Here is a 57,671-nt window from a genome sequence, read left to right as displayed (position 1 = left end):
GCGAACGGGCCCACCGCATTGGGCGAGAAGGCAGCGATCATCGGGCCGATCGCGGACGCGGCGACGATGAGGGCCACCAGCACCCGACCCTCGCGGCGGGTACCGGCGAGATGAGTCGCGCGAGAGGATCGTCCGACGATCAACGGACCCGCCACTGCACCGACCACGACCGAGCCGAGCGCGGTGATGTCGGCGAGATGGCCACCGAACAGGGCCATCACGACGGTCAGCGCCACGAGGCCCACCCGCACCCGCCGACGCCAGAGCGTTCCCATGTTCGCGCTGGCCACCATCAGCGTGCCGAGGATCCAGGCCGTGGGGCCCGAGGTGACACCGAGATGGAGCTGAAAGCCCCACCCCTCGTCGAGCAACTGCCCGAGAGCGGCCAGCGCGAGACCCAGCAGCGAGCCGCCCACCTGGGTCACCAGGACGGCGACCGCGAAGCGCCGGGTACCCATCCGGTGCTCGATCGGCGCGGCCACGACGAGGAACAACGCGGTGGCGACGACGAAGGCGGCCACCCCCACGGCGAACAGCCCCGACGTGACGGGGGTCCAGAGCCGCAGGTTCTCGATCGGAACGATGCCCAGCGCGGTGTGGTGGTCGAGGAAGCTGCGATAGCTGCGCGTGGTGAGGGAGAGTACGACCAACCCCAGCCACATGACGGCCAGCAGTGCCAGGCTGACCGGAGCCCCCTTGGCGCCGTAGGCGATCGTGGACCACAACCGTGCGCCCTGACGACGGGTTCGTCCCCACCACGCGGCGATGTCGGTCCGCGCACGGGCGACCGGGCCCGGTGCAGAAGATCCTGCGGCGGACGGATCGGTCACGACGTCAACCCCAGCCGGGTGCAGAGCCAGTCCAGCTCCAGCTTCAGGCCCGCAGACCACGTCTCGTAACTATGTCCACCCGGGACCTCGGCATAACGCACGTCCATTCCGGCTTTCTGTGCGGCGGCGAGCAGCTGCTTCGCCGAGTTCTGGTAATCGGGATCACTGGCGCCGACGACGAAGGCGCCGGCGCTGGTCGGGTACTGGCGTGTGGCCATGAGGTTCATCGGGTTCACGGCCTCGAATGCGGCCTCGCTTCCGCCGAACGCCGCGTCCAGCGTGCGCTGCTTGTCCCCCAACGTCGGTTCGAGCTGCCCCGAGAGAACGAGGAAGGTCGGATAGAGCTGCGGATAGTTGGTGGTCATCTGCATGGCGCAGGTACCGCCGTAGGAGAGCCCGCCGATCGCCCAGTGCGCCGGATCGGTGTCCACCTGCAGGGTCGCGTTCACCCACGCCGGCACGTCCTTCGCCAGATAGGACGCCACGTTGCCGAGCGGAGAGTCGACGCAGAGCGGATTGGCGATGGTGGACCCGGTCGCGTCCGCCACCACCACGACGGGTGCGAGACCTGCGTGATCGGCGGCGTAGGCGTCCATCGTCTGGACCAACCGGCCGCCGGTGAGCCAGTCGTCGGGCGCTCCGGGTTGGCCGGCGAGCAGCACGAGGACGGGCAGCAGCGGCCGGCGTGCGGTGAAGTACGCGGGCGGCAGGTAGACCTTCGCGTTCCGAGCGGAGAAACCCGACTCCGTGCCCGGGATCGGCGTGTCCAGGATGCGACCACCGGTCGGCATGTCGGCGGGGGCGGTCCACACGCTCGCGAGAGGTGTACCGGTGATCGGGTCCGCTGTGCGGCCGGTGACGTCGTCGACGTCCACTTCCTGCACGGACGAGATCCCCAGGGCGGTACCGACGGTGGGGTAGGCGTCGAAGACCAGGTTGACCTGCAGCGCGGACGTCGCGACCACGGCCACCGTCGCGATCACGGTCACCACGCGGGTCCACCACCGTGTCGCGGCCAGCATCCGCGGTACGAGGAGGAACAGACCCAGGACTCCGAGACCGACCCAGACGTAGACCGACGTCTCGACGGGATCGGGAAAGACCCGCCAGATCTTCTCGATGCCGAACCACGCCGCCACCGTGAGGACGGCCGCCACCGAGACGGCCACCGGGACGGCGCGGGTGAGGTGCCGCCGACGCCGCGCGAGCACGAGCCAGACGAGCCCGAGCACTCCGACGACCGTGACGACGATCGGGACCGGTCCACTGACCAACGACGTGTCGACGAATGCCACGGCGCAACAGTAGTCGCGCAGTAGTTCTCGACGCGTGTTTCCGCGCCGGTGGACGCGCGCCGACGTGCGACGACCCGCTGCTACATCGTGTAGTACGCATTTGCGTCGGAGTGGCCGTATCATCTGACGAATGGCAGGCCTGGGCGATCTCGAACGAGCAGTGATGGAACATTTGTGGTCGAGTTCGGAGCCGCAGACCGTCCGTCAGGTCCACGAGGCACTGGCGTCGAAGCGTGAGCTCGCGTACACGACGGTCATGACGGTCCTGCAGCGTCTGGCGAAGAAGAAGCTCGTCACCCAGCAGCGGGACGACCGCGCGCATCGGTACGCTCCGGTACATGGGCGCGAAGAGCTTGTCGCCAGCCTCATGGTCGACGCCCTCCAGCAGGCCGACCGCTCGGGCGGACGCGCTGCTGCCCTGGTCCACTTCGTGGGTCGGGTCGGCGCCGACGAGGCCGCCGCACTCCGGGAGGCCCTCGCGGCACTGGAGACGCAGGACGACGGTTCCTCCAACGCCTGACCTCTCGACCCTCGACACTCCCTCCCACACGACGGTGAGGACATGAACGCACCGACAGCACTGGTCTTCGCGGTACTCGCGTTGATCCTGACGGGACCGGTTCCCGCGATGCTGTCCCGTGCGACGTGGCCGCACCGGACACCGCGCGCCGCCCTGGTGCTGTGGCAGGCGATCGCACTCGCCGCGGTGCTCTCGGCCTTCAGTTCCGGTCTCGCGATCGCGAGCCAGCTGCTCGTCCCCGGACCGGACGGTCGGCCCACCACGGCGCCGACGGCCGAGATCGACGCCCTCGGCCTCCCGCTGTGGATCCTCTACGTGACGGTGCTCGCGATCACCCTCGTCATCGGTGCGCGGCTCGTCTGGGCCACGTCCCTGGTGGCGATCAAGACCCGACGACGGCGTGCGCGACACCGCACGCTGGTCGACATCCTCGATCGCAGTGCGGGCGAGACCAGTGCCCACGGAACCGACGTGCGGGTCCTCGAGAGCCTCGACCCCATCGCCTACTGCCTGCCCGGACTGCGGCAACGCGTCGTGGTCAGCGAGGGCACGTTGTCCAACCTGGACGACGACGAGCTGGCCGCCATCCTGACCCACGAACGCTCCCACCTGCGCGCGCGGCACGATCTCGTTCTCGAGGCGTTCATGGCCGTCAACCAGGCGTTCCCGCACGTCGTGCGCAGCCGGTCCGCGCTGGGGTCGGTGCAGCTGCTGGTCGAGCTGCTCGCGGACGATTCCGCGGTGCGCGTCACGGGCCCTCGTCCCCTCGCCCGCGCTCTCGTGGCCTGCTCCGGATCATCGGCGCCGCGGGGAGCGCTGGCCGCGGGTGGGCCGAGCACGCTGGTGCGGGTGCGCCGGTTGGCCACTCCCGGTTCCACCCCGGGTGTCGCCACTCTCGCCTATCTCGCGTCGGCGGCCATCCTCGTGGTGCCGACCATCTACGTCGCCGTGCCGTGGTTGACCGAGCTGACGCGCCTCGCACGACACGGTTCGTGACTACTGGCTCACACGAGTCGGCATCGGCACCACTCGTCGCGTAGTGTTACCCGTGGTTCATCAGAACCATCCGTTAGTCGATATGGCACAAATTTCGCCGTCGCTCCGATCCGTCCCCTCGTGGACGCCACGGAGTCGTACCGGTGACAAGACACCTCACATTGCGCCCGAGCTCCGCTTGCGCATCGATGACCAGGTGATGTGTGCCCTGGCTCGTCACGCTGCGCGGTGATTCATCGTTGCTGTGCACCGACGCGCCTGCAACCCCGAGAGGTACCACCGCGTTGACCAGCGCCACCCCCGTTTCTGTTTCTGCCACCAGCACTCCCGAGGCGTCCGAGACCACGTTCTCCGACCTCGGACTTCCCGCGGCCATCGTCGCGGCGCTCGCCAAGAACGGCATCACCGTTCCCTCGCCCATCCAGAAGATGGCCATCACCGACGCCCTCGCCGGCCGTAACGTTCTCGGCCGCGCACAGACCGGATCGGGCAAGACGCTCGCGTTCGGTCTGCCGATGCTCGCCCGCCTGGCGTCGACCGGTACCAAGCCCGCCGCGAAGCGTCCCCGCGCACTGGTGCTGGTCCCCACCCGCGAGCTCGCCTTCCAGGTCGTCGACTCGCTGCAGTCCTACGCCACCGTCCTCGGACTGAGCGTGCGTCCGGCCGTCGGCGGCACCCCGTTCGGTCGTCAGGCCGATCAGCTCCGCCGCGGTGTCGACGTTCTCGTCGCCACCCCCGGACGCCTCGGCGATCACCTGCGTCAGGGCACCTGCGTCCTCGAGGCAGTGGAGATCACCGCACTCGACGAGGCCGACCAGATGGCCGACATGGGCTTCCTGCCCGAGGTGCGCGACATCCTCGGACAGACCGCGAACGGTGGCCAGCGCATGCTGTTCTCCGCCACGCTGGATCGCGAGGTCCAGTCGTTGGTCCGCCAGTTCCTGGCCGACCACGTCCAGCACTCGACCGGTGACAGCAAGGCCGCCGTCGAGTCGATGGATCACTACATCCTCAATGTCGGCCGTGGACAGAAGGACATCGTCCTGTCCGAGATCGCCGCTCGCGAGGGTGGCCGGACCATCATGTTCGCCCGCACCAAGCTCGGCTGCGACGGCATCACCGATCGCCTGCGCGCAGTCGGCATCCACGCCGAGTCGCTGCACGGCGGCAAGGCTCAGAACCAGCGCACCCGCGTGCTCGACCGCTTCAAGAGCGGCCGCACCCCCGTGCTCGTCGCCACCGACGTCGCCGCACGCGGCATCCACGTCGACGGCATCGACCTGGTCGTGCACGTCGATCCGCCCGCGGATCACAAGGACTACATGCACCGCGCCGGCCGTACGGCACGTGCCGGTGCGGCGGGCACCGTCGTCGCCATCGCGCTGCCCAACCAGCGCCGCATCATCAGCCGGCTGACCGGCCAGGCCGGGGTGAAGGTCACCTCGGTGGACGTCTCCCCCGGTTCGGTGGAGCTCGGTTCCATCACCGGAGCCAAGGCTCCGTCCGGCGAGCCGGTGCGTGAGGCACCGCGTCGCGAGCGTCCCAGTGGCCCCTCGCGCTTCGGCGCCTCGGGATCCCCGCGCACTGGTGGCTACCGTGGCGGCGACTCCGGCGGATACCGGGGTCGCGACGAGAACCGCACGGGTGGGTACCGCGGCGGTGAGTCGAGCGGTGGCTACAAGGGCCGCGACGAGAACCGCACCGGCGGCTACCGCGGCGGCGAGTCCACCGGTGGCTACAAGGGCCGGGACGAGAACCGCACGGGCGCAACGGCTTCGCGCACCGGCGGGTTCCGCAGCCGTGCTGCGGGCACCGCGCGCGACTGACAGCTCTCCCGTCCTTGTCCGGCCCCGACTTTCGCGTCGGGGCCGGGCAGGGAAAGCTGGGGGAATGACTTCCTCGGATTCTTCACCTCTCGCCCAGATCGGTGTCACCGGCCTCGCTGTAATGGGGTCCAACCTGGCGCGGAACTTCGCCCGCCACGGACACGTGGTCGCGGTGCACAACCGGAGTTACTCCAAGACACAGACTCTGCTCGACGCGCACGGCAGTGACGGCACCTTCGTCGCGTCCGAGAGCATCGAGGACTTCGTGGCCAGCCTCGAGAAGCCACGCAAGGTCGTCATCATGGTCAAGGCCGGCGATCCCACGGACGCGGTCATCGAGGAACTCGCCGGCGTCATGGACGAGGGCGACATCATCATCGACGGCGGCAACGCCCTCTACACGGACACCATCCGCCGCGAGTCCTCGTTGAAGGACCGCGGCCTTCTCTTCGTCGGCGCCGGCATCTCCGGCGGCGAGGAGGGTGCACTCAACGGCCCCTCGATCATGCCCGGCGGCCCCGCGAAGTCGTACGAGTCGGTCGGGCCCCTGCTCGAGTCGATCTCGGCACACGTGGACGGCACCCCGTGCTGCACCCACATCGGCCCCGACGGGTCCGGGCACTTCGTGAAGATGGTGCACAACGGCATCGAGTACGCCGACATGCAGCTCATCGGTGAGGCCTACAACCTGCTGCGCGACGCGCTGGGCATGGATCCGGACGCGGTCGCCGACGTCTTCCGCCAGTGGAACGAGGGCGACCTCGAGAGCTACCTCGTCGAGATCACCGCGCAGGTGCTCGCCCACAAGGACGCGAAGACCGGGAAGCCGCTGGTCGACGTCATCGTCGACGCCGCCGAGCAGAAGGGCACCGGTCGCTGGACCGTCAAGTCCGCGCTGGATCTCGGAGTCCCCGTCACCGGCATCGCCGAGGCGGTGTTCGCCCGAGCACTCTCGGGCGCGCGCGGCCAGCGCGAGGCGTCCAAGGGTCTGGCGTCGGGAACGCTCTCGGCGAAGCCCGAGGACATCGAGACCTTCACCGAGGACATCCGTTCCGCGCTGTACGCCTCCAAGGTCGTCGCCTACTCGCAGGGCTTCGATCAGATCGCCGCCGGTTCGGCCGAGTACGACTGGAATCTGCACCCCGGCGATCTCGCCACCATCTGGCGCGGAGGATGCATCATCCGGGCCCGGTTCCTGAACCGCATCAAGGACGCCTACGACGAGAACCCGGAACTGCCCGCGCTGTTGCTGGCGCCGTACTTCCGTGACGCCGTCGAGAACGCCGTCGACAGCTGGCGTCGCGTCGTGTCCACCGCGACACTCCTCGGAATCCCGGTGCCCGGCTTCGCCTCCGCCCTGTCGTACTACGACGGACTGCGCGCCGAACGTCTGCCCGCCGCGCTGACGCAGGGTCTGCGCGACTTCTTCGGAGCGCACACCTACGAGCGCATCGACGCCGACGGCAAGTTCCACACCCTGTGGAGCGAGGACCGGTCCGAGATCGAGGCCTGACCTCCGCCGTGAGTTCGTCCGTGCTCGCGGTCGGGCTCTCGCTCGTCGCGGCATTTCTCTTCGCCTGCGCCGCCGTCGCTCAGCAGACGGCGGCGTCGGCGGTCGCGGACGGGGACTCGTTGATCTCGGGTCTCGTGCGCAGCCCGCGGTGGTGGGCCGGGGTGGTCGGCGACCTGGGCGGATACCTGGTGCAGGTGGCGGCCCTGGCCGTCGGGTCGGTGTCCGTGGTGCAGCCGTTGCTCGTCAGCATGCTCCTGTTCGCGCTTCCCCTCGCCGCGAAGTACTCCGGTCTGCGGATGCGGCGCGCCACCTGGATCTCGGCCGTGGGTCTCACGGTCGCGTTGGTGGCGTTCGTCGCGGTCGGCGACCCCACCGAGGGCACCGCCGACGCGCCGCTGTCGGTGTGGGCACTGCCGTTGGCCGCCGTGGTGGCGGTGGCATTGGTCGGCGCCGTCGCCGGTGTGCTCACGCGCGAGCCCGGTCGTGCGGCGCTGCTGCTCGGAGTCGGCGGTGGGCTGCTGTTCGGCGTCGCCGTCGCGTTCACCAAGTACGTCACCGACCTGGTGGAGTCCGATCTGCTCGGCGCCCTCACCGCGTGGCAGACGTACGCGTTGATCGCCGCGGGAGTCTCGGGCTTCTACCTGCAGCAGCGTGCTTTCCAGGCCGGTCCGCTCGCGGCGTCGCTGCCGGCGGTGACCGTGTGCGAGCCGCTGGCGGCGGTGTTCCTCGGCATCGTGGTGCTCGACGAACGGCTCCGCCTCGACGGACTGCGCGGCGTGGTCGTCGCCTCCGCCGTGATCGTCATGATCGTGACCACCGTGGTTCTCTCGCGGGAGCAGGGGCGCGCGGACGACGCCGTCCCGGTTGTCTGACCCACCCTCGACGTCGCCGCCGCAAGATATATCCGTCGGTCGCGTACGCTGGCGTCCCGTGCATTTCCTTCGCGACCAGCGCCCGCCCTACGACCTGACGTACGACGACGTGTTCCTCGTCCCGAACCACACGACGGTCACGTCCCGTTTCGACGTCGATCTGGCGAGTGTCGACGGCTCAGGGACCACCATTCCCATCGTCGTCGCCAACATGACCGCCGTGGCCGGCCGCCGGATGGCGGAGACGGTCGCGCGACGCGGCGGCATCGTCGTCATCCCGCAGGACCTGCCGACCGCGGCCGTCGCCGAGACGGTCTCCTTCGTCAAGAGCCGGAACCTGGTGGCGGACACCCCGGTCGTGTTGACGGCGGAGGACTCGGTCTCCGACGCTCTCGCCCTCATGCCCAAGCGTGCCCACGGCGTCGTCGTGGTCGTGGACGGTGACACGGCCGTGGGCATCGTCTCCGAGGCGGCGTGCACGGACGTCGATCGCTTCGCGCGCCTCTCGACGGTGATGGACAAGGACTTCGTGACGGCCTCCGTGGACACGAGTCCCCGCGAGATCTTCGAGCAGCTCGAGGCCCGGCACGAGAACCTCGCCGTGCTGACCGGACCGGACGGCGCACTCGCGGGAGTGCTCACCCGCACCGGTGCGCTCCGCGCCGGCATCTACCGGCCCGCCACCGACGCCGACGGACGCCTGCGCATCGCCGCCGCCGTCGGCATCAATGGTGACGTGGGCGCGAAGGCCGCCGCCCTGGTCGAGGCCGGGGCCGACGTCCTGGTGCTCGACACCGCCCACGGCCACCAGCAGAAGATGCTCGATGCGCTGGCCGTCGTCGCGGCGCTCGATCTGGGCGTGCCCCTGGTCGCCGGCAACGTCGTGTCAGCAGCAGGTACCCGTGACCTGATCGAGGCCGGCGCGGACATCGTCAAGGTCGGTGTGGGCCCCGGCGCCATGTGCACCACCCGCATGATGACCGGCGTGGGCCGCCCGCAGTTCTCGGCCGTCGAGGAGTGCGCCGCCGCGGCGCGCGAGCTGGGCAAGCACGTGTGGGCCGACGGCGGGGTCCGACATCCCCGCGACGTCGCGCTCGCCGTCGCTGCGGGTGCCTCCAACGTCATGATCGGGTCCTGGTTCGCCGGCACCCACGAGTCGCCCGGAGATCTCCGCGTCGACGCCGCCGGGGTGGCCTACAAGGAGAGCTTCGGCATGGCGTCGAAGCGAGCCGTGGCCGCACGCACCGCGGCGGACAGTGCGTTCGACCAGGCGCGCAAGGGCCTGTTCGAGGAAGGCATCTCCAGCTCGCGGATGCGCCTCGATCCGGAGCGGCCCGGTGTCGAGGACCTCATCGATCACATCTGCGCGGGTGTGCGCAGCACCTGCACGTACGCCGGTGCGCGCTCGCTCGAGGAGCTGCATCGGGATGCCGTGCTCGGCATCCAGTCTGCGGCGGGCTTCGCCGAGGGGCGGCCGCTCCCGTCCGGCTGGTGATCTCGGCCGCACTCGTGCTCACGCCGCCGACTCGGTGATTCCGGGTCGGCGACGATACGATGTGTGCGATAGCGGCGCCCCCGAGCGGGTACCGCTGTGACACGCGCCGATTCTGCGGCGCAGGCGTCGCCTCCACGCGAACGCCACACGACAGGAAGGACACCGGTGCCCGAGGCACCCACGACGACGCCGACCCCCGGGTCCGGCACTCCGTCCCCGGACCGACCGTCCCGAGACCGCCCCTCCCCCGACGGGGAGTCGTCCGGCGGTCTCTCTCCGGAGGGCTCCTCTAGGTCGCCGGGCTCACCCGGCGCTTCCCCGACGACCACCTCGAGTCGCAGCGAGGTGAGTCCCTCGTGACCGTTCTCGTTCCGATCCTGTCCCTCGTGGGCTTCGTCGCGCTGACGGCGGGAACGGCGATCTTCGTCGCCGCGGAGTTCTCCCTCACCGCACTCGAACGCAGCACCGTCGACGCGGCGGCCCGCGACGGTGACATGCGCTCCCGCCAGGTCCAGCACGCGCACAGGACGCTGTCGTTCCAGCTCTCCGGTGCGCAGCTCGGCATCACCATCACCACGCTGATCACCGGCTACATCGCCGAACCGGTGCTGGCGCGATTCATCACCCCCGCCGCCACGGCACTCGGTGCGTCCGACTCGCTCGCCGGCGCCGTGTCACTGGTGCTGGCGCTCGTCATCGCCACGTCGGCGTCGATGGTGTTCGGCGAGCTGGTGCCCAAGAACATGGCCATCTCCAATCCGATGAAGGTGGCGCGGGCGACGGCCGGCCTGCAGGCAGGATTCTCCCTCGTCTTCCGCTGGGCCATCAACGGTCTCAACGGTTCCGCGAACTGGGTGGTCCGCCGCCTCGGCGTCGAGCCCGCGGAGGAACTGCGTTCGGCGCGCTCGCCCCAGGAACTCGGGTCGCTGGTGCGCTCCTCCGCGGAACACGGCTCCATCGACCAGCGCACCGCTCTCCTCGTCGACCGCTCGCTGCAGTTCGGCGAGCGCACGGCGGAGGAGTTGATGACCCCCCGCGTGAAGATCGAGACCCTCGCCGCGGACGACACGGTCGCCGACCTCATCGACACCGCGGCCCGCACCGGGTTCTCCCGGTTCCCCGTCGTCAACGGCGACCTCGACGACACCGTGGGCGTCGTTCACATCAAGCACGCGTTCACCGTGCCCGCCGAGCGTCGCGCCGGAACGACGGTCAGCTCCCTCGCGCAGCGTGTTCCCAACGTCCCCTCGAGCCTGGACGGCGACACCGTCATGGAACGGGTGCGCGCCGACGGCATGCAGGTCGCCATCGTGGTGGACGAATACGGCGGCACCGCGGGCATCGTCACCATGGAGGACCTCATCGAGGAGATCGTCGGCGACGTCCGCGACGAGCACGACACCCGCGAGGTCGACGTCCAACGCGTCGCCGACGGGTGGCTCTGCTCCGGACTCCTGCGCATCGACGAGGTCACCGAGTTCACTGGGTACGCGGCACCCGAGGGCGAGTACGACACCCTCGGTGGCCTGGTGTTGACGCAGTTCGAACGCATCCCCGACGCCGGCGACCAGGTCATCCTGCCGCCCCCGAGCGGAGACCTCGAGTCCGACGAGGGCGGCTGGGTCGCGCGCGTGGACGCGATGGACGGGCGCCGGATCGACCGGATCCTCGTACGCCCGGCCGCGGAGGACGAGATCACCCGGCTGCGCGCCGAGACCGTCCGCGAGCACGACCGGGAGGCCCTCGATGGGTGACCTTCTCGCCGTCGGCCTCGCGGTCGTCCTCCTGCTCCTCAACGCCTTCTTCGTCGGTGCCGAGTTCTCTCTGATCTCGGCACGCCGCGACCGCCTCGAGAGTCTGGTGGTGCAGGGCAAGAAGCGGGCTCAGACGGTCATCGAGGCCGGTCAGAACCTGTCGATGATGCTCGCGGCCGCGCAGCTCGGCATCACCATCTGCTCGATCCTGCTCGGGCGCGTGGCGGAACCCGCCGTGGCCCACCTGATCGAGCGTCCGTTCGAGCTGCTCGGCGTACCCGACTCCCTGCTGCACCCCATCGGGTTCGCCCTCGCCCTGGGCATCGTGGTGATCCTGCACATCCTCATCGGCGAGATGGTGCCGAAAAACATCGCGATCGCCGGACCGGAAGCGACGGCGATGTTGCTGGTGCCCGTGCATCTGTGGTGGTTACGTGTCGCGAAGCCGCTGATCTCCTTCTACAACCTGTGCGCCAACGGCACACTGCGGTTGTTGCGCGTCGAGCCGAAGGACGAGCTGGACTCGTCGGTGTCGGCGGACCAGCTCTCCGACATGATCGGCGAGTCCCGCTCGGAGGGACTCATCGACGAGGAGGAGCACCGCCGGCTGACGCAGGCTCTCGAGACGTCGGGTCGCACCGTGCGGGAGGTCCTCATCCCGCTGGACAAGGCCCGCACGGTGGTCTGCGGACCCAAGGGACCCACGCTGGGTGCGATCGAGGAGGCCGTCCGCGAGACCGGTTTCTCGCGGTACCCGGTCCGCGACGAGACCGACGGCATGATCGGGTATCTCCACATCAAGGACGTCCTCGATCTGATGGCGGACCCGCTGGCCGACTCGGAGACCATCATCCCGCGCTCGGACGTCCGCCTTCTGCCGATCATCGACGCACGCACCCCTCTCGACGAGGCGTTGGCCGGTCTCCGCCGCCGACGCAGTCACCTCGGCGCCGTGGTGGAGACGGGCAGGGGCACCATCGGCATCGTCGCTCTCGAGGACCTCGTCGAGGAGTTCGTCGGCACGGTGCGCGACGGCACCCACCTCGTGGAGGACGTCGTCCCCGGGCCCGACGCGCCGTGACGTCCGTCGTGTCGGACACCGATCTCGTCGTTCTCGGACCGGACGCGTGGCATCCTCGGCGGCTCGCTCACGGCGAGCGGGTGGACGAGATGATCGGTGCCTATCTGGAGCGGCGCGCGGTCGGCGAGCCGCATCCGGTGCTCGACTTCCTCTTCACCTACTACAGCCTCAAGCCGGGCCATCTGCGCCGGTGGCACCCCGGTCACGGCTCGGTACTGACCGGGCCGGGCATCGAGGACTACCGCGGACGCTCCGGGTACGTGGACGTCGCCGTGGGCGGGCGACCCGGCGTCACGGTGTCGTCCGAGTTCCTCGACCGGCGGTCGTCCGCGATCGAGTTCGTGAGCACCCTGATCGGCCGGACGGCCACCCGCCCCGCGCAGCTGGGCTGCTTCGGTCTGCACGAGTGGGCGATGGTCTACCGCGGCGGGGACGAGGCTCTGCGTCACGACGTGCCGCTGCGCCTCGGTCACGACGGCACCGACGCGGTGGTGGAGTCGATGCCGTTGCGCTGCACCCACTACGACGCGTTCCGTTTCTTCACCCCGGACGCGGTCCCGCGGAACGCGCTCGAGCTGACGCCGGAGCACCGGCTCCTGACGGAACAGCCGGGCTGCCTGCACGCCTCGATGGATCTGTACAAGTGGGTGGCGAAGCTCGGACCGCTGCTGCCGTCCGAACTGCTGCTCGACTGCTTCGCGCTGTCGATGACGGCGCGTGAACTGGACATGCGGGCGAGCCCGTACGACCTCACGGCGTACGGCTACTCCCCCGTGCGTGTCGAGACCCCGACCGGGCGCGCCGAGTACGTGCGCGCCCAGTCGGCGATCGCGGAACGAGGCGCCGCTCTGCGAGTCGCGATCGGCGGCCTGCTCGCTGATCTGCGCTGACCGTTCGGGTCAGACGCCCACGGCCGAGAGTTCGGCGAACTCCTCGTCGCTGAGCTCGATGCTCGCGGCGGCGACGTTGTCCTCGAGGTGGGACACCGACGACGTTCCGGGAATCGGCAGCATCACCGGGGATCGACGCAACAGCCACGCGAGGGCGAGCTGCGACGCGGAGACGCCGTGCCGCTGGGCCAGCTCCGTCAGCGGGCTGCCCTCCCCGGTGAGCTTTCCGGTGGCGAGCGGGAACCACGGAATGAAGCCGATGTTCTGCTCGGCCGACCAGTCGAGGAGCTCCTCGGAGGAGCGGTCCGTGAGGTTGAAGAGGTTCTGGACGGACACGATCGGAGCGATCCTCTGTGCTTGTGTCACCTCCTCGACGGACACCTGGCTGAGGCCGATGTGCCGGATCTTGCCCTCGTCCTGCAGCGCCTTCAGTTCGCCGACCTGATCTTCGAGCGCGACGTCCGGGTCGATGCGGTGCAGCTGGAACAGGTCGATGCGGTCCACACCGAGACGGCGCAGCGACAACTCGGCTTGCTGGCGGAGGTATGCGGGACGACCGACCGGGGTCCACTGCCCGGGGCCTTGCCGGGTGAGCCCGGCCTTGGTCGCGATCACGATGTCGTCGGCGTAGGGACGCAGCGCCTCGGCGAGCAGGTCCTCGGCCACCTCCGGGCCGTAGCTGTCTGCGGTGTCGAAGAAGGTCACGCCCAGCTCCACCGATCGCCGCAGCACGCGGATCGCCTCGTCGCGGTCACGCGGCGGCCCCCAGACGCCTTCTCCGGGCAGCTGCATGGTGCCGTAACCGAGCCGGGTGATCTCGAGGTCTCCACCGAGCAGGAAGGTGCCGCTCGCGTCGGCGGGGCGGGAAGTCGTCGATGTCGTCATGGCGAGTACGACGCCGTGGGGGTCGCAGGTATTCCTGCTCGTGATCGTCCCGCGCGCCACCACCGGTGGGCTCCGCACTACCACTGGGTAACATCGGGGCGATCCAGCGCGGCACGACGCCGCGACAGGCGAGAGTCAAGTGAGGGGCTGTGATGACGGAACGCGTCCAGGTCGGCGATCTGCAGGTGGCGGCAGTGCTGCACGAGTTCGTGGAGAAGCAGGCTCTGCCCGGCACGGGTGTGGATCAGGATGCGTTCTGGGCGGGTGTGCAGTCCCTCCTCGAGGATCTCGCGCCCCGTAACCGGGCGCTCCTCGAGGCCCGCGACGAGATCCAGGGCAAGCTCGACGCCTGGCACTCCGAGCACCCCGGAGCCGGCTACGACCGCGCGCAGTACAAGGCGTTCCTGAAGGAGATCGGGTACCTGCAGGACGAGCCTGCCGCGTTCGCGATCACGACCGAGGGCGTCGACACCGAGATCACCACGACGGCCGGCCCGCAGCTGGTCGTCCCCGTCCTCAACGCACGCTTCGCCATCAACGCCTCCAACGCCCGGTGGGGCTCGCTGTACGACGCGCTCTACGGCACCGACGCCATCTCCGAGGACGGCGGCGCGGAGAAGGGCACCAGCTACAACAAGGTGCGCGGCGACAAGGTCATCGCGTGGGCTCGCACGTTCCTCGACGACGCGGTGCCGCTGACGTCCGGCTCGCACGCGGACGCCACGTCGTACGTCGTCGACGGGTCCGCCCTGGCGGTCACCCTGTCCTCCGGCGACACCGTCGGTCTCGCGTCACCGGACTCGCTGCTCGGCTACACGGGTGAGCCGTCCGCACCGACCGGAATCCTGTTCGTCCACAACGGCTTGCACTTCGAACTGCAGATCGACGCCGAGAGTCCCATCGGCAGCACCGACGCCGCGGGCGTGAAGGACGTGCTGCTCGAGTCCGCGGTCACCGCGATCATGGACTTCGAGGACTCCGTCGCCGCCGTGGACGCCGACGACAAGGTGCTCGGCTACCACAACTGGCTCGGCCTCATGCGCGGCGATCTCGCCGAGGAGGTGTCGAAGAACGGGAAGACCTTCACCCGCACCATGAATCCGGATCGCGTCTACACCGCTCTGGACGGCTCCGAACTCGTGCTGCACGGCCGGTCGCTTCTGTTCGTCCGCAACGTCGGGCACCTGATGACCACCGATGCGATCCTCGACAAGGACGGCAACGAGATCCCCGAGGGCATTCTCGATGCCGTCATGACATCCCTGACGGGCAAGCACAGCCTGCGAGACGACGTCGCGCTGAGCAACAGCCGCACCGGCTCGCTCTACATCGTGAAGCCCAAGATGCACGGTCCCGACGAGGTCGCCTTCACGAACGAGCTGTTCGCGCGGGTCGAGGACGTCGTGGGCCTCCCCCGCAACACCCTCAAGGTCGGCATCATGGACGAGGAGCGTCGCACGACGGTCAACCTCGCGGCCTGCATCCTCGCGGCGAAGGAACGCGTCGTGTTCATCAACACCGGCTTCCTCGACCGGACCGGCGACGAGATCCACACCTCCATGGAGGCCGGAGCCGTCGTGCGCAAGGCCGAGATGAAGAAGCAGAAGTGGATCGCCGCCTACGAGGACTGGAACGTCGACACCGGTCTCGCGGCGGGCCTCGAGGGCAAGGCGCAGATCGGCAAGGGAATGTGGGCGATGCCCGATCTGATGCACGACATGCTCGAGCAGAAGATCGGTCACCCGCGCGCGGGTGCGAACACCGCGTGGGTCCCGTCGCCCACCGCGGCCACGCTGCATGCCACCCATTACCACCAGGTCGACGTCTTCGCCCGCCAGGAGGAGATCGCGAAGGCTCGCCGCGCCACGGTCGACGACATCCTCGAGATCCCACTGGCTGCCGACACCTCCTGGAGCGACGAGGACAAGCAGCGTGAGCTCGACAACAACTGCCAGTCGATCCTGGGATACGTCGTCCGGTGGATCGACCACGGCGTCGGCTGCTCCAAGGTTCCGGACATCGAGGACGTCGCGCTCATGGAGGACCGTGCGACGCTGCGCATCTCGAGCCAGCTGCTGGCCAACTGGGTCCGTCACGGCATCGTGACCGAGCAGGACGTCGTCGCCTCGCTGGCACGCATGGCGCCGGTGGTCGATCGGCAGAACGCCGACGACCCGACCTACCGACCGCTCGCCGAGAACTCGGATTCCAACATCGCCTTCAACGCCGCCAAGGACCTCGTCCTCGAGGGAACCCGGCAGCCGAACGGGTACACGGAGCCGATCCTCCACGCGCGCCGTCGCGAGTACAAGGCAGCGAACCAGGCATCCTGACAGGGAGGCCGGGAGCAGCACGAGAGAGGACGGGTCCCGAGGGTGGGAGAGCATCGTCGCACCGCGTCCACGTCGGGTGGTCGTCGCGGTGTGAGCCGCGGACCCGTCGTGGTCGTCGTCGTTCTCGTGCTGCTCGTCGCGGCCGTCCTGGGCTGGTTCGCCCTGCGCGATCGGATCACCGACGAGGGTGAGCAGGCCGCGAAGGCCTGTGTGGAGGGTGACGCCGTGCTGGCCGTCACGGCCGATCCCGACATCGCCGACGCCGTGCGTACGGTCGCCGCGGCGTGGGACGCCACGGCGCCGGTGGTGCGCGATCACTGCGTCACCACGACGGTGACCGAGACGGCGTCGGACGTCGCGGCAGCGGCCCTCGCGGCCGATCCGTACGACGCGGCGGCCGGTCCTCGTCCGTCGCTGTGGATCCCGGCGACCTCGGCGGATGCGGCGCCGCTGATCGACGCGCGGCGGGTCGACAGCACCCCGCGGTCTCTCGCCACCAGTCCCGTCGTCCTCGGCGTCGCGCCGACGCTCGCCGACACCCTGGGAGCGGCGGCCGTGGGGTGGGCCGACCTACCTCGTCTCGCCGCCACCCCCGGGTCGCTCGACGCCATCGGCGCCGTGGGCTGGGGATCCCTGCGACCGGCACTGCCGGCGGGGTCGACCACCACCGCGGCTCTGGTGTCGGTGGCTGCGGCGGTCGTCGATCCCACCGCCTCCACCGCGCCGCTGACCGCCGATCAGGCTGCGTCCGCGCCCGTCGTGTCGGCGGTCTCCGCGCTCTCCCGCGCGGCGACGGACGAGACTCCCACACCGCCCGCCGATGCTGCGGCCGCTCTCGATGCGATGGTGCAGGGCGACGACCCCGCGGCCGCCCCGGTCCACGCCGTCCCGGTCACCGAACAGCAGTTGTACGGCCGGATCACGGAGGGCCAGCAGCTGGCCGCCTTCCGCCCGGCCGGTTCGACGCCGAGTGCCGACCATCCTGCAGTGGTGCTCTCGGACGGTGATGCGACCGGACGCGCGGCTGCGGCCGCGTTCGCGGAGTTCGCCCGCGGAGCCGATCAGCAGCAGGCGTTCCTGCGACAGGGATTCCGCGTTCCCACCGCCGACGGAACCACCGAGGCGACACCTCCGTCGGTGGCGGGACTGACGTTCCCGGCGATCGGTCAGCCCGCCGCGTCGCCCGAGCCGGCGGCGCGCACGGCGGTGCTCGACGTGTCGGGATCGATGGAGTCGATCGACGGGTCCGCCACGCGCCTGACCAACGTGACGTCCGCCCTGCGTCAGGTGATCGGCGCGGTTCCCGACACCAGCCGAATCGGCCTGTGGACGTACAGCCGGGCACTGGACGGATCACGGCCGTACCGGGTGGAGGTTCCGCTCACGGAGGCGAACTCCGAGTCCCGCGCCGCACTGGACAGCTCTCTCGCCGGTCTGTCTCCCGCCACCGCCACCTCGACCTACGCCTCCGCGCAGGCCGCCTACGAATCGGCGGTGCAGAACTGGTCGGGCGACGGGACCAACTCGGTTCTTCTCGTCACCGACGGCCCGAACGACGACACCTCGATCTCCGCCGCGTCCTTCCTCCAGTCGATCGCCGCCGCGTCGGACCCTGCGCGTCCGGTCCGCATCGACGTGGTGTCGCTGACCCAGAACTCGGACATCGCGACGCTGCGCAGCCTCGCGGGCCAGACCGGAGGCGACCTCGTCGAGGTGTCCTCCTCCGACCCCTCACTCACCGCCACGCTCGACCGATTGTCCTCCGACCGGTGACGATCTCCACCGAATGCCGAAGGGCTTCCCCGTGATTCGCATGCTGACGTTCGCCGTGCTCCTGGCGATCGTGACGTTCGTCCTGCACCGCCGTCTGGTGGTGGCCACCGGACTCACCGGCGCCGCGCGCCTCGCCGCAGATGCCGTTCTCGTGGCGTTCTGGGCCGCCGCGGTGGTCGGGATCGGCAGCGGTGAGGTACTGGATCCCTCGTGGGCCCGCTACGTCGCGTACCCGGGTCTGACCTGGCTCGCCGCACTCCTGTACCTCTGCCTCGGTTCCCTGCTGATCGCCGTGGGCGCCCTGGTGGTGCGGATCGGAGCGCGTGTCGCCCACCGCGACGGGGTGTCCGCACGGCGCACCTTCGTGCGTCCCGCCACCGTCGTTCTCGTCCTCGGCACCGTGGTGGCCGTCGCGTACGGAGTCGTCGCGGCCGCCACCCCGAAGGTGACCCGGACGACAGTCGAACTCGCAGCACTGCCCGCGTCGTTCGACGGTGTGCGGGTGGGACTGGTGTCCGACCTGCACGTCGGCCCGGCGCGCGGCGAGGCGTTCGTGCAGGGGGTCGTCGACACCCTCATGGCGGAGAAGCCGGATCTCGTCATCATCGCCGGGGACCTCGTCGACGGAACCGTGGACCTCGTGGGCCCGGCACTGGCTCCGCTGAGCGAACTGTCGGCGCCCCTGGGTGTCGTGGTCACCAGCGGCAACCACGAGTTCTATGCGGGCGACGGCGGCGCGTGGCTCGACCTGTACGACTCGCTGGGACTGCGGGTCCTGCGCAACGAGACGGTCCCGCTCACCCGCGGCGTCGACACGATCGACCTGGTCGGCATCGAGGACCTGAAGGCGCCGGAGCCGTACGAGCCGGATCTGGCGGCAGCCCTCGAGGGCACCGACCCGGCCCGTTTCCAGCTGCTCTCGGCGCACCAGCCCAAGCAGGCGACGCAGGCGTCCGATCTCGGTGTGGACATGCAGGTCTCCGGCCACACTCACGGCGGACAGATCTGGCCGATCGTGTATCTCGTACCGCTGCAACAGCCCTCGGTCCAGGGCCTCGACACCATCGGCGACACCACGCTCTACACCACCCGCGGCGCCGGCGCCTGGGGTCCCCCGGTACGCATCGGCGCGCCGCCCGAGATCTCTCTGCTGGAGCTCCGGACGGCGCGCTGATCACATCGCGTCAGTGTCAGTAGGTCAGGCGAAGGCCTCGATCGGCGGGCACGAGCACACGAGGTTGCGATCGCCGTGTGCGCCGTCGATCCGCCGCACCGACGGCCACACCTTGGCGCGCGAGGTGCCGGCCGGGTAGACGGCCTCCTCGCGCGAGTACGGGTGCGTCCAGTCCGTGACGAGGCAGTGCGCCGTGTGCGGCGCGCCCCGGAGCGGGTTGTCGTCCACGGTCCACTCCCCCGACGCCACTCGTTCGATCTCCGCGCGGATGGCGATCATGGCGTCGACGAAGGCGTCGATCTCGTCGAGATTCTCGCTCTCGGTCGGCTCGATCATGAGGGTGCCCGACACCGGGAAGCTCATCGTCGGTGCGTGGAAACCGTAGTCCGCCAACCGCTTCGCGACATCGTCGACCGTCACCCCGGTGCGCTTGGTGATGGGCCGCAGATCGAGGATGCACTCGTGCGCGACCATCGAGCGATCGCCGGTGTAGAGCACCGGGAAGTACTCGTCGAGTCGGCGGGCGATGTAGTTCGCCGACGCGATCGCGGTGAGGGTCGCGCGCCGTAGACCGGCGGCACCCATCATGCGGATGTAGGCCCACGTGATCGGCAGGATGGACGCCGAACCGTACGGTGCGGCCGAGATCGCACCGGTCTCACCGAGACCCTCCACGAACGGGTGTCCGGGCAGGAACTGCGCGAGGTGGGAGCGGACGCCGATCGGACCGACGCCGGGGCCGCCGCCGCCGTGCGGGATGCAGAACGTCTTGTGCAGGTTCAGGTGGCTGACGTCGCCGCCGAAGCGACCGGGGCGCGCCACGCCGACCAGAGCGTTGAGGTTCGCGCCGTCGACGTACACCTGGCCACCCGCGTCGTGCACCGCGGCGCAGATGTCGCCGATCTCGTGTTCGTAGACGCCGTGGGTCGAGGGGTAGGTGATCATGATGGCGGCCAGCGACTCGGCGTGCTCGGCCACCTTGGCGCGCAGGTCGTCGACGTCCACGTCACCGTTGGTGCGGCACGCCACCACCACGACCTTCATCCCGGCCATCACGGCGGACGCCGCGTTGGTGCCGTGGGCACTGGACGGGATGAGGCAGATGGTGCGTGCGTCGTCCCCGCGGCTGCGGTGATAGTTGCGGATCGCCAGCAGGCCTGCGTACTCGCCCTGGCTGCCCGCGTTCGGCTGGAGGGACACCGCGTCGTAGCCGGTGACCGCGACGAGCCACTTCTCGAGGTCGTTGATGATGCGCGCCATGCCGGGAGCATCGTCCGCGGGCGCGAAGGGGTGCAGGGCGTTGAAGCCCGGCCACGTGATGGGCTCCATCTCCGCGGTGGCGTTGAGCTTCATGGTGCACGAGCCCAACGGGATCATGCTGCGGTCGAGGGCGATGTCCTTGTCGGACAGCGCGCGGAGGTACCGGAGCATGGCGGTCTCGGTGCGGTACCGCGTGAACGCCGGGTGCGTCAGGAACTCCGACGTACGGGAGAGGGCGTCGGGAACGGCGATCGGCGCGGAGCCGGAGGCCGGCTCGACACCGAAGGCCTGCAGCACGGCCTTCACATGAGCGTCGATCGTGGCCTCGTCGCAGGAGATGCCGACGTGGTCGTCGTCGACGAAGCGGAGGTTGATCGCGGCGGTCGTCTTCGCGGCGGCGACCACCTCGGCCGCGCGGCCGGGTACGCGGGCGAGGACGGTGTCGAAGTAGTTCTCGTGCACCACGGTGACGCCACCGGCGCGCAGCGCGGCACCCAGCGAGGCCGCGTGGCCGGCGACGCGACGCGCGATGGCGGTGAGCCCGTCGGCACCGTGGTAGCTCGCGTACATCGCGGCGACGACGGCGAGGAGCACCTGCGCGGTGCAGATGTTGGACGTCGCCTTCTCGCGGCGGATGTGCTGCTCACGTGTCTGCAGAGCCAGGCGGTAGGCGGGCGATCCGTCGGCGTCGACGGAGACGCCGACGAGTCGGCCCGGCAACTGACGAGCGTGGGAGGTGCGCACGGCCAGGTATCCCGCATGGGGTCCACCGAAGCCCATCGGGACGCCGAACCGCTGCGACGTGCCGAAGCACGCGTCGGCCCCCTGCTCGCCGGGCGAGGTGACGAGAGTGGCGGCGAGGAGGTCCGCGCCGACGGCCACGAGGGCGCCCCGATCGTGCGCCTCGGCGATCACCGACGTGAGGTCGACGATGCGGCCCGATGCTCCCGGCGTCTGCGACACGACACCGAAGAACTCGCCCTCGGGCAGGCCCGCCGCGAGGTCGGCGTCGACGAGCTCGATGCCGAGCGGCTCCGCGCGCGTCGCGATGACGGCGCGGGTCTGCGGGAACAGGTCGGTGTCGAGGACCAGGCGGGCCGACTTCGACTTGCCGGCTCGGCGCAGCAGCGTCATGGCCTCCGCCGCGGCGGTGCCCTCGTCGAGCATCGAGGAGTTGGCGATGTCCATACCCGTCAGGTCGGACACCATGGTCTGGAAGTTGAGCAGTGCCTCGAGTCGGCCCTGGCTGATCTCGGGCTGGTACGGCGTGTACGCGGTGTACCAGGCCGGGTTCTCGAGGATGTTGCGCACCAGGACGGGCGGGGTGAGCGTGGCGCTGTAACCCTGGCCGATCATGGACGTCGCGACGGTGTTGCTCGCGGCCAGCGCGGCCAGTTCGGCGAGTGCCTCGTGCTCGGAGACCGGCGCGGGCAGCGCGTCCAGACCGTCCGCGATGCCGTCGACGGCCGCGTCGAGGATGTCGGCGGGAACCGCGGCGGCAGCGAGATCGTCCAGGCTCGCCACACCGATGACGTCGAGGAGTCGCGCGGTCTGCTCCGCGTCGGGCCCGATGTGGCGGTCGACGAAGGTACGGAGTCCGGAGGTCGAGCGGGGTTCGGCGGTCACGTGATCTCCCGTGGTGGTGGCGAGGTGCACGCCCCACACGCAGGGAGGGACGCCCCTCTCCCTCTGTCGTGATGCCCGAGACCACCGGGCGCCTGAGAGATTCGGCCGCCGCGTGCGGCGCCTTTCCCCGTGGGCGGGTGGACGGTTCCACCACTTTCCAGAGGCGTCGGAGCCCGCACGGTCCCGGGTGCCTGAGAGATTGACGGAGAGGTGCTGCTCCTTCGGCGCTCGTCGGGCTCGGTCCTGTGACGGACCGTGTCCCGGCGAAGCTCTCCCGTGCGGCGTCGACGCTCCCTCAGTATATGGGAGTGCGCGCCGGCGGGTCAGCCGGTCTTGCGGCTCGCGCGATTCTTGCGGCGGGAGGCGAGCTCGTCCTCGGGCGTCGGCTGGCTCTCGCCGCCGTCGGCACGCTCGGCGGGGAAGTCGGCGATGGCACCGGTCAGTTCACGCATGGCTCCGCTGACCGCGATCCCGAAGACGCCCTGCCCGCCCTGCAGCAGGTCGACGACCTCCTCGGCGGACGTGCACTCGTAGACGGTGGTGCCGTCCGAGAACAGCGTGATGCGGGCCAGATCCGCCACGCCACGACGACGGAGATGGTCGACGGCGACGCGGATGTTCTGGAGCGAGATGCCGGTGTCGAGCAGTCGCTTGACGATCTTGAGGACCAGGATGTCCTTGAAGGAGTACAGCCGCTGGCTGCCGGATCCTGCCGCGCCGCGGATGGACGGCACCACGAGGCCGGTGCGGGCCCAGTAGTCCAGCTGCCGATAGGTGATGCCGGCGATCTGGCACGCACTGGGGACGCGGTAGCCGACCAACTCGTCCGGAACCGAATCGTCGGGGAAGAGACCGGGTTGCACCTCGTCCACGTCGTTCGATGCCAGCAGGCTCATCTGCTCCGGCTCCTGCGGCTGATCTGCCACGTGTTTCTCTCCCTCTCGGATGGTCCGCCTGGAGTCCTCGTCCGCGGACCTGTGCGGTACGCGCGGTGAGAACGACGATGACATCCGTGACGCTCGGCGAGGTCGAGAATACGCCCTCGCCGCGGTGAGCGGCACGTCCTTCATCGACCCGAACGCTATGGACCGCGGAGCCGTGAGGCAACGCGCCACGCGGTAAGCCTCAACCTCAACTCAAGGGTGAGACTCGATCGTTATCTAACCGTCGGTCGCCTTGAAGTCGTCCGGCGAGATGGTGTCCAGGAATTCCTTGAACTTCTCCACCTCGTCCTCGCGCTCGTCGGGCATGACCAGACCGGCTTCGGCCAGAACGGGCTCCTCCGCGAAGATCGGCACGCCGGCTCGCAGGGCGATGGCGACCGAGTCCGACGGGCGTGCCGAGACACGCACGTCCTGGTCGAAGACAAGGTCGGCGTAGAAGGTGCCCTCCTGGAGATCGACGATGCGGACTTCCTTCAGGGATCGCCCGAGGGCCGTGACGATGTCACCGATGAGATCGTGGGTCAGCGGACGCGGCGGTTGCACGCCCTGCTGCTCCAGTGCGATCGCCGTGGCTTCCGTCTGGCCGATCCAGATCGGCAGGTACCGTTCGCCGTCCGACTCCCGCAACAGCAGAACAGGTTGATTCTGTGGCTGCTCCACCCGGATACCGATCACGCGCATCTCGCCCATCGCGCCGCCTCCCAGCTGCTGTGACTCGTCGCCCGCGCACTCGACGGGGCGGACGTGCTCTCCAGTGTATTGACCCGCGGCGCCGACGACCGGCCGTGCGAGCGGCCGACGCACGCCCTCGGGACTACTTGTCCAGTATCCCGTGCACCGCGGACTTGACCAACGACGTGTGGAGCGACAGCGACAACGCGGCCAGCTCCCGGACGAGCTCCTCGGCGCGGTCTCGCGCGCCCGCGTCACGGCCCAGCGCCACCGGCCCGGCGACCTGAGCCAGCAGGTTCGCCTCGCGGTCCGCGGCGAGCTTGAACGCGCGCAGATGCCGCACCTCGAGTCCGTACTGCGCCATCGCCCACGCGGTGCGCACGAGCACCACGGCTTCCTCGTCGTAGAAGCCGGCCGGACCCGCCGAGACGAGGCCGCTCTTCTGCAATTCGAGCAGGAACGGCTCGTCTACGCCCGCACGCTCGAGCAGGTCGGCGCGACTCATTCGGACGCGCCGCTCCCCGAGAAACTCGGTGGGTGAGACACTTCCGGGCGCCAGAGCCAGGACACGAGGCCCCTTGGGCGCCGCGGCGACACCGTCGGGACCCACGGAACGGATGCCGTTGTCCAGCGCGTCCAGCTGCTCCTTGATGACCTTCAGCGGAAGGTAGTGATCACGCTGCGCCGTGAGGACGTAGCGCAGGCGCTCGCAGTCCTCGACGGAGAATCTCCGGTAACCCGACGCCGTTCGTTCCGGGGAGATCAGTCCCTCGGCCTCGAGAAAACGGATCTTCGAAATGGTGACGTCGGGGAAGTCCGGGCGCAGTCGATCGAGTACGGACCCGATCGACATGCCGCCACCGGACTGCTGCCCGACTGCCGTCATCAGCTACCTGCGCCGGCAGACGTCTCGCCGAGCTGACCGCCTGCGGACTGGCCCTTCGGACCGGTCAGGAACACGAGGCGGAACTTGCCGATCTGCACCTCGTCGCCGTTCGCCAGAACGGCGGAGTCCACGGGCTCACGGTTGACGTAGGTGCCGTTGAGGCTGCCGACGTCGACGACCTGGAAGTCCTCGTCGTCCTGACGGAACTCCGCGTGGCGACGGCTCACGGTCACGTCGTCGAGGAAGATGTCGCTGTCCGGGTGGCGTCCCGCGGACGTCGTGGGCTGGTCCAGCAGGAAGCGCGAGCCCGCGTTGGGGCCCCGCTTGACGACGAGCAGGGCGGAACCGACGGGCAGACCCTCGACCCCGGAGACCGGTGCGTCGGAGGAGCCCTGGGGCGCCGCTGCGGAATCGATCTCGTTCAGGAAGTCCGCTCGGAAGACCGAGGTGGTCTCCGCGGGGGACTCTCCGTAGACGCCGTCGTTGCCGTTATCGCTCACGTTTCTCCTCCTCGATCTGATCGCCCCTCACCCACGAGGCGATTCAGCACATTCTCTTGTCACGCTTGTCTGACGGTTCCGCGGTTCCCCGACCGGGGTGCCGCCGAACCACGTGAGGACCTTACCGACCGTACCTTGCACACACCGTCGCCCGGGCGTGCTTGCCCGCCCGCCGGGCACGGCTGTTACGTGGTCGTGATCGACGCGTACCCCTCGGCGTCCATCATCGCCTCGAGGGCGTCGTCGAGATCGCTCTCGGAGTCGACGGACAGGTCCACGAGCCAGCCGGCGCCGTACGGATCGCTGTTCACCAGTTCGGGGTCGCCGTCCAGTTCACCGTTCACCGCAACCACTTTGGCCGACAGCGGGGCGTAGATGTCGGAGACGCTCTTGGTGGACTCCACCTCGCCGAGCGACTCACCGGCCGACACCGCATCGTCCTCGGTGGGCAGCTGAACGAAGACGACGTCGCCGAGCTGCGACTGTGCGTAGTCGGTGACGCCCACGCGCACGGTGGTGGGGCCGGTCCGCTGGACCCATTCGTGCTCGGCCGTGTACCGCAACTCGGTGGGGATATCGGTCTGGCTCACGTGAACCGGGTCCTTTCGCAGGCGTTGTCGCGGTGCGGACGAGGAGAACCGCACTCGCGCTGAGCGTATTGGCGAGCTTTCCGCCTCCGCAAGGCGGGCGCTCCCCGGCTCATCGTGCGGTGAGCGGGAGGCGTCGGACCGGACCGAGCGCCAGGCCGAGGTACAGCGCGCCCGTGTAGAGGTACAGCGCGGTCCCCCACACCAGCAGGGCCTGCGCGGGAACCGCGATCACGTCGGCGCCGACCCAGTCCACCCGCGCGGCGAGGAGGAACGGCAGGGCGCTCATCAGGACGAACGTCGCGGCCTTGCCGAGGTAGATCACCTCGGGTGGAGCGAGTCCCCGCCGCCGGTAGAGCAGCAGGGTGAGTGCGAGGATGCCGTCCCGCGCGATCAGGACCACGGCCACCCACCACGGGAGGATGCCCGCGAGGGCGAACCCCACCAGTGTGGTGACGACGTACAGGCGATCGACGAACGGATCCAGCAGAGCGCCCAGGGCCGACGACTGGTCGAGCAGCCGGGCGAGCTTGCCGTCCAACCAGTCCGTGGCCCCGCTGAGCAGGAGCAGCAGCAGCGCCCAGCCGTACGCCTGCTCCCCCAGCAACAACCACAGGAACACCGGCACCCCGAGCAGACGAACGACACTCAGAGCATTGGGCACCGTCAGGATGCGATCGCCGACGACACCGGCGACCACGTCGCGAGGGCTGTCGGACGCCGGATCGGTCATCCCCCGAGCTTTCCACACGGGCGCGCCGTCCGGACCCGACGAGCCGCTACCGCCAGGCGAAGACCGGCTGCTCGTAGTCGTGCACGCGGGTGTGCCGCCCACCGAGCACCACCTCGCGGAACTGGTGCACCACCGCGCCCGTGGGCGCGTGCACCAGGCTCGAGCGAAAAGGCCACTGCACCACCGGTCGCGGCGACTCGGCGATCGACACGAACCGGGCGTCGACGTCGAGCTCGTCCGCGGTGACGCGGTACAGGAACTCCACCTCGTCCGGATTGGGCACCGCGTCCCCGGTCCAGTCCGCGATCCACACCACGAACGGACGGATGACGTAGCCGGAGCGGGTCCGATAGTCGTCGAGCGTCCCGAGCACGGAGTCCGGGCCGACTCGGATGCCGACCTCCTCGTCGAGTTCGCGCAGGGCGGCCTCGACCGGTGTCTCGCCGTCGTCGACACGCCCGCCGGGCAACGCGAACTGGCCCGGATGCGCGCGCATCCGGGAGGGCCGCTTCGTCAGCAGCACGTGCCGATCGCCGGGCTCCCCGCCGACGGCCACCACGACCGATGCCCGCCGTTCGTCACCGCCCTCGATGAGCCGACTCTCGAAACCGTCCAGCGTCCGCACGATCTCTGCACGTTCGAGGCGCGTGTCCATCAGGCGACACTAGCCAGGCTCACCGGGCCGGTGCGCGCAGCGCGCGCACGGCCGGCGCCGCCGAGTACGGCAGGATGCGCGAGCGATCCGCCGGAAGGGCCAGCTCCACGACAGCGGACTCGTCGATCCGGTACGGCTGCGCGAGCACCACGCCGGCGAAGGCCTTGCGCAGCCGTGACATCTCGGCCCGGACCGTGATGGCACGGCCGTTGTCGCCGAACAGTTCCGTCGCAAGTTCTGCCGCGGTGCGCCCGTCCCTCCTCGCGGCGAGCAGGAAGAGGATCTCCGCGTGCCGAGGTGTCGGCTCGTGGGACCAGGTTCCGAAGGGACTCGACACCTCGACCACGGTGCGCGAGGGGTCGGACACGTCGATGCGGATGTTCGTCGGCGTCGACTCCCCGTCGACCACCCCGTCGCGTTGCGAGGACGCCGGTCGCACCATCCAGCCACCGGGCAGCGGCTCCAGATCGCACACGCCGAGCGTCGGTACCCACAGTCGGCCCGGCGCCACCTCATCGGGGAGCAGCACCCGATTGCGCACCGGGACCGACGCCACCGCCGCGACCCACCCGTGCCCGTCGACGGCCAGCGCGGGCGTCTCCGACCGAGCCAGCATCGGCGCCGCCACCGAGCGCAGGTTGTCGAGCGTGCGTCGATGCTGTTCACGCAGTTGAGCTTCGGCGAGTCGAGACACGGCATCGATCAGCGCCAGCGTGGTCGGGTGCACCGAACTCGCGGGTCCGCTGACGTCGACGAGGCCCAGCACCCGGCCGGTACGCGGATCCTTGATGGGACTGCTCGCGCAGGTCCACGCGTGGTGAGTGCGCACGAAGTGCTCGGCGGAGAAGATCTGCACCGCCGAGCGCGAGACCAGTGCCGTGCCGATGGCATTGGTTCCCACACTGTCCTCGGCCCAGTCGGCCCCCTCGACGAAGCCGAGCCGATCGGCGCGGTCGAGCACCGAGGGTGCCCCGCTGCGCCACAGCACCCGCCCGAGCCGGTCCGCGACCACCAGTAGGTTGTCGGAGTCCTGCAGAACCGAACGCAGGCTCCCGGTCAACTCCGGCAGGATCTCCACGAGCCCCGAGTCCCGACGCATCTGCTCGAGTGCCGCGGCGTCGACAGCATCGGCGGGTCCGCGGTTCTCCGGATCCACACCCAGGTTCATCACGCGCTGCCACGAGTCACCGATGACGTCGCGGGGGCGAGCGGGCGCGCGGGCACCCGACATGGTCGCGTCGTACACGGCGGACAGCAGCTGCGCGTACCGACGTGGGTCCTCACCTGCCGCGACGGCGGGCTCGGGTTCGGAGGTTCGAGTCATCGACACCGATTGTGCTCCACATCACAGTGCGCGTCATGCCCGGGTCTGTCCCGATCGGTCATCGGTAGACGAGTCCGCCGTCGATGAGACCGGCCTGACCGGTCATGTACGCCGCGTCGGGCCCGGCGAGGTAGGACACGTATCCCGCGACGTCGTCGGGAGTCTCGGCTCGGCCCAACGCGATACCGCCCACGAACTTCTCGAAGGTCGCGCCCTCCTCCGCGCCGGTCAGTTCGGCGAACCGCTTGTCGATGGTGACCCACATGTCCGTGCCGACCACACCCGGGCAGTAGGCGTTCACGGTGATCCCGGCGGACGCGTACTCCTTGGCGGCGGCCTGCGTGAGACCGCGCACGGCGAACTTGGTGGCGCTGTACACACCGAGCATCTCGAACCCGTCGTGCCCTGCGATGGACGACGCGTTGATGATGCGGCCGGGCCGACCGAGTTCGATGAACGTCGCGGCGGCCGCCTGGATACCCCACAGCACACCTTCGACGTTGATCGACAGGATGCGGCCGACCTCCTCCGGCGTGGCCTCGGACAGCGGGCCGACGAGTGCGATCCCGGCATTGTTGACCATGATGTCGAGACCTCCCAGCTCGGCGGCGGCCCGGTTCACGGCGTCGAACACCTGGCGGCGATCGCTGACGTCGGCGACGATCGTCGTGGCTGCGCGACCGAGCTCCCGCACCTCGTCGGCGACCTGGCCGATGCCGTCGGGGTGCACGTCGACGAGCGCGATGTCCGCGCCGTCCCGCGCGAGTCGGAGGGCGATTCCCCTCCCGATTCCCTGTCCTGCGCCGGTGACGAGTGCGACCTGTCCGTCGATGCTCATGCGTGTCTCCTTCATGTGATGGTGATGTCCGGGACGGAGGTCAGAGCGACGGATCGACGAGAACCTTCATCTTCGTGCCGGCATGCAGTGCCTCGAAACCGTCGTCGATCACCGCGTCCATCCCGATGCGCGACACCCACCCGGTGGTGTCGTACACGCCGTCGGCCATCAGAGCGATGACGGCGTCGTAGTCGGCGGAGGTGTAGCAGAGCGACCCCTGGATGCGGGCCTCCTTCATCACCAGATCGAGAAGCGGTGTGGTGAGCGGCTTCTCGTAGATCGCCACGCTGACCATCGGCTTGCGGGACCCGACGCACGCCAGCGCGGTCGCCACCGCCGGCGCGACACCGGCCGCGTCGTACACGGCGTCGGCGCCGCGCCCGTCGGTCTCGTCGGCCACCAAAGCGGGGACGTCGACGGACGTGGGGTCGAGAGTGCGTGCACCGAGCGCCTCGATCGCTGCCCGCCGGGTCGCGGACGGCTCCACCACGAGGATGTCGTCTAGCCCCTTGCCGCGCAGCGCGAACCAGAGTCCGATGCCGATCGGTCCCGCCCCGAACACCATCGCGGTGTCGCCTTCGCGCACCTCACCCAGAGTCGCCGCGTGGTAGGCCACCGACATCGGCTCCACCAGCGCACCCAGATCGAGGGACACGGAGTCCGGCAGCGCGTGCAGCATGTCGGCCGGCACCACCGTGTACTCGGCCATACCGCCGTCGGACATCAGTCCGTGGAAGCCGATCGACTGGCACACGTTGTAGTTGCCGGCTCGACACGGACCACAGTGCCCGCAGCGGTACAGCGGTTCGATGGCGACGCGGTCGCCGATCGACCACCCCGTCACTCCCGCGCCGAGCTCGGTGATGGTGCCGGAGAACTCGTGTCCGAGAATCAGCGGCATCTGCTGACCGGTCAGGGCGTGCGGCTCGGTGGGGATGAAGATCGGACCGGCGTAGTACTCGTGCAGGTCGGTACCGCAGATGCCGTTGGCACCGACGGCGATCTTCACCTGATCCGGTCCCGGATGGGGCTCCGGGACATCGGCGATCTCCACCTTGCCGGGCCCGTGGTACACCGCTGCGCGCATCGTTCGACTCCTCACCGGCCGTCCCAGCGACGGCCGTGGTCACCGTTCTATGTGACTCGCGGCACAGCAGGACAGGGTTGCAGTCGGTTGCACCTGCGACTGCAACCCGCTGCAACTCTTCCTCCCGGACGCTGCGAGGCGTGTGCTGTGCATCACACCGGCACGACCACAGAACAACGCACGGAAATCGGAGTTTTCATGACCCAGACCCTCGAGCCACCCACGCAGACCACTCCGCAGGAGCGAGTGGATGCATGGCTGGCCGACTTCGAAGAAGCGCTCGCAGCACGCGATGTCGACCGCGTCGCCGCGATGTTCGCCGTCGACAGCTTCTGGCGAGACCTCGTGACGTTCACCTGGAATTTGAAGACCGTCGAGGGACGCGACGGCATCGCGGACATGCTGACGGCTCGACTGGACGATGTCGACCCGCGCGGCTTCCACACCACCGAGGCCCCGGACGAGGCCGACGGCGTCATCTCCGCCTGGATCGAGTTCGAGACGGCGGCTGCGCGCGGGAAGGGCCATCTACGTCTTCGCGAGGACGCCGACACCGGCACAGCCCTCGGGTGGACGCTGCTCACGACGATGCAGGAACTCAAGGGGTACGAGGAACCGCGAGGGCACTCGCGACCGATGGGTGCCGTGCACGGATCGAACACGGAGACGAAGACCTGGGCCGAGCGACGCGAGGCCGAGGAGAAGGACCTGGGATACGGCATCCAGCCCTACGCCCTGATCGTCGGCGGCGGTCAGGGCGGCATCGCTCTCGGCGCGCGTTTGCGTCAGATGGGCGTTCCCGCCATCGTCGTCGACCGCGGCGAGCGGCCCGGTGACCAGTGGCGGGGCCGATACAAGTCGCTGTGTCTGCACGATCCGGTCTGGTACGACCACCTCCCCTATCTGCCGTTTCCGGACAACTGGCCCGTGTTCGCGCCGAAGGACAAGATCGGCGACTGGCTCGAGATGTACACCAAGGTCATGGAGGTCCCGTACTGGACCAAGACCACGGCGGTGTCGGCGAGCTTCGACGAGACGGCCGGCGAGTGGACCGTCGTGGTCGATCGCGACGGCGAGGAGGTGACGCTGCGACCGAAGCAGTTGGTGATGGCGACCGGCATGTCCGGTAAGGCCAATATTCCGAACTTCCCCGGCATGGACGTCTTCCAGGGCGAACAGCATCACTCCAGTCAGCACCCCGGCCCCGACGCCTACGTCGGCAAGAAGGTCGTCGTGGTGGGATCCAACAACTCGGCGCACGACATCTGCAAGGCGTTGTACGAAACGGGCGCCGACGTGACGATGCTCCAGCGATCGTCCACGCACATCGTCAAATCCGATTCGCTGTGCGAGATCGCTCTCGGCGACCTGTACTCCGAGCGCGCCGTCGAGTCCGGAATGACCACGCAGAAGGCGGATCTGACCTTCGCGTCACTTCCCTACCGGATCATGCACGAGTTCCAGATCCCGGTGTATCAGCAGATCGCGGAGAAGGACAAGGACTTCTACGACCGCCTCGAGAAGGCCGGCTTCCAGCACGACTTCGGGGACGACGGCTCCGGACTCTTCATGAAGTACCTGCGGCGCGGCTCCGGCTACTACATCGATGTCGGTGCCTCGGAGCTGGTGGCGGACGGCAGCATCCACCTCGTCGGCGGCCAGGTCGATCACCTCACGGAGAACGCGGTGGTGCTGTCCGACGGGACGGAACTCGAGGCCGACCTGGTCGTCTACGCGACGGGCTACGGATCGATGAACGGCTGGGTGGCCGACCTGGTGGACCGGGAGACGGCCGACAAGGTGGGCAAATGCTGGGGCCTCGGTTCCGACACTACCAAGGACCCCGGCCCGTGGGAGGGCGAGCAGCGCAACATGTGGAAGCCGACGCAGCAGGACAACCTGTGGTTCCACGGCGGCAACCTGCACCAGTCGCGGCACTACTCGCTCTACCTCGGCCTACAGCTGAAGGCTCGGTACGAAGGCCTGGACACCCCCGTGTACGGGCTGCAGGAGGTCCATCACCTGCGCTGACAGACGCGTGCGCCGTGTGCGTGTCCCTCGACACGCACACGGCGGTCGTCGGAGCGAGAGAAAATCACTTCACGGTCGGTGTGAGGCCGGTCGTCACTGACCGAGCCAGAGCCGCTTCCGGCAGACGGCGAGCATGGGCTCGACCAGCCCGCGGTCGGTGACCCGAACGCCGTTCTCCAGCAACACCTTCACACGACCGAAGAACTCGTGGGGCGTGAGTCCGAACTCCACCAGGATGTCCTCGGCGCGGCCGCCGCCGTAGACGTACCACCGCCGCAGGAAGGCGACCATCGCGAGGTCGGTCTCCGACGGATCCGTCGGATCGGTGGACAGGGGTGCTGCGCCGGGCGTCGTCGACCGGGAGGCTGCGGGGAAGGGTGTGCGTGTCACGAGGCGAGTATTGCCCATCGATCCGACACTGCGGTGACGGATCGGTGAACATGCCGACGAGTCACAGCAATTTCTCAGCGGCTGTTCACTCCGGGACAGCGTGATCACCGGGCCGCGCGGGTATGTGATCCCCACCACGCCACCGCGGCGTCGTCCACCGTTCCGGTAGCGGAGGCAATAGATTCGACGGTGTTCGTCGTTCGTCGGCGGCACTACCGCCGGAGGGGCAGCACGATGAACGTTCGACACAGACGACCGGCCACCTGGTTCGCGACCGCCGCAGTGGGCGTCGCACTGGTCACCGCCCTCGCGGCCCCCGCGAGCGCCGCGCCCGCACCGGGCGACTTCTCCGGCGTCCCGGAGCGGACCTCCCTGTCGTACACCTCGCTCTCCACGGGCGTCCACGTCGGCACTGCCAACGAGAACGAGGCACGGCCGGGACTCTCCACGGTCAAGCTCTACCTGGCGGATCATGTGCTCCGACAGGGTGATTCGTCCGCGGAGGACCGCGACCTCGCCGCTCGCATGATCCAGGTGAGCGACGACTGGGCCGCCTCGCTGCTCGACAGCAAGTACCCCGGCGCCATCGACGCCGCGGCGCGCGAGTACGGACTGACCGCGACCTCGCGAGGCAGCTTCTGGGGCGACTCCTACACCAGCACGGCCGACACCGTGCGCTTCCTCGACACCAAGAAGCGCACCGATCCCGGCAGCCCCGTCCTCACGTGGATGACCACGGCGCTACCGGTCGCGGCCGACGGCACGGTCCAGGACTGGGGCACCGGTCGGCTCGCCGCCGCCACCGGAACGAAGTGGGGCTGGGCGGCGGACGACGGGTCCAGCGTCGTCGCCTCGGCCTCCATCGGCGACGACTTCACGGTCGCGGCCAACACCTACGGCGGCCCGGCGACCCAGAGCGACGACGTACTCACCGCGCTGGGGGCGTTCGATCTGGCGACCCCGACGATCGTGACCGCGCCGAGTGTTCCGTCGCTGCTGGACGCCATCCTCGGCATTCGCTGACACCGACATCGACCGGCCTCACGCCGACTTCTTACGACTCCGATTACCGGATCGAGCGGAGACCGCACCACCGAGCAGGATCATGCGCATGGTCCGTTCGGCGGCGTCGGTGAGCAACCGCTCGCCGTTCGCGACCGCCTCGGACAACGGCATCGGCACCGTGATGATGGACGCGATGGCGGCGATGCCCACGTCGTGCACCGCCGGCGCTCCGCGACCGAGTGATCCCGCCAACGCGATCACCGGCACGCCGAACTGCTGGCAGCGCCGCGCCACCTCCGCCGGGACCTTGCCACGCGGGGTCTGGAAGTCGATGGACCCTTCGGCAGTGATGACGAGGTCCGCCTTGCGGATTCGGCGGTCGAGGTCGATTCCCGACAGGCCCGAGTCCAGCAACGCATCGAAGCGGGACCGCAACTGCGCCCCGACCCCGGCCGCGAGTCCTGCACCCAGTCCGCCCGACGCTCCCGTGCCCGCTCCGGTCGCCACATCGCCGGTGGCCACACCGTCCTGCTCGAGGACGCGCGCCCAGTTGTCCAGGGCGGCGGCGAGTTCGTCCACCTGATTCGGGGACGCCCCCTTCTGCGGTCCGAACACGCGGGCGACACCGCTGGGTCCGCACAGTACGTTGTGCGGATTGCACGCGAGCACGACGTCGACCTCGGTGAGACGGGGATGCAGCGCCGTCAGATCGAGGTGGTGCGCCCGGATCAGTTCTCGACCGCCGCGCCCGATCTCATGGCCCTGCACGTCGAGGATCCTGGCGCCGAGCGCCTGCAGTGCCCCGGCTCCCCCGTCGCAGGTGCCGGAATCGCCGCAACCCACCAGGATCGTGTCCACGCCCGCGTCGAGCGCCGCGGCCATGAGCTGGCCGACACCGTAGGTGGTGGTCGCGCCGGGATCGCGCCGATCGTGCGGTACGAGGGAGAGCCCCGCCGCAGCCGCCATCTCCACCACGGCGACGGAGCGCTCGGAGCCACCGAGTCGGGCCCAGTGCGAGGGCACCGGCTCCCCCACCGGTCCGACGACCGTCGTCTCGTGAAGGGTGCCGCGCGTCGCGGCCGCCAGTGTGCGTGCCGTTCCCTCACCGCCGTCGGCGATGGGCGCGGTGTCGACCCGAACTCCGGGGAGTGCGCGCCGCACCCCCGATGCGATGGCGGACGCGACGGACTCGGCGCAGAGGCTCTCCTTGAAGCCGCTGGGGGCGACGAGGATGCGCTGGGGAACTCGTGTGGACATGGTTCTCCTGAGATAGGGGTGGGAGCAGTCAGGGCAGGTACAGCGGAAGACCGAGGGCAGGCCACAGCCATACCGAGCAGACGAGTACGAGAGCGACGGACACCGGGGCGACTGCGGCGGACAGGCGGAGAAGGTGGCCTGCCGAGAACCCCGGGACGGAGTCGCTCGCGGCGAACATCGCCACCGGTTTGGCCGAACTGGTGAGGGTGAGGCAGAAGCCGGCGGCAGCGGTGGAAGCGAACGCCGCGGCGGCGGGATCGATGCCGAGCACCGGCGCAGTGGCGACGACGACGGGGACGAGCACCGCGGAGCGGGCGGACCGTGACTGGACCACGAGGTGGGACAGCAGCGACACCAGCACCAGTACGACCACGAATACGGTCGCGGCGGACGACCCGAGCGCGCTGATGGGCCCGAAGGCCAGGTCGGCGAACCACTCGGCGGCACCCGTCGTGGTCAGCGCCACTCCGAGACACAGTGTTCCGGCCATGAAGAGCAGCAGGCTCCACGGGATGGTGCGGACGGCAGCAGGCAGCGTGGTGGCCCCGACGAACGGTGCCGACGCGAGCAGTGCGCCGATCATCGCGACGATGGCCGGTTCGACACCGTGCACCGGCTCGGTGCACCACAGGGTCACGACGGCGACCAGGACGAGCAGGACACGCTTCTGCGGGACGGTGAGTGGTCCGGCGGACCCGCCGAACGCGCCGCGTGTCACCGAGAGCGGTCGGCGTCGCTCCGCTCGATCGGTGAACAGGGACAGCGCGATCTCCGCCGCGAGATGCGACCACACGATCGCGAGCGGCAGTCCGAGGATCGCCCACTGCAGGAACCCGATGCCCGATCCGGTCGTCGTGCGCACGATCTCGCTGGTGATGAGGTGCGCGCCGGCCCCCAGCAGCGACCCGACCGCGGAGCAGAGGATCACCGCGGGGAAGACCAGGGACAGCGTCAGCACCACTCGGGGCCGTTCACGCAGAACGGTCGCCAGAGCGAGGAACACCGGCAGCGCCAGCGCAGCCCGGCCCGACGTCGACGGGATCGCGAAGGTCGTCAGGAGCAGCACGAGGGTGACCAGATGGACGAGCTGCCGCGGCGACCGGGCGACCGACAGCACGCGTGCCGCAACCCGAGCGGACAGGCCGCTGGCCGTCACCGCCGCGGCGATGACGAACGACCCGACCAACAGCCAGATCACGGTGTCACCCAGTGTGCGCGTGAAGGTCTCGGTGGACACGGGACCCAGGATCACCAACGTCAGAGCGGCGCCCAGAGCGACGTGGGTGTCGTCGAGGGGCGAGAAGATCCACATCCACACCGCGACGAGGAAGACCAGCACCGTGATCGTCCCGTGTGCGGTCAGATCGCCGGCCACTCCTGCCAGGACGACACCGACGGCGAGCACCGCGAGAATTACGGCACTGACGAGGGTCCGCGGCGACGGCGTCGGAACTCGCCGCGGCGTCCGGGTCGGGACAGGACTGGTGGGAGTACGCCGCCCGGGCGGCGTCGTCGCGAACTCGGTGACGGTCATCGGACGCGGTATCCCATCCCGCGCACGGTCTCCACGCGCTCGGCGCCGATCTTCGCGCGCAACGCACGCACGTAGACGTCGACCACGTTCGAGGCCGGATCGAAGTCGTATCCCCACACCTGCCCGAGGATCTGCTCACGGGACAGCACCTGGTCGGGGTGGCGCAGGAACGTCTCGAGCAGAGCGAACTCGCGCGCCGTCAGATCGACGACCGACTCCCCCACGTGCACACGGCGTGACCGCAGATCGAGACGAAGGTCCCCCGAGGTCAGCGAGTTGTCCGCCGAACCTGCGGTGTCGTCCTGCAACCGCAGGCGTACCCGTGCGAGGAGCTCGGCGAACTGGAAGGGCTTGGTCATGTAGTCGTTGGCGCCGCCCTCGAGCCCGGCAACGGTGTCGCGCACGCTGTCCCGAGCGGTCAGGACCACCACGGGTGTCGACACACCCTCGCCGCGCAACTGTCGGAGCACCGTGAACCCGTCCATCGCCGGCAGGCCGATGTCGAGCACCACCATGTCGAAGCCACCGCCACGCGCCATCATGAGCGCGGTCTCGCCGTCGGCGACGTGCTCGGTGGTGTACCCGGCGGCCCGCAGACCCTTGCCGACGAAGGAGGCGATGTGGATGTCGTCCTCCGCGATCAGGATTCGGCTCATCGGATCTCCTTCGTGAGTGCATCGTCTGTCGTGAGCGCCGGGCCGGTCTCGGACCGCGGGCTGTGGCCCGGAGCCGGGAGGTCGAGGCCGAACGTCGCCCCCTCGCCGTGCACACTGCGCACCCAGGCGGAGCCGCCGTGGGCGTCGGCGATGGCACGGACGATGGCGAGTCCGAGGCCGGCTCCCGACCGCGCTGCCGGTGACGTCCGGTCGGCGGGCGATCCGCGTTGGAAACGGTCGAAGATGACGGGCGCGTCCTCGGGGCGGACACCGGGCCCGTCGTCGGCGATCCACAGCGACAACCGTCGAGCGTCCCCGTCGTCGTGGAAGGTCGATCCGAGCCGGATGCGGCTCCCGTCCTGGGTGTGTCCGACGGCGTTGGCCGCGAGCTGGACCATGGCCTGCGTGACGCGCTGGGCGTCCAGAACACACGAGCCCTCCGCGACCTGCATCAGCAACCACTGCCGATCGCCGAGCGTCTGCACCTTCGACTCGATGTCGAGGACGAGTTGCGCCGCATCGACGGGGGCGGGCACGACGAAATCGGGCTGCTCGGCCTTGGCCAACATGAGCAGATCGCTGACGATCCGCCCCATGCGGGCGAGCTCGCTGTCGACGAGCGCCAACGTACGCCGCCGCTCCTCCGGGTCCTCCGACATGAGCTCGAGATGCCCCCGGACGATCGTGATCGGCGTGCGCAGTTCGTGTCCGGCATCGTCGACGAACTGTCGCTGGGTGGTGTACGCCTGCTCCAGCCGGTCGAGCATCGCATTGAACGTCTCGGCGAGATCGGAGATGTCGTCGCGCCCGTGGACCGGGACGCGCGCGGTCAGATCCGTCTCCCCGATCTCGGCCGCGACCGTGCGCACCGTGCGGACGGGAGCGAGAATGCGACCGGCGACGAGATACGCGATTCCTGTCGTCAGCAGCAGTCCGACGGCGCCGACCACTGCCATGGTTCGCATGGTCCGATCGACGAGGTCGCGGTTCGCACTGGTGAACGCCGTGACGACGAACGTGCCGGCGCGCCCGGTCGCGTCGTCGATGACGACGTGACCCCAACGCATCTCACCGATGTCGGTGTCCAGCACACCCGCGGGGTCGGCCGAGCCGACGACCGTCGCGAGAGTCGGCGACCCGGGGGTCAGCACCGTCGGCATCTCGACGCCGGGCTGAGTGAGCACCGCGTCGCCCACCACACCGAACATCACCTCGCCGGTGCTGGCCGACTGCCGTGCCAGGTACACCTCGAGCAGTCGTTCGACCGACACGAACGGCTGCGTCGTCGTGGGGTCGACCCCCTCGGACGCGAAGGTGCGGAACTCCTCGGCTTCTTGCGCCACATCGCCGTTGGCGCGCACGTCGACGTCGCGCAACAGCAGATTGCGGGCGGTCACCAGCACGACCACCAACAGAAGAAGGGTCGTCAACATGATCCAGGCGGTGATCTTCCACCGTGCCGGAAGAGCCGATCCGCGGCGAGCCGAGACACCGGCGGCGTCACTCATCGTCGTCACCGCCGTCGACGTCCTCGGCGCCGTCATCGCCGTCGTCCGCGTCGTCGTCCGCGTCGTCCTCGGAGAAGTCGACGATCGGCGGTGCCTGCACTGGGGCCTGAACTGGCGGCGGTGTGATCGGAGCGGGAGCGGCCGGCGCGGGCGCGGGAGAGGCGGGCGGGACATCAGGTGTGGGAGCGATCACCTCGGGCGTCGGCTCCGGCGCCACACTCACCACGACGGGCGAGGGGTCGAGGCGTGGCGCCGGTGATCGCGTCACCAGGACCCCGGCGACGAGAACGCACGCGATGGCCACCAGGACGGCGGCCGCGGCGAGTGGGCGGGAGGAGCGCATGACAGCAACTATGCCGGGGGTCCATGACCGTCCCATGAGACGACGATGAAGGTTTCTTCATGTTCGACACACCGCGAGTGGCGTCAACGGCCGAGCAGGACACCGATCTGCATCTCGATCTCTGCCGCCACGTCCGCGACACTCTTGGTCGCGTTCGCCGTCAGAGCCATGCTGAGAAACAGGATGGCGGAGACGATGTGGGCCTGCACCTGCCGGTCCGGGTGGTGCGTCGCGTCGTCGTCGTCGTCGCGGCCGAGGATCTCCGCGACGACCGCCTCGGTCCGCGCGGCGAGTGACAACGCTTCACGACGATGAGGTTCCGTGTCGTCACCGAACACGACCTCTCGCTGATAGGTCCGGCCGTTCTCGATCTGCTTGCGGTTGCACTCGACGACCGGCATGAGGACGGCCATGACGGCCTCGACCGGGTCCACGACGTGGGCGGCCGCGGCGATGCCCCGCTCGAGCGCGCTCGCGTAGTCCGAGTTCTGCACCAGAAGAAGCAGTTCACCCTTGTTCTTCGCGTACAGGAAGACCGTTCCGGTTCCCACGTCGGCGCGGTCGGCGACCTGTTGTGTGGTCACCTCACTCACGCCGTACTCGGCGAAGAGGTCGCGTGCCGCCGTGGTGATGCGGTCGAGCTTGTCCTGCTTGTTCCGTTCTCGACGACTCATCGCCGGGGAGGAAGACACCGCCGCTGCCCTCCTTCGCGCACTCCTGACGGGTGATGTACTCCCGTCATTCTCCCACGGCAGGTTTCCTCTGCTGTCGATGAAGTCGACGACCACGGGCGCAGCCCCCGCGACGTGCGGTGCGCCCGCCACACCGGACGCGAACATGAAAAATGGCCCCGGACAACGGTCCGGAGCCATTTCTGTGTCGGGCTGACAGGATTTGAACCTGCGACCACCTGACCCCCAGTCAGGTGCGCTACCAAGCTGCGCCACAGCCCGCGATCCCTCGAAAGGGATCGTGTGTGCCCCGAAGGGAACGAGCAAACACTACCCCAGTGGCGACGCTGGACGCCAATCGCCTCAGCAGCACCACCGGGGCAGTCGCCTACTTCTTCTTGCGGTCCCGCTTCTCCCGGATACGCACCGAGATCCGCACCGGACTGCCGTCGAAGTTGAACTCCTCACGCAGTCGGCGCTCGAGGAACCGGCGGTACCCGGCCTCGAGGAAACCGGTGGTGAACAGCACGAACGTCGGCGGCCGCGTGCTCGCCTGCGTGGCGAACATGACGCGCGGCAGTCGACCACCACGCATCGGCGGCGGCGTCGCGGCCACGACCTCCTTGAGCCAGGAGTTCAGCTGACCGGTCGAGATGCGCTTGTCCCACGACGCGAGCGACGTCTCCAGAGCGGGCACCAGCTTCTGCACCGCACGACCGGTCTTGGCCGAGACGTTGACGCGCTGCGCCCACGGCACGCGCATCAGGTCCCGGTCGATCTCCTTCTCGAGCTGGCCACGACGGTCGTCGTCGACGAGGTCCCACTTGTTGAACGCGATGACCAGTGCGCGGCCGGCGTCGGCGACCATCGAGAGCACCCGCAGGTCCTGCTCGGAGATGACCTCGGACGCGTCGAGCAGCAGAATCGCGACCTCGGCCGCGTCGATGGCGCCCTTCGTGCGGAGCGAGGCGTAGAACTCGGCGCCGCTGGCGTGACTGACGCGCTTGCGCAATCCCGCGGTGTCGACGAAACGCCACACCTTGCCGCCCAGTTCCACCAGTGAGTCCACCGGGTCGACGGTGGTGCCGGCGACGTCGTGCACGACCGATCGCTCGTCACCGGTGAGCTTGTTCAGCAGGCTGGACTTGCCCACGTTCGGCTTGCCGACCAGGGCGACACGACGAGGGCCGGCGACACCGGTTCCCTCGCGGGGCGTCTCGGGCAGGACGGCCAGGACGTCGTCGAGCAGATCGCCCGTACCGCGGCCGTGCGTCGCACTGACTGGACGGGGCTCACCGAGACCCAGCGACCACAGCAGTGCAGCTTCGGATTCCGTGCGCTCGTCGTCGACCTTGTTGGCCACCAGGATGACCGGCGTCTTCGACCGACGCAGGACCCGTGCCACGGCCTCGTCCGTCGCCGTCGCACCGACGACGGCGTCGACGACGAGCAGGATGGCGTCCGCCGTCTGCATCGCCATCTCGGCCTGCCGGGCGATCGACTGCTGCATCCCCTTGGCGTCGGGCTCCCAGCCGCCGGTGTCCTGCACCATGAATCGACGTCCGGACCAGTTGGCCTCGTACGAGACACGGTCGCGGGTGACGCCGGGAACGTCCTCCACCACGGCCTCGCGGCGGCCGATGATGCGGTTGACGAGCGTGGACTTGCCGACGTTGGGCCGACCGACGACGGCGAGGGTGGGAACGGCGACCTCGGCCTCGGCCTCGCCGTCACCCTCGAAGTCGATGTCCTCCCAGTCCGACTCCTCGGACCAGATGCCGTCCGAGGCGTAGACCTCGGTCGCGTCGAGCGTGTCGAATGTGTTGTCGCTCATGAGCGTGCTCCTTCCGGGGCATGAGTCGGACGCCCGATGTCCAGACGCTCGGTGACCAGACGCATCAGTTCGTCGATCACCGCGTCCTTGTCGAGGTCGCTGGTGTCCACGGTGACCGCGTCGTCCGCGGGTCGCAGCGGGGACGTGGCACGTGTGGAGTCCGCGTGGTCCCGACGCTGGACGTCGGCGAGCACGGCGTCGTAGTCGTCCCCGCGGCCCTCGGCGATGTTCTGGTCGTTACGACGCGTGGCGCGCGTCTCCGCGGACGCGGTCAGATAGATCTTGATGTGTGCGTCGGTGAGGACGACGGTGCCGATGTCGCGACCCTCCACGACGATCCGACCGGCAGTGTCCGCGATCTCTCGTTGCAGCGCAACGAGTTTCTCGCGCACTGCGGGAACGGCGGACACCGCGGAGACGGCCGCCGTCACGGCGGACCCGCGGATCGGACCGGTGACGTCCTCGCCCGACACCTCGACCCGCTCCCCCGTGGGATCGGTGCCGATGGAGAGGTCGATGGACTCGGTGAGCGCAGCGACGGCGTCCGCGTCTCCGGGATCGACGTCGTTCGTCAGCACCCATGCCGTCGCCGCGCGGTACATCGCACCGGTGTCGAGGTAGGACGCACCGAGCCGGGTCGCCAACAGGCGCGAGACGGACGACTTGCCGGTACCGGACGGGCCGTCCATCGCGACGATCAGTCGATCCTCCGACGCGGTCACAGGCCGACCGCCCCGTACAGGCTGCCGACCTCGCCGCGACCGAGCACCCGCAGCGTGCCGGGACGCTGGTCGCCGAGGGCGACGGCCCCGATGTCGGTGCGCACCAGGCGTTTCACCGGGAACCCGACCGAGTCGAACAGTCGGCGCACGATGTGCTTGCGACCCTCGTGCAGCACGACCTTCACGAGCGTCTTGCCCTCGTTCACGTCGAGCACCGCGTAGGAGTCCACCTTCGCCGGTCCGTCGTCGAGTTCGACTCCGGAACGCAGCTTCTTGCCCGCGTCGCGGTCCAGGACACCCTGCACCGTGGCGAGGTACGTCTTGGACACCTCGAAGGAGGGGTGCATCAGCCGATGGGCCAGATCGCCGTCGTTGGTGAGCAGGATCAGACCCTCGGTGTCGGCATCGAGTCGGCCGACGTGGAAGAGCCGCTGCCCTGCCTGGACCCGCTCCGAGACGATGTCGCCGATGCAGGGCCGACCGAGGTCGTCCGACATCGTGGACTGCCATCCGCGCGGCTTGTTCAGCGCGATGTGGACCAGATCGGCCTTGATGACGACACGGGTGCCGTCCACCCGCACGACCGCGACCTCGGGGTCGACGCGGACACCCTGCTCGGTGACGATGCGGCCGTCGACCTCGACGCGTCCCTCGTCGATGAGCTGCTCGGCGGCGCGACGCGAGGCGACACCTGCCTGGGCGAGCACCTTCTGCAAGCGCACACCGTCCTCCGGAGCCACATGCGGCCGCGGGCCGTCGGTGTGCTGGTGGCGGGCGGGCTTGGCGTTGCTGATGGTCGGAGCAGCCGTCGTCTTGCGCTCCGGCTTCGGCGACTTGCCGGGCTTGGAGCCGCTGTTCTTGGGAGCCACCCGGGGGTACCCGGACTTGCCGCCGGGCTTACGGCTCTCGGTGCGCTTGCTGTACGCAGCAGCGGCGACCTTCTTGTTGGGGCGCTTCTTCTGTCGTTCGGGAGTGGAGGCGTCGGATGCGCCGTCCCGGTCCGGTGTGCCATCACGGCGAGCGGAGTCGTTCACGTTTCTTACCTATTCGTCTGTGGTGTCGGTGCCGAACTCGGTGGTCGAGTCCGACTCGGTGTTCTCTCGTCGACGCTCGGCACGCAGGACCCGCGGATCGGAGTCCATGCTGTCGCTGATGTCGTCGATCATGTCCACGCCAGGAAGCAGCGGAGCAAGTTCGGGGAGGTCGGACAGTGACGCCAACCCCAACCGTTCGAGGAACATTTCCGTGGTGACGTACTGCGTCGCCGCAGAGTCCGGGTCGGGACCCGCCTCGGCGATGAGACCTCTCGCGAGGAGAGTGCGCATCACGCCGTCCACGTTCACTCCGCGCACAGCACTGACTCGTGCGCGAGTAACCGGTTGACGATAGGCGATCACAGCGAGGGTTTCCAGTGCCGCTCGGGTGAGCTTGGACCGCGCACCGTCGAGGAGGAGCCGTTCGACATAGGGCGCGTACTCGGTGCGGGTGTAGAAACGCCACCCGTCGCCGGCGAACCGCAGGTCGATGCCACTGCCGCGGGCGGTGAGGTCGGCGGCCATGGCGGTCAGCGCCTGCCGGATGCGCGTTTCGTCACAGTCCAGGGCGGAGGCGAGCTGCGGGACGGATGCCGGGGTGTCGACGACGAGCAGCACCGACTCGAGCGCCGCGCGCACCTCGGCGTCCGACAGGGCGTCGGGAGCGTCCTCGCTCGCTGTCATCCGTAGTCCTCCATCCTCGAGACGTCCATCCGGTCGATGTCGGCAGCGTCGTCGTCGCCGGTCCAGGTGACCGCGAGATCGCCCAGCGCCTCGGGTTGGTCGAACGCGACGACCTTCTCGCGATACAGCTCGAGCAGCGCGAGGAACCGTGCGACCACCTCGACGGTGACCTCGCAGTCGCGGACCAGGTCGGCGAACGTCGCCCACTCACCCACTCCGCGGTCGCGCAGCATCGCCAGGATCGCCCGCGCGTGTTCCGGGACCGACACCGCCGACGCGTGGAGATGGCCGAGACCGACCGTCGGCACCTCGCGCGGGGTGAAGGCCGCCGCGGCGATCTCGGCGAAGCGGCGCGGATCCACACCGAGCAACACCTCCGGCAGCAGCGACGCGAACGAGTCCTCGAGCGAGACCGATCGCGGATAGCGCCGCAGCGCGGCGTTCTCCAGTTCGCCGAACAACTGCGCCACCTGTTTGTAGGCCCGGTACTGCAGCAGCCGGGCGAACAGCAGGTCCCGCACCTCGAGCAGTGCCAGGTCCTCGGCGTCGTCCACCTCGCCCGACGGCAGGAGGCGGGCGGCCTTGAGGTCCAGCAGGGTCGCCGCGACCACCAGGAACTCGGTGGTCTGGTCGAGACCCATCTCCGCGCCCATCGCGCGGGTGTACGCGATGAAGTCGTCGGTGACGGTGTGCAGTGCGACCTCGGTGACGTCGAGTCGGTGCTGCCCGATCAGGGTCAGCAACAGGTCGAACGGGCCTTCGAAGTTGGTGAGCCGCACCTGGAATCCGGTGGGCGTCGGCGCGTCCCCGACCGTCGTGTCCGTCACGACCGTCCCGTCGGTCAAGACTGGGGTGCGGTGTCCCGGTGGATGACCTCGCGGGCCAACGACCGGTACGCGTCGGCACCCGCGGACTTCGGCGCCCACGTGGTGATCGGCTCGCCGGCGACGCTCGTCTCCGGGAAACGCACGGTGCGCGTGATGACGGTGTCGAAGACGACGTCGCCGAACACCTCGACCACGCGATTCATGACCTCTCGCGAGTGCAGCGTGCGGGCGTCGAACATCGTGACCACGATGCCCTCGAGCTTCAGCCGCGGATTGAGACGATCGCGCACCTTGTCGACGGTGTCGTTGAGCAACGCGAGTCCGCGCAGACTGAAGTACTCGCACTCCATCGGGATGAGCACGGAATCGGCGCACGCGAGGGCATTGACGGTCAACAGGCCGAGCGACGGCTGGCAGTCGATGAGGACATAGTCGTAGCGATCGAGAATCGGGTGCAGCACGCGTCCCAGCGTCTGCTCGCGGCCGACCTCGGTGACCAGTTGGATCTCGGCCGCGGAGAGATCGATGTTGCTGGGGAGCAGGTCCATCCCGTCCACCCGCGTACGCATGAGGACGTCGTCGATCGCTACCCGCGGCTCCACCAGCAGGTTGTGCACCGTGAGGTCCAACTCGTGGTGTGGCACACCGAGACCCGCGGAGAGCGCGCCCTGCGGATCGAGGTCGACCAGCAGGACTCGGCGTCCGTACTCGGCCAGCGACGCACCCAGATTGATGGTCGACGTGGTCTTGCCGACGCCGCCCTTCTGGTTGCACATCGCGATGACCGTCGCCGGTCCGTGCGAGGACAGCGGCTGCGGATCCGGGATGTCGCGATACGGGCGGCCCGTCGGCCCCATGCCCGACGGGTGGGCCAGCGTGGGATGTTCCGGTTCGGGCTGACGAGTGCGGAACAGTGCTCCGTCGTCGTGCGCCGCTGACACCACCGGACCTCCATCCTCACCTCGTGCTGCAGTTCCCCTGAACGCTACCGCGTGTCGGGTGCAGCTTCGTGCGGACACGCTACCGTGCGCGCGGATGCGCCTCGGCCCACACTTCGCGCAACGTCGTGACGGTGACCAGTGTGTAGATCTGCGTGGTGGTCACCGAGGCGTGACCCAGAAGTTCCTGCACCACACGTACGTCCGCGCCGCCGTCGAGCAGGTGGGTCGCGAAGGAGTGCCGCAACGTGTGCGGGGACACGCTGGCTCCGATCCCGGCGCGCTCCGCCGCGGTCTGCAGGACCTGCCAGGCGCTCTGGCGTGACAACCGGCCGCCTCGCACGTTCAGCAGCAGGGCGGGCGTGCCCTGCGACACCAGTGCGGGTCGACCACGGACGAGGTACGCGTCGACGGCGTCGAGTGCGGGACGGCCGATGGGCACGATGCGCTCCTTGCCACCCTTGCCGTGCAGGACCACGGACCGCGAGTCGGAGTCGATGTCGTCGACGTCGAGACCCACGGCCTCGGAGATGCGCGCACCGGTGGAGTAGAGGAGCTCGAGCAGCGCCCGGTCGCGAAGACCGCGCGGGGTGTCCGCGGCCTCCCCGGCGACGGCATCGAGGAGCGCGAACACCTGCTCGACGGAGAGCGACTTCGGGAGCCGGCGGCCCGGCGCCGGCGGTTTGACCCCGGCAGCGACGTCGACGTCGACGATGCCCTCGGCCAGCGCGAAGCGGTGGACTCCGCGAACCGCGATGACCGTACGCGCGGCGCTGCTCGCCGCGAGCGGCGGGAACAGCTCGTTGCCGGACCGGAGGGCCGTCACGAACTCCGCGACGTCCACCTCGGTGACGTCGCGGAGACTGTTCCGGTCGAGTTCACCCAGATGGCTGGCGTAGCGCGAGAGGTCGCGGCGGTACGAGGTGATGGTGTTGCGAGCTGACCCGCGCTCGACGGCGAGGTGATCGAGATAGGTCGCGATCACCTCGCCCGGCGTGTCAGCTGCCATGCGCGCCCTTGCGCTTCTCGAACGCGGTGGGTCGATCACGCCAGGGTGCATCGCTCGGCCGCAACGGAACCGAGCGTGACCGCACCGCCGCCAGCGCCAGGATTCCCGCCACCGCCGACGCGTTCACGATCTCGCCGCTGAACACCCGCGACACCGCCTCGTCCACCGGGACGCGGACGAGCTCGATGTCGGCTTCCTCGTCGTGTGCCTCCGGTCGATCGACCTCGGTCACCTCGTCGGCCAGGTAGATCCGCACGGTCTCGTCCGTGAACCCGGGTGACGCCGCCACGTCGACCAGCAACGACAGGGACGCCGCGGCGAGCCCCGTCTCCTCGGTCAGCTCACGCTTCGCGGCCTCGACGGGGTCCTCCCCCGGCTCGTCCAACAGACCCGCGGGAAGCTCGAGCAGGCGACGCCCCAGAGGGTGCCGGTACTGGCTGATCAGCACGATGCGCTCGTCGTCGTCCAGCGCGACCACGGCGACCGCACCGTGATGTTCGACGACCTCACGTTCGGCCCGACGACCGCCGGGCATCGTCACCTGATCGAGCCGGAGCGCGAGAATCGCACCCTGGTACTCGACGGACGACTCGAGGATCTCGAACTCGTGACGATCGGCCATGGTCAGGCCTTCGTCGCGGCGGGTTCGGCCGGCTGCGCCGTGTCGGACTCGTCGCCGTGGACGTCGACGGGCAGCCGCTCCTCGGACTTGTACGAGAGCGCAGCGGAGATCAGCGACGCGAAGAGCGGGTGCGGCCGCGTCGGCCGGCTCTTGAGTTCGGGATGCGCCTGCGTGCCGACGAAGAACGGATGCGCGCTCCGCGGCAGTTCGACGAACTCGACCAGGTGGCCGTCCGGGGACGTGCCGCTGAACTGCAGTCCACTCTCCGCGATGCGGTCGCGGTAGCTGTTGTTGACCTCGTAGCGATGGCGGTGACGCTCGGAGACGGACTCGCTGCCGTAGGCCTGCGACACCATCGACCCCTTGGTGAGCGTGGCGGGGTAGGCCCCGAGGCGCATCGTGCCGCCCAGGTCCGCCTCGCCGGCGACCGCCTGCTCCTGGTCCGCCATCGTCGAGATGACCGGCTGTGTCGTCTCGGGCTCGAACTCGGCCGAGTTCGCATCGGTGAGACCGACGGACCGCGCCGCCTCGATGACCATGCACTGCAGACCCAGGCAGAGCCCGAGCGTCGGGATCTTGTGCGTCCGGGCGTGGGTGATCGCGCCGAGCTTGCCCTCGATACCGCGGATGCCGAAGCCGCCGGGAATCACCACGGCGTCGATGTCGGCGAGCGCCAGCTTGGCGCCGGCCGCGGTGTCGCAGTCGTCGGACTGCACCCACACGAGTTCGACCTTCGCGCGGTTGGCGAAACCGCCGGCCCGCAGCGCCTCGGTCACCGACAGGTAGGCGTCGGGCAGATCGACGTACTTGCCGACCAGGGCGACGCGCACCGTCTCACGAGGCTGGTGCACTCGCTCGAGGAGGGTTCCCCACACGGTCCAGTCGACGTCCCGGAACGGCAGTCCGAGCTGCCGCACGACGTACGCGTCGAGACCCTCGCCGTGCAGCACGCGCGGGATGTCGTAGATGGAGGGCGCGTCGGGTGTGGAGATGCACCCGTCGACGTCCACGTCGCACATGAGCGCGATCTTCGCCTTGAGGGCCTGCGGCACGTCGCGGTCGGATCGCAGGATCAGCGCGTCGGGCTGAATACCGATGCTGCGCAACGCCGCCACCGAGTGCTGCGTCGGCTTGGTCTTGAGCTCACCCGAGGGCGCGAGGAACGGAACGAGCGAGACGTGGAGGAAGAAGACGTTCTCCCGGCCCACGTCGTGGCGGACCTGACGCGCCGCTTCGAGGAAGGGCTGCGACTCGATGTCGCCGACGGTGCCACCGATCTCGGTGATGACGACGTCGGGCTCCTGGCCCTGCAGATCCGGTCCGCGCATCGCGAGGATGCGGGCCTTGATCTCGTCGGTGATGTGCGGGATGACCTGGACGGTGTCGCCGAGGTACTCGCCGCGACGCTCCTTGGCGATCACCGTGGAGTACACCTGGCCGGTGGTCACGTTGGCGTATCCGGAGAGATCCCGATCGAGGAACCGCTCGTAGTGGCCGACGTCGAGGTCGGTCTCCGCGCCGTCCTCGGTGACGAAGACCTCGCCGTGCTGGAACGGGTTCATCGTTCCGGGATCGACGTTGAGGTAGGGATCGAGCTTCTGCATCGTGACGCGAAGGCCACGTGAGGTGAGAAGCTGACCGAGGCTCGAGGCCGTGAGCCCCTTGCCGAGCGACGACGCGACGCCGCCGCTGACGAAGATGTGCTTGATGTCGGCCCGCGTGTGAATGCGTGACTGCAAAGAGACTCCCGTGACGGTGCGACCCGATGGTGACAGCGAGCGAATCGCTCAACATCGAGTGGTTCGGAACCTGGCCGACCCACGGGACTTCACGGTAACACCTTCACGCGAGTTCGGTCGACACCACGCGGGCGACGACGGCTTGAGTACCTAGCTCGGGGTCGCCCCGACCGTCACGGCCGTCGCGGCAGGACCCGTTCCGTACCGACCCGTACCACCGGCGAGCTGCTCACCGAGTGCCAAGGCGACGGTGATGCGCCCCGACGTGCGATCGACGTCGTCGACGGTGCTGGTCCCGGCTGCGAGGGCGGAATCCGACCGCACCACCGCGATGGGACCGCTGCCCTCGGCCGAACCGGCACGGCCCGCGAGCACGGTTCCGGCTCCGCGTCCGTCCAGAGCGCCGGCGAAGCGAGCTACGATCGCGCCGCGGTTGCCGTCCTCACCCGAGTCGGCGGCCTGTCCGGAGACCACCACCGCGAGCTGTGCCGGTGCCACGGCACCGTCGTCGTACGTGATGAAGCCGCCGCCGCGCAGGGTGTCGAGGGCCAGGCCCAGTTCCTCCGGCGTGCTCTGCGGTTGGGCGGTCTGTGCGTTCAGCAACAGCACCGTACCGAGCAGATCGCCGGCGAGGCTGCCCTGATCCACCGATCCCGTACGCAGTTGCGCGCCTGCGGGAACCACGTTGGTGAGGCGCGTGCGGAGATCGTCGCCGCTGGCGGCGGACACGAACGCCTCGGTGAGCCCCACTCGTCCGGTCACCGACCCGCCCGCGTCGGCGATGGTGCGCTGCACACCCTCCACGTCGGCGGGGTCTGCGTCGGGCGTGGTGACCAGCACGACGGTGCGGTCGGCCAGCGCTCCCGCGACCACCCGGGTCGCGACGGCCGCGTCGAAACCGTCGGCGGCGTTGAGTTGCTCACCGAGTGCGTTGTTCGCCGACTGCAGGTCGTTCACCTCGGTCTGCAGATCGTCCCGGTCGTCGCGCAGTCCGGACAGCACTCGACCGGACAGCAGGCCGGAGCCGAGGACGACTCCGACCGCGAGCGCCAGGAACACCGCGATCAACGAGATGGTGTGCTGACGAAGCGAAATCACTGAAGCAGCCCCTGCACCCACAGGGCGAAGCTGTTCCAGGTCTCGATTGCCCAGTCCAGAGTCGCACCGCTGCCGTTGGTCACGACGAGCGCCGCGATGACGGCGATGAGGGCTGCGAGGACGAGCAGCGCCACCGCGCCACCGGAGACCCGGCTGCGGTACAACGTCGCCATGGCCTTGGCGTCCACCAGTTTCGGACCGACCTTGAGTCGGGTCATGAACGTCGACGGTGTGTCCGCGCGCTTGCTGGCGTCGAAGAACTCGTCGAGCGACGCGGCACATCCGACCGTGACGATGAGTGAGGCGCCGTGGTGGTCGGCGAGCAGGAGCGCGAGGTCCGCCGGGGTGCCCGTGGCCGGGAACGTCATGGCTCCGATGCCCAGGTCCTGGATGCGCTCGAGGCCTTTGGCGTGGCCGTCGGAATCGGCGGGGAGCACCACCTCGGCGCCGGACTTCAGCGTGCGGCTGCTCACGTCGTCCGGGTCGCCGACGATCAGGTCGGGGCGGTATCCCGCCTCCGACAGCGTGTCGGCGCCGGCGCCGACACCGATGAGGATCGGCGAGTACTCCTTGATGAACGGCTTGAGCGACTTGAGATCGGCCACGTGGTCGGTGCCCTCGGCGACGACCACGACGTGACGACCGTTCATGTCGACGTCCACCTCGGGCACTCCGACGCCGTCGATCAGCAGCGGCGACTCGGTGCGGATGAACTCGATCGTGTTGCCCGAGAACGCTTCCAGGTGATCGATCAGACCAGACTTGGCCTCGATCATGCGGTCGGAGATGTCGGCCTCGGACTGCTCGGTGCCGGTGGCGAGACGTCGCTCCCCGGCGTACACGTTGCCGTCGTGCAGGCGGATCTTCGAACCGTCCTTGACCTTCTTGAAGACGTCGGAGCCCACCTCGTCGATGAGCTCGATGCCGTTGGCGACGAGCACCTCCGGACCGAGATTGGGGTAGCGCCCCGAGATCGAGGCGGAGGCGTTGACCACGGCCGTCACGCCGGCCTGTACCAGCAGGTCGGCGGTGATCCGGTCGAGGTCGAGTTCGTCGAGAACGACGATGTCTCCGGGACCGACACGGCGCAGGAGCTTGGCCGTGGAGCGATCGACCCGAGCGATTCCCGTGACTCCGGGAAGTGAGTCATGACTACGCGAGAGCAGAGCCGGCATCTTCATGCACACGATGATGGACAACAACACGGCAGCATCGGCGGAGGCGCGCCGTAACAACTACCACATCATTCACATCAGTCACACCAGCACATCGCTCTCAGGCGGTCGCGGACTCCCGTTCCGCCGTCGCGGTGCGCAACAGTTCCTCGGCATGTGCCCGGCCGGTCTCGGTGTCGTCGAGCCCGGCGAGCATGCGCGCGAGTTCCACGACACGCTCGGAATCCGTCAAAGTGCGCACACCACTGTTGGGGCCGCCACGTTTTCCGTCGGTCTTGTTCACCACCAGGTGCGTGTCGGCGAACGCCGCGACCTGCGGGAGGTGCGTCACGACGATGACCTGATGCGTCCTGGCCAGGCGTGCCAGCCGCTTGCCGATCTCCACGGCGGCGCGACCACCCACGCCGGCATCGACCTCGTCGAAGACCATGGTCGCTCCGGCATCCGATCGCGCGAGGACCACCTCGAGCGCCAACATCACGCGGGAGAGCTCACCGCCGGACGCGCTCTTGTTGAGCGGCAGCGACTGCGCACCGCTGTGCGCGGACAGACGGAACTCGATCTCGTCGGTGCCGGTCGACCCGGCGTGCAGCGCGGTTCCGTCGACGGACAGCGCCGACCGATCGTCCGCACCCGCAGCGCGGGGGCGCACCTCGACGTCCAGCTTGGCCTTGCCCATCGCCAGGCCGGCGAGTTCGGCGCTGACCGCCTTGGACAGTTTCGCCGCAGCCTTCACCCGCGCGGCCGACAGCTTGCGTGCGACCTCGGCGGTCGCTGCACCGGTGGTGGAGACGCGCTCGGTCAGCGCTGCCACGGCGTCGGCGGAGACGTCCAGTCCCGTCAGGCGGGTTCGTGCGTCCTCCGCCCACGCGAGCACTCCGTCCACGTCGGCGGCGTACTTGCGAGTCAGACTCTTGAGCTCCGCTTGACGCGAGAGCAGCGTGTCCAGTGACTCCGGATCGGCGGGCAGATCCTCGAGGTACGAGGTGAGCTCGGCTCCGACGTCGGTCACCACCGCGATAGCCTCGGCGAGTCGTGGGCCGACGGCCGAGAGAATCTCGTCGTCGGTCGAGGCGAGTCGATCGCGGGCCTCGCCCAACAGCGCCATGACGGACACGTCGCCGGGGTCGTCGCCACCGGTGAGCGCCGTGTGCGCGGCGGACGCCGCATCGCGGAGCGAGTCGAGATCGCTGAGCCGCCGGACGGTCGCCGCGATGTCGGTGTCCTCGTGCGGTGCCGGTGCGACCGCGTCGATCTCGTTCAGGGCGAACGTGAGCTGGTCCGCCTCGCGCGCGAGTTCGCGAGCCTTCTCCGTCCGCTCCCGCAGTTCGGTCACCGCAGCGACCCACTGCGAGCGGCGAGTGCGGTACGTCTCGAGCAGCGGCCCGATGGCATCCGCAGCGAAGCGGTCCAGAGCGGCCAACTGCTGATCACTGCGTTGCAGACGCAGTTGATCGTTCTGTCCGTGCACCGTGAGCAACGATCCGGTGAACTCCGACAGGACGCCTGCGGGCACACTGCGGCCGCCGAGATGAGCACGTGATCGGCCGTCGCTGCCGACCGTCCGGAGGGCGATGATGCTGTCGTCCTCGTCGCGCCGACCGCCGGTGGACTCGAGCAACTGGTCCACGTCGCCGCGGACCTGGTCGGTGACGTGGTCGGTGGTGAAACGACCCTCGACCACCGCGCGGTCGGCGCCGACACGGACACGCCCGGCGTCGGCGCGCGCGCCGGAGAGCAGATGCAGGCTGGTGACGACCATCGTCTTGCCGGCACCGGTCTCACCGGTGAGCACCGTCAGACCCTCCGAGAACGACGCCGTCGCCTCGGCGATGACTCCCAGGCCGTCGATACGAATTTCGGACAACACGTCGGTTACGTCACCCTCCCCCGCCAGCCGGTGACCGGCAAGGCGAACTTGTGTACGAGTCGATCGGCGAACGGCGCGGAGTCGAGCCGGATCCACTTGATCGGCTCACATCCTCGCACCACCTCGACGCGAGCACCGGCGGGCAGGCGCAGGGTGCGCCTGCCGTCGCAGAACACCACCGCGTCGTGTCCGCCGTCGAAGGTCTCGATGGCGATGTGTGACTCGGGACTTGTCACCAGCGGCCGCGCGAACAGCGCGTGGGCGTTACTGGGGATGACGAGGATCGCCTCGAGCTCCGGCCACACGACCGGACCACCGGCCGAGAACGCATAGGCGGTGGACCCGGTGGGGGTCGACAGCAGAACACCGTCGCATCCGAACGAGGACACCGGACGGTCGTCCACCTCGAGCACCACCTCGAGCACCCCGAGCCGCGATCCGTTCTCGATACTGGCCTCGTTCAGCGCCCACCCACGTTCGATGATCTCGCCGTCGACGTGCACGGTGATGTCCAGCGTCATCCGCGGTTCGATGCGGTACTCGCGGCGCACCACGATGGCCAGGGTCTCCTCGAGATCGTCGGCCTCCGCCTCGGCGAGGAATCCGATGCGTCCCAGGTTCACGCCGAGCACCGGGATGGACGCCACCCGCGCGAGTTCCGCAGCGCGCAGGAAGGTTCCGTCGCCGCCGAGGACGAGGACGAGCTCGCAGCCCACCGCCGCCGACGGACCGAACTCCACGACGGAGACGTCGGACTGCGGTGTGGAGAGCGCATCGATCCCCGACGTCGACTCCAACCGCGACGTGTCGTGCTCGTCGACGAGCACGCGCAGTGCGATCCCGTGATCGTGGAACACCTTCGCCGCGCGCAGAGCCGTCTGCTCGATGTCCGGGCGACCCGGATGCGCGACGAGCAGGATGGTGCGCTCGGGCACGGTCGACTCGCTCACTGCGGCCCCTTCTCCACGGCGTCGGACACCAGTTGCTCGACGGACGTCGACTGGGCGGTGCTCGGATCGTGGTCCGGACCCGGAACGGTGAGCCACAGGAAGTACTCGACGTTGCCGGACGGACCGGGCAGTGGGCTCGGCTCCACACCGGACGTGACCAGGCCCAGGTCGGCCGCGGCGCGCACGACTCCCAGCACCGCATCTGCGCGCAGGGCGGGATCGCGGACCACTCCCCCTGCACCGACGCGATCCTTGCCGACCTCGAACTGGGGCTTGACCATCGGGAGGATGCTGGCACCCGGACGGGCACACGCGGCGAACGCCGGGAGTACGAGAGCCAACGAGATGAAGGACAGGTCGGCGACCACGAGGTCGACCGGCCCGCCGATGGCCTCGGCGTCGATGCCGCGGACGTTCGTACGGTCGAGGACTCGCACCCGCTCGTCGGTCCGTAGCCGCCACACCAACTGTCCGTAGCCTACGTCGACCGCCACGACCTCGCGTGCACCCTTGGACAACAGCACGTCGGTGAACCCACCGGTGGACGCACCCGCGTCGAGACACCGCGCGCCCTCCACCGTGACACCGCGTGGCTCGAAGGCGGCGAGCGCGCCCAGTAGCTTGTGTGCACCTCGAGAGGCCCACGACACCTCGTCGGAGACCTCGGTGACCCGTAGCGCCGTGCCGGGCTCGACCGCGGTGGCGGGCTTCGTGGCCACGGTGCCGGCGATCAGCACTCGACCGTCCGAGATGAGCTCCGAGGCGTGATCCCGAGATCGGGCCAGACCGCGGCGGACGAGTTCCGCGTCCACCCGAGCGCGACGAGCCATGTCAGTTCTTGTCCACGGACGCGAGCGCGTCGACGAGTACCTCGTGCGCGCGGTCGAGGATGCGGGCCTGCCGCGTCAGCGTGACCAGGCCGTGCGGGTCGTCCGTACCCTCGCCGAACGGCGCCGACGCCGCAACGTCCGCCTCGGCGACCAGCGCGTCGACAGCCGAGACGACGGCGTCGGGATCGACGGACGTGCCCTCGACATCGGAGTGCGACGGCAAGTGCTGACCGGGGCGGCGAACGGGCGTGCTCATCGCGGACAACGCTAGCCGATACCCCCGACGACGTCGGTCGGCGGTGGTGACCGTCAGTGTCAGGCGGTCCACCGCGCGACGACATCCGCAGCCGCACCGGACGCGCCCTCGACGGTGTCGAAGCCGCCGAGCGCCCAGACCGCGGGGAGAACTTCGCGCAGTGCCTCGATCCAGAGGTCGCCGTCGGCGTCGACGTCGCCCGTGGTCTCGACTCGCAGCACGGAACCGGACAGCGACACCGACCAGGTGTCGGAAGGCTCGGAGGGAACGAGAGACGCGGCCGGCTCCTCGAGCAGAGCCGACAGGGACGACGCGAGGTACGTGGGGCGCTCGTGCGGGACGGCAGTGAGCACGTCGTGCACGGTGCTCACTCCGGTGAGCACGAGGAGTGACGGCACACCCACCTCGTTGGCTCCCGCGATGTCCGTGTCCAGACGGTCACCCACCACCAGCGGCGTGGTCGACCCGCTGCGCTCGAGCGCGTCCTTCATGAGAGGTGCCTCGGGCTTGCCCGCCACGATCGGGGTGGCCCCCGTCGCTGCGGCGACCGCCGCGACCATGGCACCGTTTCCCGGCCCGAGACCGCGAGGCGTCGGCAGGCTGGTGTCGGCATTCGTGGCCACCCAGCGTGCGCCGGCACGGACCGCGTAGGTCGCCTCGGCGATGTTCGCCCACCCCGTCTCGGGGGAATGTCCCTGGACGACCGCGGCCGGAGTGGGGTCCGCTGTACGGACCGGCACCAGGCCGGCGGCGGACACCTCTGCCTCGAGGGCCTCGGTTCCGACGACCAGCACGGACGCACCTGCGGGCAGGAGACCAGCGAGAAGCCGCCCCGCCGCCTGGGAACTCGTCACCACCGACTCGTCGGGCGCACGGAAACCGAGATCGCGTAGGTGCTCGGCCACCTGAGCGGGAGACCGACTGGCGTTGTTGGTGACGTAGCAGAGCTGAGAGGAGCACTCGCGGAGAATGTCGACGGCACCGTCGATCGGATCGGGACCCCGGTACAGAGTCCCGTCGAGATCGAGCAGCAGGGCGTCGTGAGCGTCGGTCAGACGGGTCACTGACCGGTCAGTTCGTCGACTCGGTCCTCGGCGTCCGTCTCACCCTCGACGTCGGCGGCGGCGGCACGGAGGAACCACTGCACCCCGTCGTCCGCTCGACCGGCGGCCACGAGAGCGTCGGCGTAGGCGTAGTACAGCCGCGCTGCAGCCGACCCCGTGCGATCTCCCTCGAGATCCGGAGTCTGCAGCGTCACCACCGCCTGGTCGTACTGCCCCATGTCCATGCGGGCACCCGCGACGACGATGCGCAGTTCGGACGCATCGTCACCCGTCAGCTGGCGAGCCTCGTCGCTGCGTCCGAGCTCGATGGCGCGCTCCGGCCGACCGAGGCCCCGCTCACAATCAGCCATGACGGACAGCAGGCCTGGTCCACCGGCCATACGGCGGGCGGCGCGGAGCTCGGACAGAGCCTCCGCCCACTCTCCTGCGTGATACGCGGCGATGCCGGCCGTCTCTCGGACCACGGCGATGCGGCCGGCACGCTGCCGCGCCGCTCGCGCGTGCAGCAGTGCTGCGGCGGGATCGTCTCCGATCAGCTGACTGACCATGACCATGTGTCGTGCAACAGCTTCCGCGTTGCTCTTGTCGAGGCTCAACAGGTCTCGACGGACCCCGGGTTCGAGATCTTTCGCGTCGACGTCGTCCGGCAGATCGGGCTCGACCGGACGAGGAGCGCGAGAATCAGGGCCTCGCCCACCGCCGGCGCGCGGACCTGCGCTCCCTTCACCGCCGCGACGACGGGGAGGTGCACCCTGTCCTCGAGTGCGGTCGGGTGCCTGGCCCCTACCGGAACCCTGCCGACGGTCGCCGGACGTCGATCGATCCCCGGAGCGCCCACGGTCGCCGGTGTGGCGACGTTCGTCCTGGCTCCCGGAACGGTCACCGGAGCGAGGGGCCGATGATCGGAACGACCCGCGTTCCCCCGCGCTGTCGCGGCGAGGTGCCCGGTTGTCGCGCGCGGGCGGCCGACGGTCCGAATCGGACGTACGACCTTCCGATGACGGCTCTTCCGGCACGGTGGTTCCTTTCGATCGATCGGCGACCGAGCTCTCCCGCTCGTCACCGGTGGTGTCATCATGCCGCACTCACGATCGGAGTGCAGAAACACGAAAGGGGACCCATGTGAATGGGTCCCCTTTCGGAACGGATTGTTCGGCGGTGTCCTACTCTCCCACACCCTGTCGGGTGCAGTACCATCGGCGCTGGAGGGCTTAGCTTCCGGGTTCGGAATGGGTCCGGGCGTTTCCCCTCCGCTATGGCCACCGAAACTCTGTG

The 57,671-nt window shown here is 69.3% G+C and carries 52 protein-coding genes, 1 tRNA gene, 1 rRNA gene and 1 riboswitch (1 of these 55 running past the window's edge); of the genes, 14 read left to right on the top strand and 40 right to left on the bottom strand.

What is annotated here, in order from left to right:
- Together HQ312_RS00270 and HQ312_RS00265 are read right to left on the bottom strand one after the other, a co-directional pair.
- Nucleotides 1-830, bottom strand: partial view of a bifunctional lysylphosphatidylglycerol flippase/synthetase MprF gene (locus tag HQ312_RS00270; RefSeq protein ID WP_374198268.1) — the beginning only. 1,774 nt of this gene lie to the left of the window's left edge; 830 of the gene's 2,604 nt are visible here — the first part of the coding sequence; the start codon lies at nucleotides 828-830; its stop codon lies off the left edge, out of view.
- Nucleotides 827-2,125: an alpha/beta hydrolase-fold protein gene (locus HQ312_RS00265; protein ID WP_308123747.1), complete on the bottom strand. Its 1,299-nt coding sequence runs from the start codon at nucleotides 2,123-2,125 to the stop codon at nucleotides 827-829. Before HQ312_RS00265 ends, HQ312_RS00270 begins: the two co-directional genes overlap by 4 nt.
- Nucleotides 2,126-2,255: 130 nt before the next feature.
- On the opposite strand from HQ312_RS00265, the gene HQ312_RS00260 reads away from it, so the two are divergent.
- From HQ312_RS00260 to HQ312_RS00220, 9 genes are all read left to right on the top strand, one after another.
- Nucleotides 2,256-2,645, top strand: a complete 390-nt coding sequence (locus HQ312_RS00260) for a BlaI/MecI/CopY family transcriptional regulator (RefSeq protein WP_027505427.1) — start codon at nucleotides 2,256-2,258, stop codon at nucleotides 2,643-2,645.
- Between the two features lie 42 nt (nucleotides 2,646-2,687).
- Nucleotides 2,688-3,641, top strand: coding sequence for a M56 family metallopeptidase (locus tag HQ312_RS00255; protein ID WP_027505428.1), 954 nt, complete (start codon nucleotides 2,688-2,690; stop codon nucleotides 3,639-3,641).
- 284 nt (nucleotides 3,642-3,925) lie between these two features.
- Entirely contained in the window at nucleotides 3,926-5,467 is a 1,542-nt protein-coding gene (locus tag HQ312_RS00250; protein ID WP_051613283.1) for a DEAD/DEAH box helicase, read from the top strand.
- 64 nt (nucleotides 5,468-5,531) lie between these two features.
- A complete protein-coding gene (gene gndA / locus HQ312_RS00245) occupies nucleotides 5,532-6,980 on the top strand; it encodes an NADP-dependent phosphogluconate dehydrogenase (RefSeq protein ID WP_027505429.1) in 1,449 nt (482 codons plus the stop codon).
- 8 nt (nucleotides 6,981-6,988) lie between these two features.
- Entirely contained in the window at nucleotides 6,989-7,852 is an 864-nt protein-coding gene (locus HQ312_RS00240) for a DMT family transporter (RefSeq protein ID WP_231476281.1), read from the top strand.
- 58 nt (nucleotides 7,853-7,910) lie between these two features.
- A complete protein-coding gene (locus tag HQ312_RS00235; protein ID WP_222631279.1) occupies nucleotides 7,911-9,347 on the top strand; it encodes a GuaB1 family IMP dehydrogenase-related protein in 1,437 nt (478 codons plus the stop codon).
- Nucleotides 9,348-9,703: 356 nt separating this feature from the next.
- Nucleotides 9,704-11,101 (top strand): hemolysin family protein, encoded by a 1,398-nt coding sequence (locus HQ312_RS00230; RefSeq protein WP_056445121.1) that lies wholly within the window; start codon nucleotides 9,704-9,706, stop codon nucleotides 11,099-11,101.
- Entirely contained in the window at nucleotides 11,094-12,182 is a 1,089-nt protein-coding gene (locus tag HQ312_RS00225) for a hemolysin family protein (RefSeq protein WP_222637499.1), read from the top strand. Before HQ312_RS00230 ends, HQ312_RS00225 begins: the two co-directional genes overlap by 8 nt.
- Entirely contained in the window at nucleotides 12,179-13,072 is an 894-nt protein-coding gene (locus HQ312_RS00220) for a 3-methyladenine DNA glycosylase (protein WP_374198267.1), read from the top strand. Before HQ312_RS00225 ends, HQ312_RS00220 begins: the two co-directional genes overlap by 4 nt.
- A 9-nt stretch (nucleotides 13,073-13,081) precedes the next feature.
- On the opposite strand, the gene HQ312_RS00215 is transcribed toward HQ312_RS00220, so the two are convergent.
- Nucleotides 13,082-13,957: an aldo/keto reductase gene (locus tag HQ312_RS00215; RefSeq protein WP_222637498.1), complete on the bottom strand. Its 876-nt coding sequence runs from the start codon at nucleotides 13,955-13,957 to the stop codon at nucleotides 13,082-13,084.
- A 152-nt stretch (nucleotides 13,958-14,109) separates the two neighbouring features.
- On the opposite strand from HQ312_RS00215, the gene HQ312_RS00210 reads away from it, so the two are divergent.
- Genes HQ312_RS00210 through HQ312_RS00200 form a run of 3 tightly spaced genes read left to right on the top strand, consistent with a single transcriptional unit; the run spans nucleotide 14,110 to nucleotide 19,237 of the window.
- Nucleotides 14,110-16,290 carry a malate synthase G gene (locus HQ312_RS00210; protein WP_222637497.1) on the top strand — a complete coding sequence of 727 codons (2,181 nt, stop codon included), beginning with the start codon at nucleotides 14,110-14,112 and terminating at the stop codon, nucleotides 16,288-16,290.
- A 42-nt stretch (nucleotides 16,291-16,332) separates the two neighbouring features.
- The gene (locus tag HQ312_RS00205; protein ID WP_222637496.1) at nucleotides 16,333-18,063 is read left to right on the top strand and encodes a VWA domain-containing protein; all 1,731 of its coding nucleotides are present in this window, start codon (nucleotides 16,333-16,335) and stop codon (nucleotides 18,061-18,063) included.
- A gap of 31 nt (nucleotides 18,064-18,094) precedes the next feature.
- The gene (locus tag HQ312_RS00200; RefSeq protein WP_222637495.1) at nucleotides 18,095-19,237 is read left to right on the top strand and encodes a metallophosphoesterase; all 1,143 of its coding nucleotides are present in this window, start codon (nucleotides 18,095-18,097) and stop codon (nucleotides 19,235-19,237) included.
- A gap of 24 nt (nucleotides 19,238-19,261) precedes the next feature.
- On the opposite strand, the gene gcvP is transcribed toward HQ312_RS00200, so the two are convergent.
- The 11 genes from gcvP to HQ312_RS00145 all read right to left on the bottom strand — a co-directional run bounded on the left by gcvP (nucleotide 19,262) and on the right by HQ312_RS00145 (nucleotide 30,349).
- Nucleotides 19,262-22,123, bottom strand: coding sequence for an aminomethyl-transferring glycine dehydrogenase (gene gcvP / locus HQ312_RS00195; protein WP_222637494.1), 2,862 nt, complete (start codon nucleotides 22,121-22,123; stop codon nucleotides 19,262-19,264).
- A gap of 168 nt (nucleotides 22,124-22,291) precedes the next feature.
- Nucleotides 22,292-22,410: riboswitch (glycine riboswitch) on the bottom strand.
- Between the two features lie 36 nt (nucleotides 22,411-22,446).
- Nucleotides 22,447-23,049 carry a MerR family transcriptional regulator gene (locus tag HQ312_RS00190; RefSeq protein WP_027505438.1) on the bottom strand — a complete coding sequence of 201 codons (603 nt, stop codon included), beginning with the start codon at nucleotides 23,047-23,049 and terminating at the stop codon, nucleotides 22,447-22,449.
- A 234-nt stretch (nucleotides 23,050-23,283) separates the two neighbouring features.
- Complete coding sequence (locus tag HQ312_RS00185) at nucleotides 23,284-23,757, bottom strand: bifunctional nuclease family protein (RefSeq protein WP_027505439.1); 474 nt, start codon at nucleotides 23,755-23,757, stop codon at nucleotides 23,284-23,286.
- A gap of 124 nt (nucleotides 23,758-23,881) precedes the next feature.
- Nucleotides 23,882-24,625: a MerR family transcriptional regulator gene (locus HQ312_RS00180; protein WP_027505440.1), complete on the bottom strand. Its 744-nt coding sequence runs from the start codon at nucleotides 24,623-24,625 to the stop codon at nucleotides 23,882-23,884.
- Nucleotides 24,625-25,125: a glycogen accumulation regulator GarA gene (garA, locus tag HQ312_RS00175; protein WP_027505441.1), complete on the bottom strand. Its 501-nt coding sequence runs from the start codon at nucleotides 25,123-25,125 to the stop codon at nucleotides 24,625-24,627. Before garA ends, HQ312_RS00180 begins: the two co-directional genes overlap by 1 nt.
- Before the next feature lie 185 nt (nucleotides 25,126-25,310).
- Nucleotides 25,311-25,715: a glycine cleavage system protein GcvH gene (gene gcvH, locus HQ312_RS00170; protein ID WP_027505442.1), complete on the bottom strand. Its 405-nt coding sequence runs from the start codon at nucleotides 25,713-25,715 to the stop codon at nucleotides 25,311-25,313.
- 109 nt (nucleotides 25,716-25,824) lie between these two features.
- A complete protein-coding gene (locus tag HQ312_RS00165) occupies nucleotides 25,825-26,445 on the bottom strand; it encodes a CDP-alcohol phosphatidyltransferase family protein (protein ID WP_056444439.1) in 621 nt (206 codons plus the stop codon).
- Between the two features lie 46 nt (nucleotides 26,446-26,491).
- Nucleotides 26,492-27,100: a CoA pyrophosphatase gene (locus HQ312_RS00160; RefSeq protein ID WP_222637493.1), complete on the bottom strand. Its 609-nt coding sequence runs from the start codon at nucleotides 27,098-27,100 to the stop codon at nucleotides 26,492-26,494.
- Nucleotides 27,101-27,119: 19 nt separating this feature from the next.
- Nucleotides 27,120-28,424, bottom strand: a complete 1,305-nt coding sequence (locus tag HQ312_RS00155; protein ID WP_222637492.1) for a GAF domain-containing protein — start codon at nucleotides 28,422-28,424, stop codon at nucleotides 27,120-27,122.
- A 58-nt stretch (nucleotides 28,425-28,482) separates the two neighbouring features.
- Nucleotides 28,483-29,262, bottom strand: coding sequence for an acetoin reductase (locus tag HQ312_RS00150; protein WP_222637491.1), 780 nt, complete (start codon nucleotides 29,260-29,262; stop codon nucleotides 28,483-28,485).
- A gap of 40 nt (nucleotides 29,263-29,302) precedes the next feature.
- On the bottom strand, nucleotides 29,303-30,349 hold the full coding sequence (locus tag HQ312_RS00145) for a 2,3-butanediol dehydrogenase (protein ID WP_222637490.1): 1,047 nt from the start codon (nucleotides 30,347-30,349) through the stop codon (nucleotides 29,303-29,305).
- Between the two features lie 198 nt (nucleotides 30,350-30,547).
- On the opposite strand from HQ312_RS00145, the gene HQ312_RS00140 reads away from it, so the two are divergent.
- Complete coding sequence (locus HQ312_RS00140; RefSeq protein WP_222637489.1) at nucleotides 30,548-32,380, top strand: NAD(P)/FAD-dependent oxidoreductase; 1,833 nt, start codon at nucleotides 30,548-30,550, stop codon at nucleotides 32,378-32,380.
- A 93-nt stretch (nucleotides 32,381-32,473) separates the two neighbouring features.
- Here the strand turns inward: HQ312_RS00140 and HQ312_RS00135 are convergent, their stop codons facing one another.
- A complete protein-coding gene (locus tag HQ312_RS00135) occupies nucleotides 32,474-32,770 on the bottom strand; it encodes a DUF3263 domain-containing protein (protein ID WP_222637488.1) in 297 nt (98 codons plus the stop codon).
- A gap of 234 nt (nucleotides 32,771-33,004) precedes the next feature.
- Here HQ312_RS00135 and HQ312_RS00130 point away from each other — a divergent pair, with 234 nt between their 5' ends.
- Entirely contained in the window at nucleotides 33,005-33,793 is a 789-nt protein-coding gene (locus HQ312_RS00130; protein WP_222637487.1) for a hypothetical protein, read from the top strand.
- An 18-nt stretch (nucleotides 33,794-33,811) separates the two neighbouring features.
- Here the strand turns inward: HQ312_RS00130 and HQ312_RS00125 are convergent, their stop codons facing one another.
- From HQ312_RS00125 to rrf, 25 genes are all read right to left on the bottom strand, one after another.
- Nucleotides 33,812-35,032 (bottom strand): glycerate kinase, encoded by a 1,221-nt coding sequence (locus HQ312_RS00125; RefSeq protein WP_222637486.1) that lies wholly within the window; start codon nucleotides 35,030-35,032, stop codon nucleotides 33,812-33,814.
- 28 nt (nucleotides 35,033-35,060) lie between these two features.
- Entirely contained in the window at nucleotides 35,061-36,566 is a 1,506-nt protein-coding gene (locus tag HQ312_RS00120; RefSeq protein WP_222637485.1) for an SLC13 family permease, read from the bottom strand.
- Nucleotides 36,563-37,222, bottom strand: coding sequence for a response regulator transcription factor (locus tag HQ312_RS00115; protein WP_056444417.1), 660 nt, complete (start codon nucleotides 37,220-37,222; stop codon nucleotides 36,563-36,565). Before HQ312_RS00115 ends, HQ312_RS00120 begins: the two co-directional genes overlap by 4 nt.
- On the bottom strand, nucleotides 37,219-38,730 hold the full coding sequence (locus HQ312_RS00110) for an ATP-binding protein (RefSeq protein WP_222637484.1): 1,512 nt from the start codon (nucleotides 38,728-38,730) through the stop codon (nucleotides 37,219-37,221). Before HQ312_RS00110 ends, HQ312_RS00115 begins: the two co-directional genes overlap by 4 nt.
- Nucleotides 38,723-39,073, bottom strand: coding sequence for a hypothetical protein (locus HQ312_RS00105; protein ID WP_222637483.1), 351 nt, complete (start codon nucleotides 39,071-39,073; stop codon nucleotides 38,723-38,725). The genes HQ312_RS00110 and HQ312_RS00105 overlap by 8 nt, the downstream gene beginning before the upstream one ends.
- Nucleotides 39,074-39,156: 83 nt before the next feature.
- A complete protein-coding gene (locus HQ312_RS00100) occupies nucleotides 39,157-39,765 on the bottom strand; it encodes a TetR/AcrR family transcriptional regulator (protein WP_222637482.1) in 609 nt (202 codons plus the stop codon).
- A gap of 187 nt (nucleotides 39,766-39,952) precedes the next feature.
- Nucleotides 39,953-40,026, bottom strand: a tRNA-Pro gene (locus tag HQ312_RS00095).
- A gap of 106 nt (nucleotides 40,027-40,132) precedes the next feature.
- The gene (gene der / locus HQ312_RS00090) at nucleotides 40,133-41,578 is read right to left on the bottom strand and encodes a ribosome biogenesis GTPase Der (protein WP_056444408.1); all 1,446 of its coding nucleotides are present in this window, start codon (nucleotides 41,576-41,578) and stop codon (nucleotides 40,133-40,135) included.
- A complete protein-coding gene (gene cmk / locus HQ312_RS00085) occupies nucleotides 41,575-42,267 on the bottom strand; it encodes a (d)CMP kinase (RefSeq protein ID WP_037185658.1) in 693 nt (230 codons plus the stop codon). Before cmk ends, der begins: the two co-directional genes overlap by 4 nt.
- Nucleotides 42,268-42,296: 29 nt before the next feature.
- On the bottom strand, nucleotides 42,297-43,334 hold the full coding sequence (locus tag HQ312_RS00080) for a pseudouridine synthase (RefSeq protein WP_081821205.1): 1,038 nt from the start codon (nucleotides 43,332-43,334) through the stop codon (nucleotides 42,297-42,299).
- 9 nt (nucleotides 43,335-43,343) lie between these two features.
- Nucleotides 43,344-44,018 (bottom strand): SMC-Scp complex subunit ScpB, encoded by a 675-nt coding sequence (gene scpB, locus HQ312_RS00075; protein ID WP_222637481.1) that lies wholly within the window; start codon nucleotides 44,016-44,018, stop codon nucleotides 43,344-43,346.
- On the bottom strand, nucleotides 44,015-44,863 hold the full coding sequence (locus HQ312_RS00070) for a segregation/condensation protein A (protein WP_222632467.1): 849 nt from the start codon (nucleotides 44,861-44,863) through the stop codon (nucleotides 44,015-44,017). Before HQ312_RS00070 ends, scpB begins: the two co-directional genes overlap by 4 nt.
- The gene (locus HQ312_RS00065; protein ID WP_051613290.1) at nucleotides 44,860-45,759 is read right to left on the bottom strand and encodes a ParA family protein; all 900 of its coding nucleotides are present in this window, start codon (nucleotides 45,757-45,759) and stop codon (nucleotides 44,860-44,862) included. Before HQ312_RS00065 ends, HQ312_RS00070 begins: the two co-directional genes overlap by 4 nt.
- Before the next feature lie 106 nt (nucleotides 45,760-45,865).
- Entirely contained in the window at nucleotides 45,866-46,792 is a 927-nt protein-coding gene (gene xerD, locus HQ312_RS00060) for a site-specific tyrosine recombinase XerD (protein ID WP_222637479.1), read from the bottom strand.
- Nucleotides 46,782-47,420, bottom strand: a complete 639-nt coding sequence (locus HQ312_RS00055; protein WP_056444399.1) for an NUDIX hydrolase — start codon at nucleotides 47,418-47,420, stop codon at nucleotides 46,782-46,784. The genes xerD and HQ312_RS00055 overlap by 11 nt, the downstream gene beginning before the upstream one ends.
- Nucleotides 47,417-49,153 (bottom strand): CTP synthase, encoded by a 1,737-nt coding sequence (locus tag HQ312_RS00050; RefSeq protein WP_222637478.1) that lies wholly within the window; start codon nucleotides 49,151-49,153, stop codon nucleotides 47,417-47,419. Before HQ312_RS00050 ends, HQ312_RS00055 begins: the two co-directional genes overlap by 4 nt.
- Nucleotides 49,154-49,303: 150 nt before the next feature.
- A complete protein-coding gene (locus HQ312_RS00045) occupies nucleotides 49,304-50,251 on the bottom strand; it encodes a copper transporter (protein WP_027505464.1) in 948 nt (315 codons plus the stop codon).
- Complete coding sequence (steA, locus tag HQ312_RS00040; protein ID WP_027505465.1) at nucleotides 50,248-51,432, bottom strand: putative cytokinetic ring protein SteA; 1,185 nt, start codon at nucleotides 51,430-51,432, stop codon at nucleotides 50,248-50,250. Before steA ends, HQ312_RS00045 begins: the two co-directional genes overlap by 4 nt.
- A 94-nt stretch (nucleotides 51,433-51,526) precedes the next feature.
- Nucleotides 51,527-53,296 (bottom strand): DNA repair protein RecN, encoded by a 1,770-nt coding sequence (gene recN, locus HQ312_RS00035; RefSeq protein WP_222637477.1) that lies wholly within the window; start codon nucleotides 53,294-53,296, stop codon nucleotides 51,527-51,529.
- A 5-nt stretch (nucleotides 53,297-53,301) separates the two neighbouring features.
- Nucleotides 53,302-54,246: an NAD kinase gene (locus tag HQ312_RS00030; protein ID WP_027505467.1), complete on the bottom strand. Its 945-nt coding sequence runs from the start codon at nucleotides 54,244-54,246 to the stop codon at nucleotides 53,302-53,304.
- On the bottom strand, nucleotides 54,243-55,076 hold the full coding sequence (locus tag HQ312_RS00025) for a TlyA family RNA methyltransferase (protein ID WP_222637476.1): 834 nt from the start codon (nucleotides 55,074-55,076) through the stop codon (nucleotides 54,243-54,245). The genes HQ312_RS00030 and HQ312_RS00025 overlap by 4 nt, the downstream gene beginning before the upstream one ends.
- Before the next feature lies 1 nt (nucleotide 55,077).
- Nucleotides 55,078-55,332, bottom strand: coding sequence for a hypothetical protein (locus HQ312_RS00020; protein WP_222637475.1), 255 nt, complete (start codon nucleotides 55,330-55,332; stop codon nucleotides 55,078-55,080).
- A 59-nt stretch (nucleotides 55,333-55,391) separates the two neighbouring features.
- Nucleotides 55,392-56,396 (bottom strand): HAD-IIA family hydrolase, encoded by a 1,005-nt coding sequence (locus HQ312_RS00015; protein WP_056444384.1) that lies wholly within the window; start codon nucleotides 56,394-56,396, stop codon nucleotides 55,392-55,394.
- On the bottom strand, nucleotides 56,393-57,412 hold the full coding sequence (locus tag HQ312_RS22130; protein ID WP_373425223.1) for a hypothetical protein: 1,020 nt from the start codon (nucleotides 57,410-57,412) through the stop codon (nucleotides 56,393-56,395). Before HQ312_RS22130 ends, HQ312_RS00015 begins: the two co-directional genes overlap by 4 nt.
- A 134-nt stretch (nucleotides 57,413-57,546) precedes the next feature.
- Nucleotides 57,547-57,663, bottom strand: a 5S ribosomal RNA gene (gene rrf / locus HQ312_RS00005).
- Between the last annotated feature and the right edge of the window lie 8 nt (nucleotides 57,664-57,671).

This window comes from Rhodococcus sp. BP-316, from assembly GCF_019836105.1.
Classification (GTDB): Bacteria; Actinomycetota; Actinomycetes; order Mycobacteriales; family Mycobacteriaceae; genus Rhodococcoides.
The sequence above is the reverse complement of the archived record's forward strand: the minus strand, read 5'-3'. Positions and strand labels throughout refer to the sequence as shown.

Coding starts and splice junctions, on each gene's coding strand:
- HQ312_RS00225 (WP_222637499.1), top strand. CDS start 11,094: ATGGGTGACCTTCTCGCCGTCGGCCTCGCGGTCGTCCTCCTGCTCCTC.
- HQ312_RS00255 (WP_027505428.1), top strand. CDS start 2,688: ATGAACGCACCGACAGCACTGGTCTTCGCGGTACTCGCGTTGATCCTG.
- steA (WP_027505465.1), bottom strand. CDS start 51,432: ATGAAGATGCCGGCTCTGCTCTCGCGTAGTCATGACTCACTTCCCGGA.
- HQ312_RS00185 (WP_027505439.1), bottom strand. CDS start 23,757: ATGGGCGAGATGCGCGTGATCGGTATCCGGGTGGAGCAGCCACAGAAT.
- gndA (WP_027505429.1), top strand. CDS start 5,532: ATGACTTCCTCGGATTCTTCACCTCTCGCCCAGATCGGTGTCACCGGC.
- scpB (WP_222637481.1), bottom strand. CDS start 44,018: ATGACAGCGAGCGAGGACGCTCCCGACGCCCTGTCGGACGCCGAGGTG.
- HQ312_RS00115 (WP_056444417.1), bottom strand. CDS start 37,222: ATGAGCCGAATCCTGATCGCGGAGGACGACATCCACATCGCCTCCTTC.
- HQ312_RS00120 (WP_222637485.1), bottom strand. CDS start 36,566: ATGACCGTCACCGAGTTCGCGACGACGCCGCCCGGGCGGCGTACTCCC.
- xerD (WP_222637479.1), bottom strand. CDS start 46,792: ATGGCAGCTGACACGCCGGGCGAGGTGATCGCGACCTATCTCGATCAC.
- HQ312_RS00130 (WP_222637487.1), top strand. CDS start 33,005: ATGAACGTTCGACACAGACGACCGGCCACCTGGTTCGCGACCGCCGCA.
- HQ312_RS00025 (WP_222637476.1), bottom strand. CDS start 55,076: ATGGCTCGTCGCGCTCGGGTGGACGCGGAACTCGTCCGCCGCGGTCTG.
- HQ312_RS00105 (WP_222637483.1), bottom strand. CDS start 39,073: ATGCGCTCCTCCCGCCCACTCGCCGCGGCCGCCGTCCTGGTGGCCATC.
- HQ312_RS00215 (WP_222637498.1), bottom strand. CDS start 13,957: ATGACGACATCGACGACTTCCCGCCCCGCCGACGCGAGCGGCACCTTC.
- HQ312_RS00165 (WP_056444439.1), bottom strand. CDS start 26,445: ATGACCGATCCGGCGTCCGACAGCCCTCGCGACGTGGTCGCCGGTGTC.
- HQ312_RS00160 (WP_222637493.1), bottom strand. CDS start 27,100: ATGGACACGCGCCTCGAACGTGCAGAGATCGTGCGGACGCTGGACGGT.
- HQ312_RS00020 (WP_222637475.1), bottom strand. CDS start 55,332: ATGAGCACGCCCGTTCGCCGCCCCGGTCAGCACTTGCCGTCGCACTCC.
- HQ312_RS00180 (WP_027505440.1), bottom strand. CDS start 24,625: ATGACGGCAGTCGGGCAGCAGTCCGGTGGCGGCATGTCGATCGGGTCC.
- HQ312_RS00260 (WP_027505427.1), top strand. CDS start 2,256: ATGGCAGGCCTGGGCGATCTCGAACGAGCAGTGATGGAACATTTGTGG.
- HQ312_RS00110 (WP_222637484.1), bottom strand. CDS start 38,730: ATGAGTGACGCCGCCGGTGTCTCGGCTCGCCGCGGATCGGCTCTTCCG.
- HQ312_RS00210 (WP_222637497.1), top strand. CDS start 14,110: ATGACGGAACGCGTCCAGGTCGGCGATCTGCAGGTGGCGGCAGTGCTG.
- HQ312_RS00140 (WP_222637489.1), top strand. CDS start 30,548: ATGACCCAGACCCTCGAGCCACCCACGCAGACCACTCCGCAGGAGCGA.
- HQ312_RS00145 (WP_222637490.1), bottom strand. CDS start 30,349: ATGCGCGCAGCGGTGTACCACGGGCCCGGCAAGGTGGAGATCGCCGAT.
- der (WP_056444408.1), bottom strand. CDS start 41,578: ATGAGCGACAACACATTCGACACGCTCGACGCGACCGAGGTCTACGCC.
- HQ312_RS00155 (WP_222637492.1), bottom strand. CDS start 28,424: ATGACTCGAACCTCCGAACCCGAGCCCGCCGTCGCGGCAGGTGAGGAC.
- HQ312_RS00125 (WP_222637486.1), bottom strand. CDS start 35,032: ATGTCCACACGAGTTCCCCAGCGCATCCTCGTCGCCCCCAGCGGCTTC.
- HQ312_RS00150 (WP_222637491.1), bottom strand. CDS start 29,262: ATGAGCATCGACGGACAGGTCGCACTCGTCACCGGCGCAGGACAGGGA.
- cmk (WP_037185658.1), bottom strand. CDS start 42,267: ATGGACGGCCCGTCCGGTACCGGCAAGTCGTCCGTCTCGCGCCTGTTG.